This is a genomic window from Leptospira interrogans (assembly GCF_900156205.1).
Lineage (GTDB): Bacteria > Spirochaetota > Leptospiria > Leptospirales > Leptospiraceae > Leptospira > Leptospira interrogans.
The window spans coordinates 1-57,671 of the sequence record NZ_FTNA01000011.1; the positions used below are offsets into that span (position 1 = coordinate 1).

The 57,671-nt window shown below is 33.4% G+C and carries 45 protein-coding genes (1 of these 45 running past the window's edge); 14 read left to right on the plus strand and 31 right to left on the minus strand.

The genetic code is table 11. The features are described 5' to 3' along the window. Positions 1-455: 455 nt before the first annotated feature. Positions 456-1,607 carry a class I SAM-dependent methyltransferase gene (locus BW942_RS10450; protein ID WP_000100876.1) on the minus strand — a complete coding sequence of 384 codons (1,152 nt, stop codon included), beginning with the start codon at positions 1,605-1,607 and terminating at the stop codon, positions 456-458. Positions 1,608-3,133: 1,526 nt separating this feature from the next. Next, positions 3,134-3,400, minus strand: a complete 267-nt coding sequence (locus tag BW942_RS10460) for an LIC_11321 family protein (RefSeq protein WP_000865214.1) — start codon at positions 3,398-3,400, stop codon at positions 3,134-3,136. A 571-nt stretch (positions 3,401-3,971) separates the two neighbouring features. Here BW942_RS10460 and BW942_RS10465 point away from each other — a divergent pair. Both BW942_RS10465 and BW942_RS10480 read left to right on the plus strand, forming a co-directional pair. Beyond that, positions 3,972-4,988, plus strand: a complete 1,017-nt coding sequence (locus BW942_RS10465; RefSeq protein ID WP_000667978.1) for an LA_0442/LA_0875 N-terminal domain-containing protein — start codon at positions 3,972-3,974, stop codon at positions 4,986-4,988. Between the two features lie 1,119 nt (positions 4,989-6,107). Beyond that, a complete protein-coding gene (locus BW942_RS10480; protein WP_000683294.1) occupies positions 6,108-7,289 on the plus strand; it encodes a M20 family metallopeptidase in 1,182 nt (393 codons plus the stop codon). Between the two features lie 790 nt (positions 7,290-8,079). Here the strand turns inward: BW942_RS10480 and BW942_RS10485 are convergent. From BW942_RS10485 to BW942_RS10515, 6 genes are all read right to left on the minus strand, one after another. Further along, positions 8,080-10,368 carry a SpoIIE family protein phosphatase gene (locus BW942_RS10485; RefSeq protein WP_000464920.1) on the minus strand — a complete coding sequence of 763 codons (2,289 nt, stop codon included), beginning with the start codon at positions 10,366-10,368 and terminating at the stop codon, positions 8,080-8,082. A gap of 241 nt (positions 10,369-10,609) precedes the next feature. Then, complete coding sequence (locus tag BW942_RS10490; protein ID WP_000583497.1) at positions 10,610-11,146, minus strand: DUF1564 family protein; 537 nt, start codon at positions 11,144-11,146, stop codon at positions 10,610-10,612. A 725-nt stretch (positions 11,147-11,871) separates the two neighbouring features. Then, on the minus strand, positions 11,872-12,435 hold the full coding sequence (locus BW942_RS10500) for a DUF1564 family protein (protein ID WP_000591544.1): 564 nt from the start codon (positions 12,433-12,435) through the stop codon (positions 11,872-11,874). Between the two features lie 351 nt (positions 12,436-12,786). Next, complete coding sequence (locus BW942_RS10505) at positions 12,787-14,076, minus strand: aminopeptidase P N-terminal domain-containing protein (protein ID WP_000205143.1); 1,290 nt, start codon at positions 14,074-14,076, stop codon at positions 12,787-12,789. Further along, positions 14,073-15,104 (minus strand): glycosyltransferase family 9 protein, encoded by a 1,032-nt coding sequence (locus tag BW942_RS10510; RefSeq protein ID WP_033108310.1) that lies wholly within the window; start codon positions 15,102-15,104, stop codon positions 14,073-14,075. Before BW942_RS10510 ends, BW942_RS10505 begins: the two co-directional genes overlap by 4 nt. A gap of 13 nt (positions 15,105-15,117) precedes the next feature. Next, a complete protein-coding gene (locus tag BW942_RS10515) occupies positions 15,118-16,236 on the minus strand; it encodes a thiolase family protein (protein ID WP_000287368.1) in 1,119 nt (372 codons plus the stop codon). 146 nt (positions 16,237-16,382) lie between these two features. Between BW942_RS10515 and bfr the strand changes: the two genes are divergently transcribed. The 5 genes from bfr (at position 16,383) to BW942_RS10540 (ending at position 20,985) form a co-directional block, all read left to right on the plus strand. After that, positions 16,383-16,850 (plus strand): bacterioferritin, encoded by a 468-nt coding sequence (gene bfr / locus BW942_RS10520; protein ID WP_000677991.1) that lies wholly within the window; start codon positions 16,383-16,385, stop codon positions 16,848-16,850. Then, complete coding sequence (locus BW942_RS10525; protein WP_000181059.1) at positions 16,847-18,097, plus strand: THUMP domain-containing class I SAM-dependent RNA methyltransferase; 1,251 nt, start codon at positions 16,847-16,849, stop codon at positions 18,095-18,097. The genes bfr and BW942_RS10525 overlap by 4 nt, the downstream gene beginning before the upstream one ends. A gap of 15 nt (positions 18,098-18,112) precedes the next feature. After that, positions 18,113-19,225 carry an acetylglutamate kinase gene (locus tag BW942_RS10530; protein ID WP_001016365.1) on the plus strand — a complete coding sequence of 371 codons (1,113 nt, stop codon included), beginning with the start codon at positions 18,113-18,115 and terminating at the stop codon, positions 19,223-19,225. 197 nt (positions 19,226-19,422) lie between these two features. Beyond that, on the plus strand, positions 19,423-19,704 hold the full coding sequence (locus BW942_RS21445) for a hypothetical protein (RefSeq protein ID WP_000555080.1): 282 nt from the start codon (positions 19,423-19,425) through the stop codon (positions 19,702-19,704). Between the two features lie 936 nt (positions 19,705-20,640). Further along, positions 20,641-20,985, plus strand: a complete 345-nt coding sequence (locus tag BW942_RS10540; RefSeq protein WP_001194243.1) for a DCC1-like thiol-disulfide oxidoreductase family protein — start codon at positions 20,641-20,643, stop codon at positions 20,983-20,985. Here BW942_RS10540 and BW942_RS10545 read toward each other — a convergent pair. Genes BW942_RS10545 through BW942_RS10555 form a run of 3 tightly spaced genes read right to left on the minus strand, consistent with a single transcriptional unit; the run spans position 20,962 to position 24,028 of the window. Then, entirely contained in the window at positions 20,962-21,648 is a 687-nt protein-coding gene (locus BW942_RS10545; RefSeq protein WP_001190719.1) for an iron-containing redox enzyme family protein, read from the minus strand. The two genes, BW942_RS10540 and BW942_RS10545, sit on opposite strands and share 24 nt — an antisense overlap. 12 nt (positions 21,649-21,660) lie before the next feature. Then, entirely contained in the window at positions 21,661-22,785 is a 1,125-nt protein-coding gene (locus BW942_RS10550) for a D-alanine--D-alanine ligase family protein (protein WP_001038596.1), read from the minus strand. After that, on the minus strand, positions 22,778-24,028 hold the full coding sequence (locus tag BW942_RS10555; protein ID WP_001097889.1) for a KamA family radical SAM protein: 1,251 nt from the start codon (positions 24,026-24,028) through the stop codon (positions 22,778-22,780). Before BW942_RS10555 ends, BW942_RS10550 begins: the two co-directional genes overlap by 8 nt. 83 nt (positions 24,029-24,111) lie before the next feature. Between BW942_RS10555 and BW942_RS10560 the strand changes: the two genes are divergently transcribed. The 3 genes from BW942_RS10560 to BW942_RS10570 all read left to right on the plus strand — a co-directional run bounded on the left by BW942_RS10560 (position 24,112) and on the right by BW942_RS10570 (position 26,982). After that, a complete protein-coding gene (locus BW942_RS10560) occupies positions 24,112-24,786 on the plus strand; it encodes an HAD family hydrolase (protein WP_000215708.1) in 675 nt (224 codons plus the stop codon). A gap of 43 nt (positions 24,787-24,829) precedes the next feature. Next, the gene (locus BW942_RS10565) at positions 24,830-25,639 is read left to right on the plus strand and encodes a GerMN domain-containing protein (RefSeq protein WP_001113397.1); all 810 of its coding nucleotides are present in this window, start codon (positions 24,830-24,832) and stop codon (positions 25,637-25,639) included. A gap of 113 nt (positions 25,640-25,752) precedes the next feature. Then, the gene (locus BW942_RS10570; protein WP_001239790.1) at positions 25,753-26,982 is read left to right on the plus strand and encodes a GGDEF domain-containing protein; all 1,230 of its coding nucleotides are present in this window, start codon (positions 25,753-25,755) and stop codon (positions 26,980-26,982) included. On the opposite strand, the gene BW942_RS10575 is transcribed toward BW942_RS10570, so the two are convergent. From BW942_RS10575 to BW942_RS10595, 6 genes are all read right to left on the minus strand, one after another. Further along, complete coding sequence (locus BW942_RS10575) at positions 26,966-27,370, minus strand: LIC11299 family lipoprotein (RefSeq protein ID WP_000173137.1); 405 nt, start codon at positions 27,368-27,370, stop codon at positions 26,966-26,968. The genes BW942_RS10570 and BW942_RS10575 overlap by 17 nt on opposite strands. 827 nt (positions 27,371-28,197) lie before the next feature. Further along, positions 28,198-29,301 carry a cyclic dehypoxanthinyl futalosine synthase gene (gene mqnC, locus BW942_RS10580; protein WP_000146501.1) on the minus strand — a complete coding sequence of 368 codons (1,104 nt, stop codon included), beginning with the start codon at positions 29,299-29,301 and terminating at the stop codon, positions 28,198-28,200. A gap of 265 nt (positions 29,302-29,566) precedes the next feature. Then, positions 29,567-29,728 (minus strand): hypothetical protein, encoded by a 162-nt coding sequence (locus BW942_RS21450; protein ID WP_002068674.1) that lies wholly within the window; start codon positions 29,726-29,728, stop codon positions 29,567-29,569. Positions 29,729-30,105: 377 nt separating this feature from the next. Beyond that, a complete protein-coding gene (locus tag BW942_RS10585) occupies positions 30,106-30,486 on the minus strand; it encodes a methyltransferase domain-containing protein (RefSeq protein WP_001983108.1) in 381 nt (126 codons plus the stop codon). A 291-nt stretch (positions 30,487-30,777) separates the two neighbouring features. Further along, positions 30,778-31,833 (minus strand): bifunctional glycosyltransferase family 2/GtrA family protein, encoded by a 1,056-nt coding sequence (locus BW942_RS10590; RefSeq protein WP_001227922.1) that lies wholly within the window; start codon positions 31,831-31,833, stop codon positions 30,778-30,780. A 228-nt stretch (positions 31,834-32,061) separates the two neighbouring features. Next, the gene (locus BW942_RS10595) at positions 32,062-33,996 is read right to left on the minus strand and encodes a hypothetical protein (protein WP_000505755.1); all 1,935 of its coding nucleotides are present in this window, start codon (positions 33,994-33,996) and stop codon (positions 32,062-32,064) included. Between the two features lie 515 nt (positions 33,997-34,511). Here BW942_RS10595 and BW942_RS10600 point away from each other — a divergent pair. Next, positions 34,512-36,602, plus strand: a complete 2,091-nt coding sequence (locus BW942_RS10600) for a heterodisulfide reductase-related iron-sulfur binding cluster (protein ID WP_001018338.1) — start codon at positions 34,512-34,514, stop codon at positions 36,600-36,602. Between the two features lie 1,159 nt (positions 36,603-37,761). Here BW942_RS10600 and BW942_RS10605 read toward each other — a convergent pair. The 8 genes from BW942_RS10605 to BW942_RS10645 form a co-directional block, all read right to left on the minus strand. Then, a complete protein-coding gene (locus BW942_RS10605) occupies positions 37,762-38,121 on the minus strand; it encodes a hypothetical protein (RefSeq protein WP_000662997.1) in 360 nt (119 codons plus the stop codon). A gap of 547 nt (positions 38,122-38,668) precedes the next feature. Then, the gene (locus BW942_RS10610) at positions 38,669-39,613 is read right to left on the minus strand and encodes a sensor histidine kinase (RefSeq protein WP_002095428.1); all 945 of its coding nucleotides are present in this window, start codon (positions 39,611-39,613) and stop codon (positions 38,669-38,671) included. 595 nt (positions 39,614-40,208) lie between these two features. Then, entirely contained in the window at positions 40,209-41,318 is a 1,110-nt protein-coding gene (locus BW942_RS10620; RefSeq protein WP_000230917.1) for a sensor histidine kinase, read from the minus strand. A gap of 536 nt (positions 41,319-41,854) precedes the next feature. Next, complete coding sequence (locus BW942_RS10625) at positions 41,855-43,000, minus strand: DUF445 family protein (protein ID WP_000142586.1); 1,146 nt, start codon at positions 42,998-43,000, stop codon at positions 41,855-41,857. Further along, complete coding sequence (locus BW942_RS10630; protein ID WP_001165798.1) at positions 42,997-45,303, minus strand: hypothetical protein; 2,307 nt, start codon at positions 45,301-45,303, stop codon at positions 42,997-42,999. Before BW942_RS10630 ends, BW942_RS10625 begins: the two co-directional genes overlap by 4 nt. A gap of 81 nt (positions 45,304-45,384) precedes the next feature. Continuing rightward, positions 45,385-45,519, minus strand: a complete 135-nt coding sequence (locus BW942_RS21980) for a hypothetical protein (protein WP_000120676.1) — start codon at positions 45,517-45,519, stop codon at positions 45,385-45,387. A 719-nt stretch (positions 45,520-46,238) separates the two neighbouring features. Then, the gene (locus BW942_RS10640) at positions 46,239-46,661 is read right to left on the minus strand and encodes an LA_2478/LA_2722/LA_4182 family protein (protein ID WP_000332802.1); all 423 of its coding nucleotides are present in this window, start codon (positions 46,659-46,661) and stop codon (positions 46,239-46,241) included. Positions 46,662-46,770: 109 nt separating this feature from the next. After that, positions 46,771-47,730, minus strand: a complete 960-nt coding sequence (locus tag BW942_RS10645) for an amidohydrolase family protein (protein ID WP_000936204.1) — start codon at positions 47,728-47,730, stop codon at positions 46,771-46,773. A 186-nt stretch (positions 47,731-47,916) separates the two neighbouring features. Between BW942_RS10645 and BW942_RS10655 the strand changes: the two genes are divergently transcribed. After that, positions 47,917-48,186, plus strand: a complete 270-nt coding sequence (locus tag BW942_RS10655; protein ID WP_000550164.1) for a hypothetical protein — start codon at positions 47,917-47,919, stop codon at positions 48,184-48,186. 437 nt (positions 48,187-48,623) lie between these two features. Here BW942_RS10655 and BW942_RS10660 read toward each other — a convergent pair whose 3' ends face one another. After that, positions 48,624-49,535, minus strand: a complete 912-nt coding sequence (locus tag BW942_RS10660; RefSeq protein WP_001983101.1) for an NAD(P)H-dependent flavin oxidoreductase — start codon at positions 49,533-49,535, stop codon at positions 48,624-48,626. An 84-nt stretch (positions 49,536-49,619) separates the two neighbouring features. On the opposite strand from BW942_RS10660, the gene BW942_RS10665 reads away from it, so the two are divergent. Beyond that, positions 49,620-49,922, plus strand: coding sequence for a putative quinol monooxygenase (locus BW942_RS10665; protein WP_025176935.1), 303 nt, complete (start codon positions 49,620-49,622; stop codon positions 49,920-49,922). A 332-nt stretch (positions 49,923-50,254) separates the two neighbouring features. Next, on the plus strand, positions 50,255-50,674 hold the full coding sequence (locus BW942_RS10670) for an Rrf2 family transcriptional regulator (RefSeq protein ID WP_000203920.1): 420 nt from the start codon (positions 50,255-50,257) through the stop codon (positions 50,672-50,674). A 791-nt stretch (positions 50,675-51,465) separates the two neighbouring features. On the opposite strand, the gene BW942_RS10675 is transcribed toward BW942_RS10670, so the two are convergent. From BW942_RS10675 to BW942_RS10700, 5 genes are all read right to left on the minus strand, one after another. Next, the gene (locus BW942_RS10675) at positions 51,466-51,978 is read right to left on the minus strand and encodes a DUF1493 family protein (protein ID WP_001054312.1); all 513 of its coding nucleotides are present in this window, start codon (positions 51,976-51,978) and stop codon (positions 51,466-51,468) included. Between the two features lie 182 nt (positions 51,979-52,160). Then, entirely contained in the window at positions 52,161-52,538 is a 378-nt protein-coding gene (locus tag BW942_RS10680; protein ID WP_000837198.1) for an iron chaperone, read from the minus strand. 1,173 nt (positions 52,539-53,711) lie between these two features. Further along, positions 53,712-55,424, minus strand: coding sequence for a peptide chain release factor 3 (locus BW942_RS10685; RefSeq protein ID WP_001207220.1), 1,713 nt, complete (start codon positions 55,422-55,424; stop codon positions 53,712-53,714). A 516-nt stretch (positions 55,425-55,940) separates the two neighbouring features. Further along, complete coding sequence (locus tag BW942_RS10695; RefSeq protein WP_000568847.1) at positions 55,941-56,441, minus strand: acyl-CoA carboxylase biotin carboxyl carrier protein subunit; 501 nt, start codon at positions 56,439-56,441, stop codon at positions 55,941-55,943. Beyond that, positions 56,438-57,671, minus strand: the 3' portion of a protein-coding gene (locus BW942_RS10700) for an acetyl-CoA carboxylase biotin carboxylase subunit (RefSeq protein WP_000623974.1). The gene runs 230 nt beyond the window's last position; only the last 1,234 of its 1,464 coding nucleotides appear in the window; the start codon falls outside the window, past its right edge — the gene reads right to left on this strand; it ends in the stop codon at positions 56,438-56,440. Before BW942_RS10700 ends, BW942_RS10695 begins: the two co-directional genes overlap by 4 nt.

Sequence of the window (57,671 nt, forward strand, 5' to 3'; positions counted from 1 at the left end):
TGTTTGTGGTAGTTCCCACATTTTTAGAATGGATCTGTAAAATCGGTGTTTGTGGTAGTTCCCACATTTTTAGAATTGATCCGTAAAATCAGTGTTTGTGGATTTTTAGCACGAAAAACTTAGTCTATTCCAAATTCTAAACACCGACCTGCAGAGCGACCATAGAGGCGATACATTGAGTTTAGGAAGGTGTTTACTAAGTTTTTTTGAACCGCCCTGAGATTGAGTTTTACAAAAATACAGGAACTCATACGGAAATTACCCTTTTCCTTGTAAGTTTTTAAAGTAAAGTTTACAAGTTAGTGTAACAACCATTCTAAAACCGAATTTACAGTACAACTTTGGAACAAACAATATTATAGCTAAATTTATAAAAGCCTAAAGTGTCACCAAAACCATTAACAGAATATTAAAAATATATTATATAATAAAAATTAAATTCTTAAATATTTAGTTCATTTAAAATTTCGGAATACAACACAACGATTAGAATTTGTACCTTTTTCGTTATTCGAAACATTCCAACAATTGGAAAGTTTTGTAAACTTTTGATCGTTGATAAAAGTTGTTTCCCATTCCAAACCCGAACCGGATGCGGCCTGAATTACGTATTCGTCTAAATTAAAAACTGTCGGACCCTTTTTAATATCTCCTACTTCCATTACACAAATACCTTCCGGTTTTAGAACTCTGGAAAGTTCCTTCAAAGTATCATGAATAAAATCAGTCCAAGCGTTTAAGGTCGAAAATATACTCGGCTTTTTATGATCCGGAAGTTTAATATCTAAAAACCAGTAACGAAGCCAGTTATCTTCTTCATAATTTACCTTATCCAAAAAAGGAGGAGAAGTAATCACTAGATCTACAGTTCCATCCTGCAAAGATTCCAAATACAAAGAAGAATGATTTGTATAAAGATTTCTGCCCGAAAACTCATGATAAAACGGAGGAAGAGGAATTTTTAAATCTCGTTTCATCTTTTGAAGAATTCTAGATTTAATTTCCTTATATTCAGGTTTGATTCCCCTTTTTTGATTATTTCTACGCTGAGCCTCTGGAGGAATTGAAATCTGAGGAAAACTATAAACTGAAAAAAAACCATCGCTATGGCCATGAAGTCTAGAAAGAGCCGTAACTCCTAGATATTGAATTTCGGGTGAAAGATCCGTCAAAAGGATTCGTTTTAAATTTTTAATTTCGGTTAACGTATCTTTATGATAAAACGCAAGCAAATCCTTGTCTTCTTTTTCTTCCTTAGTTTTCTTTTTTAAATCCAAACGATTCAATATTTTTTCCATACTTTCTAAAGAAGGAATCGTCTGTCTGGATTTAGCAAGAAACAAAGACATCGGACTAATATCGTTGTGAATCGCGGAATGTCCGTCTAAATTCGCTTGAATCGAGGTAGTTCCTCTACCACCAAACGGATCTAAAACAATTCCCTTATGTTTGGAAAGATACTTATCTAAAAAAAACGCTGGAAGTTCCGGTTTAAAAGAAGCCCTGTAACTAACACTGTAATGAATGGAATGAGATTGTCTCTGACGAGAAGTCCAAAATTCTCCAATTTGAATCTTTCTTTCTTTTCTTTTGAGCGCAGTAGACATCCGAAAAACCTCGTATGAAAAGATTTTCGGCCTTCACTCGAATTTTCCTCTGAAGAAAAAAGGATCTCTTAATAATTACTGAAAACTATATAATCAGTACCCAATATTTTGCGCTCAAACGAGACTCATAACCACGACACTCCATTTTATAGTGATTGATAGAGTCGTTTCAGAATACCAACTTACTTTTAAAAAGATCACATTATCTTTTTGAAATGATTTTTAAAAACCCTTACCAAACATACTACTTAAAACGATAGAATCGTGTGTTACCATCGGAACATATACAAATTCGATTCTTTTTCTAAAGCGACATAGATTTTTAAAGTTAAACCTAGAAAATGTTTGAACTACTTCTTTTAGTTTTAGTTCAAACTATTACTTTAAATAGATTCTCATTGATGATAACGACACGACTGAGTACGAATATTTTATATCTAAACAACGCGAGTTCAGCGTAAGAAAAATTTTCTAAAAGTATGAGTCCCTACAATTTTAGAATTTGTTTCTAAAATTGTGATTTGTGAGAGTTCCCACATCATTTTACAGATAGATCTAAGTTTTGTGGTAGTTCCCACATTTAAAAAATCTATTTGTAGAGTTCAGATTCCAACTTTCAAAATTGTGAGTTTTTTACGCCGAACTCACGTTAAACAGGCTTTTGAAATAAAGATTCAAATTTATGTAAGAGTTCCCACAAATCATTAAGTCATCTTTTCGATTCCAAAATATTCGTTTTTTATAATTCAGTTTGTAATAGTTCCTAGAATTTCAAAACTGATTTATAAAATCTAAATTTGTAAGAGTTCCAACAAATCATTAAGTCATTTTTTCGATTCTAAAATCTTCGTTTTTTATAATTTAGTTTGTAATAGTTCCTAGAATTTCAAAACTAATTTATAAAATCTAAATTTGTGAGAGTTCCCACAGATTAAGTCTCATAATCATTTTATTATATATTGAATCTATAAAAAGCATCAGTCTTAAAACCTCATACTCCAATCAATACTTAAGAACTACAAAAGATGTTCAAATGTCAATGAGCCGACATAACATGATTTGTGAGAATTCTTACATTTTTTATAATCAACTCGCTAAAATGATTAAACCGATTTATTTTAAGTCTTTTGGAAAAACCCAAAACAATTTTTCATTTTTATAATAACCTCAAAACGGTGATTTTATACAAAAATTTGATCGGCCCAATTCTTTTTAGATTTTATAAAAGTTTCTCATAAAATCTAATAATCAATTTTCTAAGTTCAATTTATAGAATATAGTATTTCCTACATTTTTAAGAAAAAAAATTTTTACTACAAGACGTATAAAAAAGATTTTCAAGAAGAGCAGTAAATTTCTGAAAATATAAGTGGGACAATTCCAAAATTTATAACGTTTTTAAGAAAAAACTTACATTCCAACTTTTGGAACAAACCCATAATATTCTTTTTATGAGATCGTGTAATTAGAAAAAAATTTTTTGAAAGTATAAGATCTTTACGATCCTATATAATTTAGATTTCCAATCATTCCGGAAATGATTCAAAACAAAGGGTTCTTTCCTTTAAAAAAGAATGAAACTGTTTATGAGAAGCACACTCTTCTTCGGTACTGATAAAGTAGTCGTATCCACCGCCGGTCATTTTAATTCTACAGCACCCTTGAATACCTAATTTAGAAGAAGAATTTTTATCCGGTTCCTTTTTTTCCGTTTCCTTGGCAAATACAGTTCCACAAAAAATAAAAATAACCCATAACGTCATCCATTTCTTAAAATCTAATTTTACTTTCATTATAAAATCACCATAAAATCAAACGGCAATGATTTCAAATCTTCTTTTAGGATTTTATTTCACTGATAGGGATCAGGCAGTTTATATCCAAAAATCCAATTCTAACCACAATAAAATGTACTACTGAAAATTTGATAACGGAGTATCTTTTTATTATTTCAGACACACTAAAAATAAAAAACAATGGTTTCGCGAAAACCTAGAATCCGAATATAACACCTATTTCGGAATAAATGACTTTTTTAAGGGAAATATTATATTTCAACTTTTTCAAAAAACGAATAGTATTATTTTTATACATCTTTTTAATATTTAGAGTTATATCACAGAGTACCTAATATTTTGCACTGAAATAGGGTTTTGTAGTAAAAATTTATGATACTCAATTTTATAGAGATCAATAAAAATAGAATTTTAACGCTCTATTATATAATAGATCAGTATTAGAATTATTCTCTTTCAATTTCAAAAAGTTCTCTAAATAAAATTTTAAAAATTAGGAAATAAATTGCAATTCTAACTCTTCTATAAATATTGAAGTATTCATTTCAATTTTTAGGAACGTTATTTTATGAAATTTTTTAGACATTCTTTACAAAACGTTATCCAGTACAAAGTTCCATTTTTAATTTTAGTTTTTCTTTTACCAAGTTTGATTTTTGGAGAAACGATCCTTTTTAAATCTGGAGAAAGAGCTTATGGAACCGTAATCGACCAAGATTCAGAAACGGTTACAATTATTCGCGACGGAAAAAGAATCAAATTAGGAAAATCTAAAATTCTTAAAATCATTTTCAAAGAAATCAAAGACGAACAAGAAATCGCTAAAATTATAGAAATCGAAAAAAAGAAACTGAATAAAGAAGGTAAAAAAAGTGATAAAGAGGAACAACTAGATACGATCTATCTCGAACAGATGATTAAGGAGAATAGTTACAAAATCGTTCAGAAACGTTTAGCGCTACTGGAAAAATATTTAGAAGAAAGAGACGGTGACTGGGAAAGTTATATCACTGCAAAAAGAAATCCTTGGGAGCCAGTTTGGAAATCCGCTATCCTTCCTGGTTGGGGTCACAACACAATGAGACAAAACGGCTGGGGTGTTAGCTATTCCACTTTATTTTTCGTTTCCTTATTTTCTTATTTTGGACTAGACGCCGCCGAAAAAGATAGAACCAAAGCATACGATAAAAAGATAGAAAAAATTATAGGACAACAATTTACTACAGATCTACTTTTAGGTTCCAATACTTCTACGGTAACTTCTCCTGAATTAAATCTGGTTTTTGAATTTAACACTTTACGAAATTTGAATTCTCTCAATTCGATTCGTTCCGATGAAGCAGACTACAAAAAAGCAAAACATACTGCGGCTGGAGTTGCTATTGGAATTTATCTAATACAATTGACACACGCATATTTTACTGGAAAAACCTGGGCCCAAAATAACGTAATCCAAACTCCTACAGGAGAAAATGTTTCAGAAGGTTTTGGAGTTAGAGGAAATCCTCTGGTTTCTAAAGAAATTGCAGGTGGTGTAAAAAGTATAGACGTAGGTGGACAAATGCTCTATACAATATTTTTCTAATATTCACTATCCTGACACATGGAAATAAATACTAGAGTTGTTGAAAAATTCCATAATGGGGATCAACAAAATTACTTCAATTGTCCATTTCAATGAAACAGAAACGGATAGAGAATTTATTTTTCAACAACTCTACTATAAACTTTTTCTAAAAAGCTAAAATGCAAAATTTTTCTTAAAAAAGTTATAAATTCCAAGTTAGACTCAATTTGTGAGAGTTTATATATTTTCGTAAAATTAACCGTCAACTTTTGGTTAGCTTTGGAACTATCAATTCTTTCGAAGACAGTTTTACGATGACAAGAAATCAAGTCAAATCGAGACTTTGGCCAAGATTCTAAATTTCATATAACTCTGTTAAAACGAGAACAAAGAAACTAGAACGGTTTTAAATTGTCCAAATTCCTCTTCCACAAAAGTATGTAATAGAGTTGTTGAAAAATTCCATAGCAACAATTAACAAAACACTTCAATCGACCGTTCCATACAACGAAAACCGATAGAAAATTAATCTTTCAACAATTCTAATATACACCAGGGCCCAGACCGGGCTTTCAGTTCTGGTCAATCAATTGCATACAACAAACATAATATACTATTTCATCTTTAGTTTCAATATCTGTCGAGCGTCTATAGAAACGAGACACTGAGTTTGAAAGAGCGTAATTTTCCCGCTTCGATCCTTTTGCGCTATACCGGGTTCAAGTTAATTAAATTTTTATTATTTTAAAATAACATAATATATTTTTGTATTTTACAAGACGCCAGATCGAGATATTATAAATAAGATCATTTTTTTACGTTCTTATTTTAAGACTTAGGTAAAAGAAAAACTTTCATTTTTTTGTCTAAAAAACTTCCTTTTTGAATTCAACACAAATGTTGATTTTACTCATCAATCGGAAATAACAGAATCCATGAGAAATTTTTAAAACCTCAAGTCACAGACATAAAAAGTTCATCCTACGTTCTTATTGATCTCTATCAAATTGAGTAACGTAAATTTTTATTGCAAGACCCAGTTTTAGCGTAAAATACCAAGATTTTATTTTATAGTTTCAAATAAAAAAATCTAAAATCCTTTTCGAAAACGGTTCTCAAAAGTAGAATGGTTTTAGTATGAAACACACTCTAACTTCTAATAGAATGGCTGAACTCATTCGATACAGAAGACAAATTCACAAACATCCAGAACTTAGATATGAAGAAAATCAAACCTCTGACTACGTAATCAATCATCTCAAAGAATTAGGTCTTTCTTTTCAGGATAAGATCGCAAAAACCGGAGTAGTATCTTTAATCGATTCTGGTAAACCAGGAAAAACCCTTCTTGTACGTGCAGACATGGACGCTCTTCCTATATTCGAAGAATCTAATCAAGAATACAAATCGGTTCACGAAGGTGTGATGCACGCTTGTGGTCACGACGCTCATACTTCCATTCTTATGGGACTGGCAACGGAAATCAAAGAGAATATCCAATTCATTCTTCCCAAAGGAAAGGTGTTACTGGTATTTCAACCAGCAGAAGAAGGTGGTCAAGGTGCTGACAGAATGATTGAAGAAGGTATATTAGAAAAATATAATGTAGATGCTGCCCTAGCCCTACACGTATGGAATCATATTCCAATTGGAAAAATAGGAGTTGTAGATGGCGCTATGATGGCGGCTGTTGACGAATTTACGATTACAATATCAGGAATCAGTGGACACGGCGCCATGCCTCAACACACAGTGGACCCAATTGTAGTAGGTGCTCAAATCGTAAACTCGTTACAAACCATCGTTTCTAGAAATACTGACCCTTTAGATTCCTGCGTAGTAACCGTAGGAAGTTTTCATTCTGGAAATGCGTTTAACGTAATTCCAGAAACGGCGGAATTAAAAGGTACAGTTAGAACCTATTCTAAAAAGATGTTTGAAGAAGTTCCAGGAAAATTAGAAAGAGTGGTAAAAGGAATAGCTTCTGCATTAGGTGCCACTGTATCTATTCGTTACGAAAGAACGAATCAGCCTACAATCAACGATCCTAAAATGGCAAACATAGTACGTAAAGCTTCTTTGAACATTCTTGGCGAAGGAAGTTTAACAGAAGAAAACACAAAGTCCATGGGAGGAGAAGATTTCTCCGCGTTTCTGATGAAAGTTCCAGGTTGTTATTTTTTCGTAGGTTCTAGAAACGAAGAAAAGGGATTCGTTTATCCACACCATAGTTCTAAATTCGACATAGACGAAGATTCTCTCTCAATCGGTCTCAGCGTTCTTAAAGAAGCGATTAAGATTTATTTAGAAGAAAATTGATTTCTGCTAAATAATCATAATAAATTCATTAAATGCATGTTTGTTTGTAAAAATTATTTCGAACTTTTTGTGTTCAAAAATTTTTATCAATCTTACACAATTACTACTTCGACACATGAAAACAACGCTACTCTGAGCTTATTTTAAAACTTAAAATGTAGGATCTCGCACAAAAGAGGCATTTGCTCAAACTTTCTTATATTAAGCTCGGCATATTTAAGTTATTACTTAGTTTCTTTATTACTTAGAACTATAGAATATCTATTCATCCCTATTCAATTGAGTATCTAAATGTTTATTTCAAAGCGCCGTTTCATGCAAGTTCAATAGATCCGATGCGAAAGTGATTAAAATGTAGGAGAATTTTAGCAGAACGTTCTCCTAAACTAAAGCCTCTCGCTCTCTGAACTCAATACATCGTTTCCTGAATGCCAATTCTTAGAGGCATTCACTGAGTTTCCGAACGCTCTAATGGTCGCTCGAAGTAACTCAGCGTCTCGCTTCTATGGTCGCTCGAAGTAACTCAGCGTCTCACTTCTATGGTCGCTCGACAGATCGCATTCTACATTGAAACTTAAAGCGAAATATTACGTTTTTTTCATACATTTAATTGATTGCGCTGAAAGTTCGGTCCGGATTCACCACTATTTTCTTTTTATGAATCTACAAAATCGAGGTATAAACTATTAGATTAAGTATTTTATTATGCGGTATAAGTAATATTTTACACTCAGACTGGCTTTTGTGATAAAATTCGATTCTATCGTTTTGAGTAAAAATTGAAATAGACTTATTCTTTTGTTTTACTATCTTCTGGGTTATAAGTAACCTTTAATAGAGAGAGGTCATCTAAGATCACGCCAAACTTTATAATTTCCTCATATACTTTTCTAAGATCTGCATTTCCTTCTTCCACCCTTTTAAGAAACTGATTCTGATCCTCGTTGACGACCCGATTTCCTTCTTTTCCGACTAAAAGATCGTCCCTTCCATCCGATCCGATCACAATAGTATCACCTGGAAGCATTTGAAAATTTTTGATTACAAGATGTTCTTCGTTTTCCGGAATTCCTATCTTTCTAAGAGTCAATTCTTCTTCAATGTAACAAGCGACACCGTTCCGATAAAGAACCGTCCAAGGATGTTCCGCATTGATATAATAGAGAAGTCCCGTGTTCTCTTCAACCAATCCCAAGACAATGGAGATATACATAGAGCCATCAAAGGACTCAAAAATTTTTTGAAGTTCTAAAAATGCCTCTTCCAACCATTTTTCGGGTTGTTTGTTTTGATATAACGAAATTGAAGATCGAGTAAGAATCGTATTAAACACAGTCCCCAATACAAGCGCACCTCCTGCTCCTTGAATCGACTTTCCCATCGCATCCCCGTTCACAAACACGACGTATTTTTTTCCGCAAAGTTTTACGTTACCCGAAATCAAAATATCTCCTCCAATTTCATAGGTTCTATTTTTAAATTCGAAAGATTTTTTTTGTTTCGTATAAAATTCTGTTTTGATCACCTCGCTCGTGTTTTTATTTGAAGATAAAGGATTGATTAAAAGAGAGGTAAGAAAATAGTCCGCGTCTTGTTGAACTTTCAATCGATTGACTTGTTCTAAAGAAAGTCTTAATTCTTCAGTTCTTTGTTCTACTTTTTTTTCTAGACCCAGATTGAGTTCCTCCACTTCCTCGTTTAATCGAACAAATTTATTGGCAAGGATCGTAGCAATGCTTAAAATAAAAAATAGAAAAGAATAACCTACGAGCCTCGGAAAAACAAATACATTTCTTGCACCCAAAGTGTCCAAAATTGCCGCAAATACCGTAATCAAAACCCCAATTAAAATTAAAAAAGCGTCTCTATCTTTTGCAATCACACGGCGGATCAAGTGATTCAATGTTATTCCTAAATAAAGAATCCAACCGTATTGAACTAAATTTTTATTTATAAAATTATAATGTTCTACATTATTAGAAAAAAAATAAAAAATAGCAAAAGAAACATACAGACCATCTAATACTTTTAGAATAGTCGTTTTCGGGTATTTAAAATACAGACGAATAAAGTTTGCAAAAAGCGGAACCAGGGTGGCGAGAACCATATATTCTAATTTTTTCATATAAATGAACTCGATCCCTAAATCATACTTAATCTGATTTCTTAAAAATTGATATAAAACGAGCAAAATCGTAAATAAACCGTAGTATAAATTTTCACGGTCGGCCCTACGACGCAAATAAAGAAAAAGGAAATATACACCCGCAGTTGTATAAATCATTAATAAAAGAATTTTAATATACTCAGTTTCAAGCAGTTCTTTCTGAATTAACAACGAATCTCCAATTGCAGTTTTATCCTGTTCAATTCCTATTTCTTTCTGAAAGTATTTTTTGACTTCGATTATAAGTATATTTACTTCATCCTTACGTATCAGACCGTTTGGAATTTGATAAATTCGAATTTTATCATATGCTTGAGGTAAAGTAGAATTCATATCTCCAGTTTCGCCAATCAAGGTTCCATTTAAATACGTTTTATCCTTATCTGTCAGAGTTCCTAAACGAACGGCAAGCCCTGAACCTTTCCAATTTTTTGGAGCGATAAACTTTTTAACTATAAATGCAGTTTGAATAGATTCCTCAGGAAGTATATACACCCCAGGAGCCTCGTAAGCTTCTAGCTGAATATTAGAATTCTTTTGACCTTTCAAATATGAATCAGAAAAGGCAACCGGATCTATTTTTTGTAGAGTGATTTCCCAACCATGTTCTTTTGTAGAATCCAAACTAACAATTTCGTCTAACGATTGTATTTTTTGAATCGACTCGGAAGAAACAGAAAATATAATCAGAAAATAAAATAGAAAATGTTTCGATAGAACACCAAAAAACATTCTATAAAAATTAGAGAACATTTTTGCAAAAAACGAAACTATGCTAAAAGATTTCAAGAGCCATAACTTATTATCTTTCATTTTTACAAATCTCAAAAAGGAATATTGAATTTTTTTAAGTTTGATTTTTTGTGATTCTTTAATTAAAATAAAAAAACAATTCTCCAACCCAAAAAACAATACAACTTAGGTTTTCCCGGTTTCGACAAGAGTTTTTTAGAGTTTACGTTTAATAAAAAGAAAACTTTCCGATAAACGGTATTTAAATTTTTATCACAAAACCTCTAAGAAGCTACGATTGTAATCTCGATTCTATATAATAGAATACGATGAATTTTCAAACAAATCTCAGTTTAGAGACAGAGTTTTGGTATTCTATTATATAAACTTTGAATCATTTCTCCAAAAACTAAATGTTCGTTTAGCTTCCAGTTTTTTGAATCAAGGTCGGATCTCCGGTATCCCCTTCAAGTTTGTCTAAAATTGGATTTTCCGCATATCTAGATTCCGGATAAAGATCTGTCTCCAATAATAGTTTTACAAACATTTTGCACATCGAAACTCCGTATAGAAAGGAGAGTCTTTTAAGCTCTATCCAATCATCCTCAAATGGTCGAAAAGAATATCTCTGTAATTCGAGTTTTTGTTCTTGATAACTAATTTTATTTCTCGAAGTCTGTTTCGGTACCAATATTAAGAATGGTCTTTTATGAATACATTGATTTAAGAGTAATCTCAAAGAACCTGCTTTTTGAATTCTTTTACCCAAATGAGAAACCAATTCCTTAGGAATATTGAAGTCAGATGGTGCTCCCAGTTTTTTTAGATGTTTTTGGAAATTTTGGAGTTTTTGCTCGGTTCGATCTTTTCCGAAACGGTTTGGTTTTAATAATTTTAAATGTTTGGATGGTTGTTTTGATTTTTTAATATTCATACCGTTACCGGTTCCAATAATCATTTTGTCGGCTCTGTTTTTTGAATTTTTTTTCTTTTATTCTTATTTTTTTAATATAACTTTTATATTACAAATGAATATTATAATATTTGTATTTTTTGAAAATATAATATTTAAATTACAAAATTTTTCTTTGATTATGTCTTATTTTAGTCATGAATTTGGGTCGAAAGACCGCCTTAAAATCAAATTACAATAGAGTTGAAAATTGCCGTTTTAAATAACGCAAATTCGGAGTAATAAATCCGTTTTATTCATAGGTTAATTTTTTCGTAAAAAAAATAGAGGTGAGAACTCTCACAAATCGTAGATTACCAGTTAAACTTTGAAAATTGTGGGAACACTCCTATGAAATACAAAAAGAATCATCCCCAATCAGATTTTTACACAAAACCGCCGTTTTGCGACCATCATCAAAGCTTAAGTCCCATTTTAACGTGAATTCGATTAAGAAAAAATTTTCTAAAAGTGTGAGTTCCTACAATTTTAGAATTTGTTCGTAAAATCATGATTTGTGAGAGTTCCCACATCATTTTACAGACAAGCCTAAGTTTTATAATAGTTCTTGCAGTTGAATATGATAGATTCAATTACTATAAACTTCTATTTTATCAATTGTGGTAGTTCCTACATTTAAAGAATCAATCTGTAAAGTTCAGATGATTCCCCAACTTTTTTCAGAACTATAAATTCTTTACGCTGAACTTACGTTAAGTATGTGACTTTTGTTAGAATCCATGAAAAGTATTTAACCCGGTGATGATGGAAAAAAATAGAGTATTTCTTTTAGAAGAAATTAACTGGATAAGTAAAATTTCTGAATTTTGGAATTTTTGATTTTTAGAATCCTTCCAAAAAGACTTTGCAGAACCTTTATTTATATTTTCATCAAAAGTAAGAAGCATCACGAAAAAATTACAAATAGAAACACCATAATAACGGGCCACGAGTCTTAATTCCGCCCAATCTGCAGCGTTAGGTCGAAAAGAAAAACGGACTAGTTCAAGTTCGGTTTCTTGATATAATGTTTTTTCTTTTTCAGGCTGAGCAAAAAGGGAATGTAATCGATTGCGATTTTTCTTTAAAAGAAAATGCAGAGTACATTTTAGAGATTTAAACTGTGAAATTCGCCTTGTTAAATGTGGAATTTTTACTCTTGGGATCCAAAGATCAGATGGAGAATCTCTTTTTCTTTTTGAAATCGATTTTTTATCAGTAATGAATTTTGATTTTTTTTGTTCATTTCTGAGATTACGAATATGTTGAGAAGAAGTTTGATCTTTTTTTATCATACTTCTTACAGTTCTAGGTTAATTACTATCGTTCGTATTTTTCAGAATTTAATGAAAAATAATTCATAAATTTAAAAATTTTTTAATCAGCCGGAGTTCCTACCATTAAACTATTACTGCTTACGATAAAGTTAAGTATCATAAACTTTTATCATAAAACAAATTTTAGTACTACTATATAATTCTGAGTAATAACAAAACGTAACAGTTCCCACAAAATTAAATCTTTTGTCATTAGTTTATAACTTTAGAACGTACTTCCGTCCTTAAAAATTGTAAGACTCCCACATACTCAAGTTCTTAGATAAACTTTAAAAATAATCAGGAAAAGGTTTTTCTTAAATTTCAAGTTCAGTTTTTGAGAGATTCTATTTCATCAATTTCTTTGGGAATCAAAGACGTAAGATTTACTGGGTTTTGACCTTGAACCAAAACATCGTCTTCTATCCGAATCCCTATCCCTCTAAATTTTTCTGGAATTGTAAGATCAGTAGGATCAAAATAAAGCCCCGGTTCAATCGTAATTACCTGACCGTCCTGCAAAGACCAAGAAGCTCCGTCTTTATAATAGGAACCTACATCGTGCACATCCATACCTAGATAATGACTGGTTCTATGCATATAATATTTTTTGAATGTATTTTGCTCTAAAATGAAATCCATAGAACCTTCCAAAAGGCCTAAGTCTTTCAAACCTTCTACAAGAGTTTTAACGGCTTGATTATGGATCGAAGCAAATTCCACTCCTTCCTTCGTATTGGAAACAGCTTCTTTCTGTGCTCTCAAAACCACTTCGTAGACCGCCTTTTGTTCAGGAGAAAATTTTTTTCCTACGGGAAAGTTACGAGTCACGTCTGCAGTATAATATCCTTTTTCAGCCCCGCTGTCCACCAACACAAGATCTCCTGGTTTCAACTGACAGTTGTTAGACGTATAATGAAGAATGGTTGCGTTTTTTCCACTTGCGACGATATGTCCGTAACCGCCCCCCCAAGCCCCGTGTTTTAAATATTCAGATTCTAAAATCGCTTCGAGTTCATATTCAAACATTCCAGGTTTAGATTCTCTCATCAATCTTACATGACCTAAAGCAGTGATTCTTGCAGATTCTCGAAGAGCTTCTATTTCCACGGCAGACTTAAACATTCTCATCCAATGTAAAAAATCCGGAGTTTCAATCCTTTTAGGACCGAACTTGCCTTCTCTGGATCTTTGATTGAGAGAATAAATCCATTCGATAAGTTTAGAATCACGAACCAAATTTTTTCCAAAAAAATGAAACAAAGTATGTTGGTTGAGTAAAATTTCATCCAGCTTTGATTCCCATTCGTTCGTATCAAAAGACTCGTCCAAACCTAACAGTTCTTTCGCTTTTTCTTTCCCGATTCTAATTCCGGTCCAGATTTCTTTATCTTTATCTTTTGGAAGTACAAAAATCGATTTATAAGAATTTTTTAATATTAGAATTCCATCCGATTCCTCAATACCAGTTAGATAATAATAATCGGAGTCCTGGCGAAATTTATATTCTACGTCCCGATTTCGGATTAAATGAGAAGCCGCAAAGACGATCAAAACCTCACCATCTTTTAATCTTTTTTGAACTTTTTCGATTCGTTCCGAATAAATATATGAAGTCATTTTACATTTCCTTGTTCTAATTGGACTGCTACTTCAAACATTTTATTGGTATCTTGTTCCTTCATACAACGAAAATGTCCTTCAGGACAAGTTCTACCACCGTGAATCCCACAAGGTCTACAAGTAAGTCCATGAATCTCAGAGATAAAAGAAAGATCAGCAAGTGGAGTATAACCAAAATCCGGAACCGTAGCCCCAAAAACTGCCAAAGTAGGAATGTTAAATGCAGAAGCAAAATGAATCGGAGAAGAATCATTACTGATAACCAAAGCCGCTTTAGAAACTAAAAACGAAAGTTCTGGTAAATTTGTTTTTCCCGCAAAATTAATTGCGTAACCAGAACCTACTTCTTCGCAAAGATCTAAATCTGCTTTGGATCCAATTAAAACCACCTCCTTACCGGTTTCCTTAAAAATACGTTCCCCTAAAACTCTAAACTTAGAAGCAGGCATCCGTTTGGTTTCCCAGACGGAACTAGGAGCAAGTAAAACGTAATTTCCAGATTCAAGTCTGTTCTCTTTCATCAATTCACGAATTCTAAAAACGGATTCTTCTTTCCAATAAAGCTCAGGGCGCTTTTGAATATTAGAATATTCTTCTTTACTGTATAATAAAGAAAACAGTTTTTCTACCTCGTGCATTCCTAAAATAGGTCTTGGAATTTTTTTAGTTAGCAAAAAAGAAAAACCCGCTGTTTCGTATCCAATTCTTTCCTTGGCGCCACTTGCAAATCCGATCAAAGTAGAACGAAAAGAAAAATGAGGCAAAATACAAAGTGTATAATTTTCTTTTCGAAGTTCTCTCAGAAAGGAAAAAAATTTCCAAATAGATTTTTTGAATTCCTTCTTATCCAAAGGAATCAGACTATCTATATAAGGATTTGCCTCAAGTACACTTTCGGTTCCTTTATTAACCACAACCGTAAGATATGAGTTCGGGTATTTTTTTTTGACTTCTCTAAAGAAAGAAGTCGTTAAAATCAAATCTCCTAAAAAAGCGGTTTGAATCAAAAGTATTTTTTCGTTCACGTTCAATTCCGTTTTAAACTTTAGAAAGAATCGTAGCAAAATTATTCACACCCAAACCTCCGATAGAAAGAGCCAAACCGTTTTGAAAACGTTCTTTTTTAAACATCCAACTTTGTAATTCAGCAATTTGTGCCAGCCCAGAAACTCCCACTGGATGACCTCTGGTTTTTAAACCTCCCGATGCGTTGATAGGAAGTTGTCCTTCTGGATGAGTTTTTCCCTCTTTCACATAACGCAATGCAGAACCTCTCGGAAAAAGTTTCGCATCCTCTGCTCCTATCAACTCAAAAGGTGTAAAAGCGTCGTGCAACTCTGCAATTTGAATCTGCTCCGGTTTTAAATTTGCCTCTTTGTATGCGCCTTGAAACGCGGTTACACTAGAGCTAAAACTTAAATCTCCCGGCGGATTGGAAAGATTTCCGATCCCGTGCCCAATTCCACGTATTTCTAAAGATCGAGAAGATTTTGTTTTTTCGGAACTCAGTAAAACCGCACAACTTCCATCGGAAAGAGGAGAAATATCGTAAAGACAAAGTGGACTTGTAAACACAGGAGAATTAAAATATTCTACTTCTGTAATATTTTTTTTGATATGGGCCTTTTCGTTTTTAAGTCCGTTATCGTGTAACTTTTTAGAAAGTAAATAAAGATCCCTACGATCATATCCGTACTGTTGCAGATAACGTGTAGCGATCATTCCTCCTCCTTGAGCCATGGACATAGCAAAACCTTTTTGTCGTTCCGATAAAACACTTCCTAAAAGAAGATTGTTCTCTTCTCTTTCAAGACGACTCATCACTTCGGTAGCAATTATAATTCCTCTTTGAAACGCTCCAGAACGAAGTAAATAAACAGCGGTATGAAGAGCACTTGCACCGGAAGAAGAAGCAGTCTCTGTGCGAATCGTAAATAAATTTTTCAAACCAAGACTTTCTTTGATCCGAGCAGAAACAAACACCTCTCCCGTATAACGTTCCGGAGCCATCGCTGCAAAAATAAGAAACTGAGGTTCAAACTCAGAATTTCTTTCCAAAAGTTGAATTGCTGTTTGATAAGAAAGAGAATGATAATCAAGTTCAGTCTTTCCAAAATGACTGAGTTCAGAATCAATAATAAAAGCAGATGAATACATCGGGTCTATGTTTTTAAAAATTGTGAGATTGAAAATCAAAAAAAATTAAATAACACAAGTAAGACGACTTTTCATCCATGTTTATAAACTATCCTTGCAAAATTAAGAATGATTTTTATACTGAAATGATCACAAGGAGAAATAAAATGAAAGGTAATAAAGAAGTACTCGAAATTTTAGGCGAAGTGCTTTCTGCAGAACTGACTGCGATCAATCAGTATTTCATTCATGCTAAGATGAATAAGAACTGGGGCTTTAAAAAACTTGCAGACTTTATGAAACGCGAATCGATAGACGAAATGAAACACGCCGACGAAGTGATTGATCGTATTCTTTATTTAGACGGAGTGCCCGATCTTCAAAGATACATGAAGATTAATGTAGGAAATAATATAGAAGAAATTTTGAAAGTAGATTTAGAATTGGAATATGCGGCAGTAGAAAGATTCAATCGCGGAATTGTAATCGCGGTTAAAAATAACGATAATGGTACAAGAGAATTATTTGAAAAGATTTTGATCTCGGAAGAAGAACATATCGATTGGATAGAATCTCAACAAGAAATCATTCGTCAAATCGGCGTTGAAAATTATCTTGCACAACAAATAGAGTGACAAATTTTAAAAAACCAATTCCTAAAAAATCCCTCCGGTTAAAATCAAAAAGATCTGATAGAAAAAATTTTTCGAACGATCCAAGGCAAAAACAAAATCCTTTAAAATCGGAATGGGATTTTTCAAAACCGGATTCTTTTGAATATCACGCTTCTTGTCCAGATGGTCTTTCTGGGCTGTTGCGAGAAGAAGTAATAGAAGCCGGTTTAAAGATCATCTCAGAAAACAGAGGTGGAATTTTTTTTCAAGGTCCAGCAAAAGCCTTAAAAGAATTTATTCTTTCTACTGGAATCGCGTCCGGAATCAGCATTTCGTTAAAATATTGGAGAGTAGAAAACCCGGAAGATCTTTACGATCAAGCACTTCAATTTCCTTTTGAGAAAATTTTAAATTCAGAACATTCTTTGAGAATCGATTCTGCTACTAAAGATTCCTTAAAAGATTCACGTTATGCGACATACAAACTGAAAGATGCAATCTTTGACCGTTTTCGCTCTAAGGGAAAAGAACCTCCAAAAATTTCAAGGGAAGAACCAGATTTTTTATTCTATCTACGTTCTCATTCTGATCACGCAAAACTTTCTTTAGGTTTAAACACAAGACCTCTTCAACAGAGAGGACACGGTAGAATTGGAGGGGAAGCACCCATTCGAGAAATTCTAGCTTCCGCTTTGATTCGTTATTCCGGATGGGACGCCAAATCACAGTTATACGACCCATTCTGTGGTTCAGGAACAGTTGTAGTAGAGGCTGCGCTCAAACTTCTATATGGAGGCCATACCAATTATAGAAGTTTAGCGTCTTCTCTTCCGTTTCAAAAACTTTTCGGACAGCCAAACTTTAAAGAGAATTTAAATCTTTCTTCGGAAATAAAAATATTTGCTTCCGATTTAGATCCAAAGACTCTTGGGTTGGCTAGGTTAAACGCAAAAAATGCGGGAGTGGATCATTTGATTCATTTTTTCGAATCAGATGCAAAGATTTCCGAAAACGAGGAAAAAATTTCCGAAGGTTTTATTGTAACAAATCCTCCTTACGGGGTTCGTTTAGGAACTAAAGAAGAAGCCAAAGAAGCTTACTTGGCTTGGGGTAAAAAACTAAAAGATCACTTTTCGGGAAATGTTCTTGCGATCGTCTGTGGAGATACTTCTCTTTTAGGTTTTCTAAAATTAAAAAAAGACAAAGAACAATCTCTAACGATTGGAAAGTTAAAAGGAAAATTAGTTGCCTACACTTTAGGTAGATAATCCAATCGATTCGGAATGAATCATCAAGAAATTCTACTAAAACTTTTAGAAGTTACTGAGAATACTCAAGATTCGTTTCAGTTTTTAAAACGATTTCGTTCCATCGAACCTGAAAAGTTTGCTGTGATCTATGCCGATTCCTCTACTCTGATGGAATCGGCAGAAGCTCTTCTTTATAATCTCAAACTACTTCACAAGTTAGATTTATTTCCAGTTGTAGTTTTGGATAAGGACGGAATTTCTTACACCAATCTATTTTATAGAAATCAAAACAAAGATGATACTCCCTCAATTTTACCTGGAAAATTATTCAGACATCCTCAGGATTTAGCGGGTGCGGTTCGTTCCGCTTTAGATGAAGAAAAACTTCCTGTTTTTATAGCGGAAGAAAAAGGTCAGGTTCTTTTCAATTTTTTAACTAAACTTTGTTCCATTCTTCGTACTAAAAAATTGGTTCATCTTTATTCCAGAGGTGGGGTTTATTTAAAAGGAAATAAAATTTCCATTTTCGACGTTGATTCCTCCATAAAACCGGATCCAGAAGACGAATCCATTTTATCTATCTGTTTAGAACTTTATAAAAATGTAAAGGATAAGGATTTTGAAATCGCGATCACTTCTGCGTCTTCACTTCTCAAAGAATTATTTACAATCAAAGGAAGTGGAACTCTTTTAAGAAGAAAGAACCGTATCGATTTTATTGAAGATCCTCTTACAGTTTCCAGTGAGAAGTTAAATCTTTTGATCGAAAAGGCATTTCAAAAATCTCTTAAAAAAGATTTTTGGAATCAAAAGTTTGCCGGAATCCTTTTAGAATCTGAATTTAAAGGATGTGCGTTAGTAAAAAACACTTCTTTTGGTACGTTTCTATCTAAGTTTGCAGTAGATGAAATTGCGAGGGGAGAAGGAGTTGGAAGAGACATTTGGGACGAACTAATCTATAGATTTCCAATTTTATTTTGGAGAGCAAGAAAAGAAAATACGATTTCAAAATGGTATATGAAAGTATGCGACGGTATGCAAAAAGAAGGGATTTGGATTTACTTCTGGATCGGAGTTCAAGAAATCCAAGTGCCTAATATTTGCTCTTTTCTCAAAAACCTCCCAGAAGATATGTCGAGCACCTAAAATGCGACCCATAGAAAGTCATCACCAACCCCACAAGTTAATAGGATTTTAGAATCAGAAGACTCCCAAAGGCACATTTTTCAAGTGTTCCGACAAGAATGAGTCTTTTTACTTGCAAAAAGTATGTTTTTCTGATAAAGAAAACCTCCCCCACCCAAAAATAGGAAAAACTCAACACAACGCTTTCCTCAAACTCAATGCATCGCTCCCTAAGGGTCGCTCTGCAGGTCGCGTTGGAAAACTCAACACAACGCTTTCCTATGGGTCGCGTTGTGGGGTGGGAACTAAGTTTTACAGAAGATTTTGTCGTAATTCCGACGATAGATCTTGAGATCCAATTATTTGTGGGGTTGGTTATGATAGAAAGTGTTTTACTGAGTTTGAACGCCGGTCTATCTCGCGCCCTGGAAAACTCAGGCGTCTCACTTCCATTGGCGCTCAACGGGAAGCGAGATTTAAGTTTAGGAAATGTTTGTTGAGTTTTTCGAACGATCCCCGTGAGATTGAGTTTTACAAAAATGTAGGAACTATTACGAAAATTGAACGAGATTAGAACTGCTTGAAAATTCGTAAATTAACGTGAGTTCGATGTAAAAAATCTATGGTTCATTTTTCTAAAAAAAATGTGATCTCGATTCCTAAAATGTGGGAACTCCCGCAAATCACGATTTTACGAACAAATTCTAAAATTGTAGGAGCTCATACTTTTAGAAAATTATTTCTCGTTTTTTTACGCCCTGCTTACGTTAAATAGCTAATTTATCATTATAACTTCTGGTGGTAGTTCCTACGTTACAAAGTTTTATGGTAAAATATGGATTTGCGGGAGTTCCCACATTTATTTTTTACAGAAAGTCAAGTTGTTGTAAAACAAATCTCTTACATCGAACTCACGTTAAATTACCAAATGCAACCTAACTTGTAGGAACTACTGCACTTGATTAAAAATCTTTAAAGAATTATCGGATAAAATTTTTTGAGGTTTTGGTACAAGTTCTTAGTCAATACTGGATTTGTAGAAATTCATACAAATTCTTTCTTTTTTTGAAAATGTAGGAACTACTACTTTTGAAAAAAATTTTTGTAATCCACCGCGCGAACAATTAAGCTAAAAAACTTCAGTCAAAACATTTCTTGAAACCAATAGGGATTCTCTAAACTCATTTCGAATGCAATTGAAAATAAAATTTTGTATTCAAAAAGTTAATCCGACTCTTCAAGATTGTGGGAACTCTCACAAATTATTTTTTATCACGAAAATATACAATTTTCGTGATAAAAAATTAGTTCCTACTTACTCTCTGTTCAAATGAATACGTTCGATTTCAAAATAAATTGGCTGGAGTTCCGACCCCAAATTTACAAAACTAAAGAGGTTGAATTTTTTAAATAAGATTTAAAAAAATGAATTTATTATGCAAACATTAGTTTTTCTATATGACGGCGAATGTTCGTTTTGCAGAAACTTAGCCAAAAAACTACAAAGTCTAAATCTAAATCCTAAAATTAGATTTCGATCTTTCCGAGACTTTACGGAAAAAGAACTCAAAGAAATCCATCCCACCTTAAATATTCGTGTAGCAGAAGGAAACGTTCAAATGATTGCAAACGGAAGAAGATATCCAGGTTTTTTTGCGGTTCGGAAACTCAGCCATTCTCTCAAAGGGTATCGTTGGGTTTCTCCTCTTCTTTATCTTCCTTTAATTCCTATATTTGGAATGATTGGAATGATCTTTTTAAAGTCCTTGAAAAGTCGTTAGACCTTCGTAAAACACAAGTCTAGCGTCCAAGGCAAGTTGACTCCCTTCCATTACTCGATTCCGTTTTTCTTCCGTATCCGCCACAACTTCGATCAAACGAAATAATTTCTCTGCATGAGATTCATCGGCGTTTAAATTTACTTGAAAGAATTTACCTTCTGGTAAAATAATTCTTTCCCTTAAATTCAAATAAGATTTAAACATTCTAGAATATTCTAATTTAAGCAAATACTCATTTGCGGGGCCAAGAGCACCCAAGGCGGAATAAAAATCCGAAGTAGTAATTTTCTGCATCAGATTCAAATAAGAAGTCGTTTCCGGAAGTACATGTTTTTCATGGACAACTTCTCCCATATCCGAAAGGAATTTTTTCAAAATAAAAACGTGAGAATTTTCAACGTTTCCCTCTCCCAATTCTTCCCAGATATTGGAGACGAGTACAATCTTAGCTTCCACAGAATCACAAATTGAAGCTGTATTTAAAAACCAATTTACAAAATCTACACTTACAAAATATTCTTGACGAAGCCATAGAAGCAAATCTTCCCTTTCCATTTTATGTTCTTTTTTTTCTAACCAAAGATTAAAAGTAAGAACTGGATGATTTCGAACAGATTCTTCCAAGGTTTTTCTAAAAGTTGAAGCAGTATTGATTGATTGCATAAATCTATAATTTTATATTAGATTCCGAATTTTATTTTTAGAATATAAAAATCGATCAGTCTCGAAATCCAAACGCGCAATTTTTAGAATCTCTTGAAACAAATTTTTTTCGTCCCCAAGGCTATGACGATAACAAATCGGAAACGTGGAATAAAACGGAGACAATCCAGGGGTTAGATTCATTTCTAAAAAAAAAGGATTCCCTAAGGAATCCAATTTCCAGTCAAGTCTCGCAGGTCCGGAGGTCCCAAGAGATTCACAAAATAACACACTCTGTTGTTGAATTATAACTTCCAAATCTTTAGGACAATCAAATACGAGAGTCTCGGGCATTATACTTTTAGATTTCGTTTTTTCTCCGTATACATCTTCGACTTTTAAATCTTCTCGTAATATCAATCGTCCGGCAGAACTTACCTTATAACCAAAAGTGGCAGAACCAATTACAGAAATCGTATATTCGTTTCCTGTTAAGTATTCTTCCAAAAGATATGGGAAAAAAATTTCCGGAGCTTCAGACAATAAAGTATTCAGTTCTTCAAAACTATAAATGATATTTTTTTCTCCGATTCCAAGACTAGAACCTTCTCCCGCAGGTTTAATAAAAGCGGGGAAGGAAAAATTTTTCAGATTGAGTTCATTCCCTTTTGAAAAAGAAAACCTTTTTTTAATTTCAGAATTACATTCCAATTGTAGTAATTCTTTAAATAAAACATCCTTAGAGCGAATCCAAAATCCTGATGCAACAGGAACACCTATCGATTGTGCAAAAATTCGGGTTAAATTTTTATCTAAGGAAACATTTTGAGAATACGAGTCCGAACCAGTATGAGGAAAACCGAATAATTCGGCTACGGCAGGAATCAAAGATTCTCTATTTCTAGAACAAAACCCTTCCATTAAATGAAAAATTACGGGACGTTTAGAAAAGTCCAAATCACAATAACATTTTAATTTTTCCAGAAGTTCATTTGGAGTTACTACCAGTTCGATACTTTCTCCGACTTCGTTTAACAATTCTAAAATTGCGTCCACTGACTTCTTGGACTCCCATTCCTGTTTATAAATTTCCGGAAAATTTCCCTCAAATTCGTGTAGATCTGCATAAACCAAAACAGTAGGAGTCATTTTATTCATTTGATTTGTAGATTCCGAAAGAATTAGAAAAAACTCTTTCCCAGATTTCTGAAGAAATTTCCGGATAAAATTCCTCCATCTTAGAATCGATTGGTTCCGGACTGAAATGATAGGTTCCGCGTAACGCAGACTTGAAAACGTGTATCCTCTCCGGTTTGTAAAAACCCAAATACCAATTCGGAGTTAAAGTAATTTTTCCTCCTCCTCCAGGAAGATCGTTTACAAATTGTGGAATTCCCATCCCACCAATTTTACCTCTCATAAATTCAATGATTTCAATTCCTTTAGCAAGAGGAGTTCTAAAACCTCTAGAACCGGGAATCAACTCCGGATCGTACATATAATAAGCTCGAACTCGCAACTCCAATAGTTTTTTATGAAGTTCTAACATAGTTTGTCCGGAATCATTAACTTCTTTTAAAAGAACACATTGGTTGCCTACGTTCACTCCCGCTTTCAAAAGTTTTAAAATTGCTTCTTTTGCTTCGGGAGTACATTCTTTAGAGTGATTAAATTGAGTATTACAAAAAATGGAAAGTCTGTCGGTATTATGAGATTCTATTATATTACAAAGATCAAATGTAACTCTAAATGGAAGAGTGACCGGATTACGAGTTCCTAACCTACAAATCTTAACGTGTTCAATTTTTTCCAATCGTTCCAAAATCCAGTCGATTTTAGAATCACTTAGATTCAAGGGATCTCCCCCAGATAATACGACGTCGGTAATTTCTGGATGAGATTTGATGTAGTCGAAACAAATTTCCAAATCCTCCGTAAGCATTCTTTCTTTGGAATCGGAAACCTTACGACCTCTCATACAATGTCTACAATATACAGAACATTCATGGTTGGTAAAAAGAAGAACCCGATCTGGATACATATGTGTTAAACCTTTTACAGGAGACAATCGCTCCTCGTGTAAAGGATCAGGGGACTCTTCCGGAGAAAAAATACATTCGTCTTCTCTGGGAAGAATCATTTTTCGAATCGGACAATTTGGATCTTCTGGGTCTGCAAGAGAAATGTAATATGGAGTTGCCGAAACGTTTAAACGAATTGTGTTTTCAATTCCAATTTTTTCGCTCTCCGTTAAATCGAAATAACGTTCTAGTTCAAAACCTTTTACTCTATTCTGAAGTTGTGCCTTGTAATCGGTCCAATCAAAGGACGAAAATAACCGAGAACGATTTACAAAACTTTCTCCTTTAGATTTTTGTACAAAAGAATGGGAAGTATTCATTCGGTTGTTCCTATTTTCTTCGAGTCCGGGGAAAATCAAGCAAAGGTTGCCAAAAGGATTCGTTTTCTAAAACTGTCCTTAGAATGACTGTATTTTCAGTAGAATCTCTCCAAGCCCTTGCGTTCGATGTAGACGGTACTCTTTTTTCGTCTGAAGGGATCATTCTTGAAGTCTACCGAGATTCGATTCTAAATTTTTCCAAGACCTCCGGAATCCAAATCGAACTTCCTTCTCGAGATCGAATTATGGCAGAAATCGGTAAACCGGTTAAAACCATATTCTTCAACCTTCTTCCCCAGCTAAATGAAGAACAAAGAGACAGCATCTCCGATAGTGTGCTTCGTTTTCTTTGCGATAGAATTAAAAAAGGAGAAGGAGAATTTTATCCCAACGTTTTGGAAACTATAGAAATCCTGGCTCAAAAAGGTTATCGTATTTTAGCCGCCTCAAACGGAAGAAAACCTTATATCCAAACCATACTTGAAGTTTCCGGAATTCTTCCTAAATTTGAACCGATTTTAGTTTTAGACAACAAACGCATCCGAACCAAAGCAGAAATTTTAGAAGAGTATATAAAACTCTATCATCTAAAACCAAATCAAATTCTAATGATTGGAGACAGACTTTCCGATCATGAAGCCGCCAGACAAAACGGTTGTCCTTTTGCATTTTGTTCCTATGGACATGCTCCGGAAGGAGAAATTCCAGACTTCGATTTAAAACTTAAAAACATTTCAGATTTGAACGAAGTACTCTGATTTTTACCTGCATAGAATCCGTTTTTTTTCCGAAAATGAAAGTGTGCCGGATTCCGAAAAAAGAAAAAATATCATTTTCATTCTCACCGGAATTATTTTTACGTTAGTGCTCTTGGATAAAAGCACAGGCTCCGGATTTTCTATTTCTAACGAGGGATTTAATTTTAATAATATAGGAAAATTAACCCCAAAACCTTACTCGTCTTCAAAAGAAAATTTCAATCACAAAGAAATCATGGATCAAGCAGAAGAAGAAATTCTAGAAGAACTTCTTCAAAATGGAGATATACAAACCTCTACAGATTCATCCAACTCCATCGAAGAAGATTTAAACGAAGACGTTCCGGTTTTAGAACCTCCTATATTTTCTATGGATTCTACCAACGAACCCGATTTTCCAATTCCTTCGGAAAAAGGAGAATTATCTCTTTTTTTTCTGAAGTTTTACGGCAAAGGTAGTAAAAGTCATTCCAGACTTGTGAAAGTGCTTAGACTTTCCAAAGGCGGAGATAGGGTGAAATTGATCTTAAATTCTTTGATCGCTGGGCCGGTTTCTCAGGAAAAAGAAAAAGGAATCCTAAATTCCATTCCACAAAGTTTGCGTTACGACGATAATTATAGAATTGAGAAAGGAATTCTCAAACTTTCCCTAAGCAGCGATCTGGAAAAAGAAGCTGGTCCCGAAATTCTAAAAGATAGAATTGACCAACTTATCTATAGCCTTATGGAAAATCTTCCCATCCAGGGAGTTCAGCTCAAAATCAATGGTAAATTTGTACGTTCTTTAGGCGGGGAAGGATTGCCATTACCCTCTCTTCTGACAAAAAACCCTAGAAAGATAGTCGTTTTTTAATCGTCAAAAAACGAGTAACAACAAACAAACCGGCAGGATTATAAATCCTGATTGTTTATACAAAACCATTTTTAAAATGAGGAAGTTAGATCGTCCGATCTTTTGTAAAACAGATGAGGCTTTCTTTGGGAAATAATCAAAAAATAAAACTACTCGCTAGGAGAGTTTTTTTTAATCCGTTTCCGGATGATTATTTGAGAATTTATCAACCAGATGTTAGAAGAGCCACAGTTATCTATTTCTTTTTTTGTATCGGAATTAGTTTTCTTTCCTTTCTACTTCCGGACGGGGCTTCTTTACTCGGGAAAGAAAACCAAATTCTAGTATATTCCCGTTTAACCGTCTTACTTTTATCTGCTTTCTTCGCATTTCTGCTTATAAAATGGAGACCTTTTTTTAGAAGAAGGATAGAAAGATACAGTATTTTATCCTCAGGAGTAATCGTGTTCTCTATTCTCCCTTATGTTTTTTTAGATCCAGGAAGAATGGGACTCTACTTTCATTTTTATACAACTTTAGTTGTAAGTGGAAATATTCTTCTTTGGCTCACCGGAACAACCGTAGTCATTTTCAATGGACTTTTTTATTTTTCTCTAGTTTTATGTACATCTCTGACCGGAAACAAAAACGTACTTCAACACGATTTTGCAAACGTACTCATCTATCTTTTTACTGGAATTTTTGGAAACCTTCTGATTAATTTTTGGAGGGTGATGGATCACAGAGCCAAAAAAAAACTTCAAAAAGCTGTAAGTAAACTCAGAGATAAAAACATTCAAATTGAAAAAATTTCCAAGGTGGATGAACTCACTGGTCTCTACAATCGAAGATATTTGATCGAACAATTTGAATTATTTCTTAAAAGAGCACAACGTTATCGTTTTTCTCTCGCTATGATCATCTTAGATATGGATTATCTAAAAGAAATCAACGATTCTTACGGACATTTGGCCGGAGATTTATCTCTTCGTACAATTTCAGACGTGATGAAACAAAGAGTCAGAGCGACCGATATCTGCTCTCGAATCGGCGGGGATGAATTTTGTATTCTTTTAGATGCGATCAAAAAAGAAGATCTGGTTCAACTTTGCGAAAACTTAAGAATGGAAGTCGCCGAAAAAGAATTATCCTACCGAACCCAAAAAGGAAGTCCGGTTAAAATTACAGTTTCCATCGGTGCTTGTATCTTTGGTCCCGGAGAAGAATTCAGTTTTGACGACATCTATCATTCCATAGACTCAGCTCTTTATGAATCTAAAAAAAAGGGAAGAAACAGAGTTTCTTTTATAGAACCGATCCGTTACTTTCCCAGAGAATATCCGGGAACTACTGCTGCTTCTTAGGCGCAGGAAGTTCATAGTGATACGTAATTTCACAATAAGCCCCGTCGTCTATATATTTCGTGTCCACGGTTTCCATAAAAAATAATCTGTTTTTTTGTTCCGGTTCAAGTTCTTCTAATTTACGCGCCGCAATAGATTTCGCGGCGGTGCAAGAAGTATTCTTCATTTTGAATGTATCGTTTTCTTCGACAGAGGTTGAAGAAGCTCCACCAATCGCGATCAATTTGTATTTGTGAACGCCTAACACCTCTACGGTGACTCCCGTATCTACGTGAATATGCTCTTTGACTTGTTTTGTACAAGCCCCGAAAGCAAGTAAAAACACAAGAATACAATTTAAAATTCTTATCACCTTCGTTCCTCTCAAATTTTTTGTTTTTAGAGTCATCTTAAAAATGACTTAGAATGTTCGCAACCGTTCTTATAAGTAAAAATGTAGGAACTTAAACACCCTAAATCCTTGCTCATTTCAAAAACTTTATCAATTTTAATCCGTCAAAATGTTTTTTAGATCCGCTAAACTCGAACAAACAACTTGCGTATCTGTATTTCAGGACGTACAATCTATCCGAAATTAAGCTTTACTAAGACTTGCAAAACGATAATTTTTTCAGATTTTCAGCAGACTTTTCTATCTTTAGACTACCAATTTCTATGGATTAGAAGTTTAATTATAATTTCCTTTTTGGGTGTCAAATTAACTAACGTTAAAGAAACTCTACAAAATGAATTTTAAATTTGATCAGGATCACAAAACAGTGATTTTATATAGAAATTTTAATTGTGAAGTGATTCTTTTTGAATTGTATAGAAGATTTTCAATACTCATATAATTATCAGCCATCAGCCATTTTTAAATACAAAAATCGTCTTTCAAAAATTAAAAAATCAGAATATTTTATTTTTAATATATTTTAATCTTTTTTAAAATGGCTTTTCTAAAATTCCGTCCTATTGTTTTATACATCACACAATGAATTTTCAACCAAAGAGTATAGTTTTGTAAGTATTTAACGTGAGTTCGACGTAAGGAACCATGATTTCTGAAAAACGTTAGAATTCAAACTTTACAGATCGATTCTTTTAATGTAAGAACTACTGCAAATTACGATTTTAGAAACAAATTTTAAAATTGTAGGAATTAGTACTTTTAGAAAATTTTTTCTTATTCCGAACTCACGTTATTTAAGCGCAACCCTATTCACGATCAATTCTCTAAACAAAATCTACGATCAACTCGTTTTCGTATCGATCATAATTATAGAGAAGATCTCTTCGTTTAGGAGTAAATCCACCTTCTTTTAAAAACTTCACCGCTTCCTTTTCGGTCTTTAGTCCGTAAGAACGCAAAACGTTTTCTTCTATGACCACAGAGGATATATCGTCCGCACCGCTTGTGAGAGCCAATTGCCCTACTCCTTTGCCTAAAACCATCACCGAAGTTTCGATATGTAGAATGTTATCTAAAAAAATCCTACAAATTCCGAGAACCTTTAGATATTCCTGAGTTGGAACCGCACGAACTTTGAATCGTTTCGTTTGTGGTTGGAAGGTCCAAGGAATAAAAGATAAAAACCCTCCGGTTCTATCTTGTAGATTTCGCACAACGTTTAAATGTTCGATCACTTCTTCTTGAGTTTCTTCCGAACCGAATACTATGTTTGCACTTCCTGGAAGTCCGACTTCGTGACAGGTTTCCATCGCACGAACCCATTCTTCTGTGGTTGCTTTTTTAGGTGATATGATATTTCTCATTCTGTCCGTTAGAATTTCTGCCCCCGCTCCAGGAACAGAATCTAATCCGGTTTGTTTTAAAATTTGAAGCACTTCTTTGAGTGGAAGTCCGGTAATTTTTTCTAAGTTAATAATTTCAACCGGAGAAAAAGCACGAATATGCATGTGTGGGTATTTCTTTTTTACAGCAGAAATTACATTCAGATAATAATCAAAAGACAGATCTGGATAAACCCCTCCTTGTAAAAACATTTGATCAGCACCTTCACCAACCGCATAGTCCATCTTCTCCAAAATTTCTTCTACGGATAATACATAACCCTTACCGTTTCCAATCTCATCCATAAAAGAGCAAAAACTACATTCTACATTGCAGTAATTTGTATAATTCACAACCCGAAACATCGTATAACTAGCATAGTGATGAGGTAGAATTTTTTCTCGAAGCGAGCGCGCAGTCGCCATAATCTTAAGATGATCTCCTTCTCGGTATAAAGCCAAAGCCTCTTCGGGAGAAATCCGATTCCCATCCAATGCTTTTTCTAAAATACGATCTGTGGGTTGAGATGAAAAAATAGAAGCCACGTTTACTCCTTAGGATCCAGTCCATCTAAATATATATAAAAAAGTTCCGGTAATTTCAATAATCGAAGCCATTTTCTAAAACTTTGAAAGGCGCAGACTTTAATGATCACACTTCAATCTTTGAATGAATTCCGAATTTTGCACCTTCTTTTTAGATTTCCATTTTACTTCTAACTCTAAAATAACTGAACTTTTAAATAAAGAAATTCTAGAAGTTATCTCAAAAATATTTTAGAATGATTGGAGTCGGTATTTTAAGCAAAAATCAAGTATTTTTGAGATGAGGTTGTAAAAGAAGATTGGTCTCAATTTTTAATCGATCCAATCTTTCTAAAATAATTCCTGAAGCAAAACTTAAACCTTGCAGCCTAGACTTTTTGATAAAGTAAATTGGCTTTTTGGACCTAATAGAAGCTATGATGATCATAGTAAATATCTAAAAATTCCAACATAAAAAAAGAAAAACTCAGATCATAGACACTAACGTAATGTCCAGTCCGCCCAATCTCATACTTTAGAAAAGTAAAAAGTTGGAATCTGAAACTTCACAGATCGATTCTTTAAATATGGGAACTACCACAATTTATAAAATAGAAATTTAGAACACTTGAATCTGTAGTATTCAAGTGTTAGAATTACTGCAAATCACAATTTTACCAACAAATTCTTAAATTGTAGAAACTCATACTTTTAGAAAATTTTTTCTTAGACCCAACTCAGGCTAATTACATTAGTTTTAGATAAATTAATAAAATATAATTTATTTTTAATTTCTAAAAAATTTTCAAGCTTTTGTAATTACGATCATTCCTTGGGTTCATACGATAGGCCACTATATTCACAAATATTATAATTTAAAGAAGGTATTAAAGATCTAATTTCTGATTCTCGAATAGGACGTTCATCATGGAAAATCCACATATCTAAACATTCTGCTAAGAAACGAGTCATTCGATATAAAAACGTGGGGGTTGGAAAAGTTACAATCAATACACCTGGAGTTTTAACAAATTGTAAGTGATTCAAAAAAGCTTTCCGAGTATTTTCTACATCGAAGTGTTCGATCAAACCAACGCTAAAAACAATGTCAAACTTTTCTTCATACTGCGGATTGAGAATATCACTCTGAATCAATTCGGATGAAAACTCTTTTAAATTCGAAACTCGCTCTCGAAATTCTTGCAACCCAAGTTCATTGTTATCAAAAATCGAATAAACGTTTGGTAAAACTTGATCGCAAATTGTTTCGTAAAAACATGAATTCGCACCCCAATTTCAAGGATAGACGGATGATTCACATATTTAATATCTATGTATTCATCGACTAAACGACTATCGCTATTTTTCGAGTGATACTAGCCGTTTTATAAGGCTTTTTGTAATATACATCCCAATCCGTTTTTTTAGATTATAATAACCTGTTTTGATCTTCTTCAGCTTCTTTAGTAAAAGATATTATTTAAAAGATCACCTTTATTATTCCTCTTCGCTTTTGTTACCAAACACAAATTCACGTTGAATCGCAAAACTAACTAAAAAGAATATTGTCTCTACAAAAACCTTAGCAACAATTACATTCCATCCATGCATAGAATGTAAATAACGGATTGCAGTAAAAGCCAATAGACCTAACCCAGACACCAAAAATGCATATTTAACAAATTCAACCGCAACTCCTCCAGGATCTCTAAAAACAAATCGTTTATTTACAAAAAAATTAAAGGTTCCCGCAACCGTTCTAGAAAAAATGATACTTGTTAAAAGATTTGAAACTGAAAGATAAACTATTGTAAATACACAAAAATCAATGGCAGAAGTTAACATTGAGGAAAATGCAAATCTAAAAAAAAGGAAATAAATTCTAGCAGAATCAATAAGAGGGTTAAAATGAGATGATTTATTATTTTCTAGATAAAGTGTTTCAATTGACTCTTCAAAAATTCTAAGACGGTGCTCCTTAGTTGAAATCAACATATTCATTTCATACTCATATCTTTCACCAGACAAACGTAAACACGTAGAAAGAAATTTTGTAGGAATTCCACGTAACCCAGTTTGTGTATCTATAAGACGACGACCAATTAGGAATGCAAAGACGATACTAGTAATTTTATTACCGAGAAGACTGCGAAATGGAACATCTTTGTCGAATTTACGCGAACCAAGTATTAGCTGATCAGGGTATTTTAAAAGACTTTGTACCACTTTAATAACATCCGATACTTTATGCTGCCCATCCGCGTCCGCTGTAACAACTCCAAACATTTGAGGAAACGTAAGCATACAATAGTTAATCGCGCTCTTTAACGCACGACCTTTACCTAGATTTGTAGCATGATGCAGAAGATGGCATTGTTTAAATTTTGTTAGTTTCTTAAAAATAGGTGTGCAAGACTCTCTGCTTCCATCATTGATCACTACTATATTTACAATACCCTGTTGAATTAGTTCATCAACCAATTGCACTAATCGTTCATCAGGGTTATAAGCGGGAATTATGATTGGTATAGAAAATGACGATTTTTTGCGCATAGAATTACTGGCTCAACACCCCATAAGCGACAGAAACTGTCCTGTAGAATATTGTCAATTCATATTGATAACATTCTATTTAAGATATGTTAAATCGTATCATTTACAAAAGTTTGTTTCAAAATTCCAAAGAAAAAGACCAAAGAGAAACGTTTCAATCTATTGTTCTCAATTTTACATATCCAAGAACCAAGAAATTCTACGAATATAAACAAATGTAATATCGATTTAATTCTCGGATTTAGGATTTGAAGTTAAATCAACTACCTCCAAGTCAATTTTACCATTTTCTTTTTTTACTACGCGAAACAACTTATTACTTTTTAGATTTAAAGTAGATTTAAAAACGGAGGCGTATCTAGACCAAAAGTATTCATCCACCGAAGCTAACAATAGAAAATCATAATTTACTAATATATTCTCACTCCAAGTTTTTGGATCTATATCACTAGTCCAAACATCACCTTCATAATATGGACGACCAAGTGACCACCCTGAACTAGCCACACTCGTAGAATTTCGGGGTGATAATTCATACGAAATGATCCAAGGTTCAAAACCTGTTGTATTCTGCCAAATTACATAAACTCTTTCACCTCTTTTCAGATTTGGAATCGTATTGGAAAGGATTTTCTTAATCTCCATTCGTACAGGTAACGGTTTAGGTTGAGTCAATGCGAATAAGGCCGATTTTATAGGAGTCAAAAACAAAATGAAAATAACGAAAAGACCCTGGACAATTTTAGGTGAATTCTTTTCTTTCTGTTCACCAGTGCTAAGCATAAATCCCCAGGTTACTACGGTCCACGCGAGAAGAAAAATTCCCATATAACGCGTAAAAGACGCAACTCTAGTTCCTTCATAAGAACCAAAAGAATATAAATACATGAGCAAAAGACCAAATGAATATACAGTATAACCTAAAAACATGGTTAAGAAACCTACAATTGCAATACGTCTCTCCTGTCGCCTGGTTTCTATCACAATGGCTGCAATACCAAAAACCATTAAAAACAGTAAAGATTTAAGGGGAGTTAGCTTTAAAACAAATCTTCTGGAAAATATTTGAAGTATATTTTCAGGATTTATCTGATAGGTCTGAAATGCTTTCTTAAAGGTAGAAATCGTTTCTTTATCTCGATCTGTTGCTTCTGTTGAAGAAAAACTTTTTTTTATCTGAGAAATCGAAAACGAAGTTTCAAATACCTGAGAAAAACCAGACTTTTTTACGTGCCAACCCCATATCCGAGCTGAAATTATAGGTGTAGCAAGAATTAGAATCACAAGAAAACCGAATATAAGTTTTTGCTTAAGTGGCTGACTACCTGAAAAAGTATTCCTCTCTTTGAAAATCTGATCAAATACAAAAATAATCGAGATAAAAATTCCCAACATCAAACCGACTGCTTTTATAATTGGTAAAATGAATAAAGTTGGAAGTAGTCTTACAATTGTTATAGGAGCCGAAGTATTGGAGCGAATACAAGATATAACGGAAGCTCCACAAAGAAACCCAAGCACATGATCTACATAAAGACTTTGTAAACTGTAACCAAATATAAAAACCGCAAGAAAAACAACATTCAAAGTCAAAACAATTCGAAACCATTGGCGCCAGGTTAATCCTTCTAAAATAGCCACCGCACCTGCTAAAACCAATAAAGATTGTGCCCAATATGTATTTCCTTCGGACCAACCTATACTTTTTGTTATCCAATATTGAAACAATGCGGTCCCGGGTGGATAACTCTTAAACATAAGAGGACTGTTCGCTTTGGTAAATGAATTTAAATGAAACATTTCCTTAGCCGAAAAACCCCAATGCGTAAACTCATCCCATCCTTCAAACAATGCTCCAGATAACTTAATGTAAAAAAAACACGCTAAAAGGAAAAAGATCACCGGCCCAGGCTCTAAAAGACTCGTTAACAGTTGAATCAAATTTCTGCGCGCGGCATACAGACTTATAAACCCTAAACATATTCCAAGACCTATAAAACACCATAAAGTTGGCAGCAAAAGATCAACAAAACCAGAAGCAAAAAGTATGATAATTTCCGTTGATATAATAAACAAAGGCATACTTGCCGTGGACCATTTACTATAACGAATTAGAAAAATTAAATAACCGTAGAAACTTAGTATGAGAAAAATAAACCCCATTTTATAACTCCAGACAAGATACTTCTAATTTTAAAGAATGTGAATCTAACATTAGAAAATCTGAGCAAATAAAAAACTCAATCAATGACTCTTCTGAACTCAATACTCTGATTCCTTCAGAAATCGCTTTCCGCGCCTAAGTTTGTTACTCACGTTGAATAGAACTGAGAAAAAGAAACCTTGGATTCCAAACAACAAAAATTCACAGAAAATAGTATTTCTAACTTAAAAACAATGATTCGTTTCAACTTTACAGAATTCAATTTATGGTTTTAATTCCAACAAATAGGGTAAGATCAATCATTTCCAATTTTCACCCAACGGATTCTTTTTGTAATTAAAACCATTTTCTATAAACAAAACGGATCGACTATTTTTAACGAGACTGAAACTCAACAATACCATAGAATCATAACAGACCAAGAACCTTACTTTGAAAATTCCTCGACAGGTAGGTTCTCCATTCCTACGCTGTAATTCATTCATCAATCCAAAAGAAAGGGTACTTGATCCATATGGCAATTTCACAAATCGCCTTTCATTTCATTTTCACAGTCTTATTCGTAATTGCGAATGTAGTTTTTATTCGTGCGATTTTATATCGCCTCCGGTTGATTTTCAGCGCCAGAAAAGCGGCCGGAACCGAAAACTTTTTGGAAAATCCGAACTGGATCTTCCGAATCAACAGTTTTATTCAAAACGTGATTCTTCAAAAAAAGAATTTTAAAGAACCTCTGCGAGGAATCATGCATGCGTTTATCTTTTACGGTTTTGTAGTTTATACAATCCACACAACGAGCCAGATGATCGCAGGTCTTATCGGATACGGTATGGACGATCCTTATAAATTTTCCTTAGTCGGTTTTTTATTGGGAGAAAGCGCAGGACATACTTATGAGTCCATCGTTCAAGTCGTTTCAATTTTAGTATTGATCGGTTTAGGTTTTTTTGCTTGGAGAAGATGGATTCAAAAAGCCAAAGGATTAGATGTTCATTCTCCAGCATCCGCGATCGTGATCGGGATGATTTCTATTCTGATGATCTCTACCCTTTTAGGAGAAGGCGCCAAGTCTGTAGGAGCTGTTTATGACAGTCCAACGGAAAACGCCTCTTTCTTAGCTGCCGGGATCGGTTCTATTTGGAGATCGATCGGTGTAGAATATTCTACGGCAGATATAGTTTTTCAGATTATGTGGTGGGTTCACATCCTTTCCGTGTTCTCTTTTATGCTTTATGTTCCTACCTCGAAACATGCACACTTAATTTTTGCTCCTTTTAACTACTTTCTTCAATCGGACACTCCTAAAGGTGCCCTTTCCAAACTCAATTTAGAAGATGAGAATGTAGTCTGGGGAGTAAATCGTGTAGAAGATTTTCCTTGGCCCAATCTTTTAGATGGAATGTCTTGTATCGAATGTGGTCGTTGCCAAGTACAATGTCCTGCCAATAGAACCGGAAAAGTTTTAAATCCAAAAGCAATCATCGCTGATCTCAAACACGCTCTTCTGGATAAAATGCCTGAGGTTGCCAAAATCAGAACAGAAGAAACGGATGCAGCAGTTGCAGCCGAAAAAGTAGCCGCGTTAGATACCGCTGTAATCAACTCCTACGAAGGTCTTTCCGAAGAAGCTCTTTGGGGTTGTACTACTTGTTATGCTTGTGTAGAAGCTTGCCCTGTTGGAAACAACCAAGTCAATGCAATCATGGAGATGAGAAGACATTTGGTTCTTGCAGAATCCAAATTCCCTGCAGAACTTCAAAACGCATTCGTAAATATGGAAAACAATTCCAATCCTTGGGGTGTGGGAGCTCATACAAGAGCAGATTGGGCGGAAGGTCTAGGTGTAAAAACCATGGCTGAAGACTCCAACGTAGACGTTCTTTACTGGGTAGGATGTGCTGGCGCTTTTGATGATAGAAACAAAAACATTGCTAAGTCTTTTGTAAAAATTCTACAAAAAGCAGACGTTAAGTTTGGTATTCTCGGAACCGAAGAGAATTGTTCCGGTGATTCCGCAAGAAGAGGTGGTAACGAATATCTCTACCAAACTTTGGCACAAGCAAACGTAGATACGATGAACGGATATAATGTGAAAAAAGTAGTAACCGCTTGTCCGCATTGCTATAACACAATTAAAAACGAATATCCTCAATTTGGAGGAAATTTCGAAGTGGTCCATCACTCAGAATTTATCAATCAACTTGTAAAAGAGAAAAAACTGGACGTTAAAACCGCTGAAGATGCTTCTTCCGGCAAATATACTTATCACGATTCTTGCTACATTGGTCGCTACAATGATAACTACGAAAATCCTAGAGATGTAGTTAAAAAAGTTTCCGGTGGAAAACTGGCGGAACCTTCCGATCATCATACAAAAGGTCTTTGTTGTGGTGCAGGTGGGGCTCAGATGTGGATGGAAGAACAAAATAACGACAGAGTGAACATCAAAAGAACCAAACAACTTTTAGATACGGGAGCGACTACAATCGCAACTGCTTGTCCTTTTTGCGTGACTATGATTACCGACGGCGTAAAACACGAAGGGAAAATTGAAGAGGTAAAGGTAAAAGACATAGCAGAGTTAGTTGCAGATAACTTACAATAGTAAATTCTAATTTACTAAAATATACCGTCAAAACTTTTTGGTGGTAAAAAATCTGATCAAAAAGCCGGTCTCCCATAGCCGGCTTTTTAATATTCTAATATTTAATTTTAAATATTAGAATATTAAATTATAAGAGTTTTAGATTTATCCGCAAAACTCCTATTTGCAAGAGGAGTTCCCACAATTTCAAATTTGACTAACTAACCTTTACTATTAGTCACAAATATTTAACTCAAACCGGCTTTTGTAATAAAAATTTGTAGTATTTTATAGTTCTGAGTAATAGAACACAAAAATCCTTAAGATAAATTTTAATACTATGACACCCTAATATACAAATTTCAACAAAATAAAAATATTAATTTTTTAGAATTTACTATACTGAAATATTTAAAAATAATTTCCAACCATTAGAATATTCATAATTTCTAATTTACTATAAATTTAGCATAAAAAATCGTGGTAAATAAAACACTCAAATATTGCCTTCCTATGGGATCGTAAATACTCTAATTTCTGCAAAATTTAAATCTAATATTGTTCGCCTTACTTACTACAAGTCCTTCGACATATCGTGTTATAGCTCGTTCTATAAATCGCAAATACAATCATTTTCCTCATTTGTTACTCACGTTAATTTACTAATGAAAGTGAATTCAGTATAACAAATACAAAAGTAATTGTAGTTGAAATTCCGAAGGAATTGCGACAGTAAGAAGCAACATTAAGTTCAAGAAACTCAATGAAACGCTTTCTACGAAAGCGTTTCAGATCGCAAAACCATTTTAACTATAAAATCCGCGAGCTGCTGCAACTCAACGAATGCCTCTCTAAGGTCAGTCAGGGAGTTGTTGCTTGAGTTTTTAATTCGCTCAATTCCTTACCACCAAACTCACGTTAATTAAAGTGAATTCAGCGTAATGAATCCATTTTTCTGAAAAAAGTTTGGATTAGAACTTTACAGATCGATTCTTAAAATGTGGGAACTACCACATGAGAACATTATTAGTATGGAAAATCTGCTTTAAACTTTAATACGGATCAATACGACGTAGTCTGTAGGAATTACTGCAAACTTAAATTTTGCAGTAAAATTTTCAAAATGTAGGAACTCATACTTTTAGAAAATTCTTTTTCATTTTCTTACGTCGAACTCACGTTAATTAGATTTAAGAACTGGAGTTTTTAGAATTTGATTCAAAAAACCAATCATCCCACCAAAAACTAAACTTGCTATTATAAGAGGAATTAAATGTGAGTAATGTTTTGGAATGACTACAAGATCTATATACCAAGGTAGATTCAACAATTCTGTAAGTAGAATCGAACTGAACATTTTTGAAAATCCGATTTCTGCTAAAGTTACTACAAATCCGCAAGAAAACCAAAACAACATCCCTTGAATCAAAGTCCACATCGAAGCAGTCGGGTCCGCACTAAATACTAACAAACCTTCTAAAATTGCAACTATAGTTCCAATCAAAAACGCATTTCGCAAACGAATTTTTTGTTCCTTCATAAAATAACTTCCTATAAAATTTATTTTTATTTTAGAATTTGAAATATATCCACAAAGTAAAATAAAATTTATTTTTAAAATTATATTCAAAATTTATTGAATATAATTTTTATGTCAGAGACTTACAACTACTGTCAAAATCCGTCATATATCTATTCTAAATTTTATCAAAAGAATATTTTTTAATTGGTTTTTAAACTAATTATAAAAACTGAATATAGAAATAGAGTTGTTAAAAAATTAATTCTCTATCTTATTTCTATTAAGAGTTTGTCCAAAAACCGTCCAATGTGGGAACTACTACGAAAATTTAACGAGATTAGAACTGCTCGCAAATTTCCAAATGCAACCTAATTCGTAGGAACTACTGCATTTTATTAAAAATTTCTAAAGAATTTCGCGTAAAATTCTTTGAGATTTTGGGACAAACTCTTAATAAAAAAGTCAATTGAAGCAGTTTTGTTAATCGCCACTATGGCATTTTTCAGATAATTATAAAAATTGAATATACCAGTATCCGTTTTCTTGATTCGTATAAAAAATTGGATCAAAATTCTAAAACGGTGACTAAACCTTGATCATTAAAAATTTTAAAATTTGCCCTGATTTGTTTAGAAAGTATATAAACCAAAGTAAAACCAGTAGTCTTAGACTTTTGCAAATCGATTGGAGCTGACATTCCTACTCCATTATCCTTAAGAGTTAATTTATAATTTTCTCCACTTTTAGAAAAATGAATTTCTATATTTGGATCCTTAGATTCTTTAAACGCGTGTGTAAGTGAGTTATTCAAAAGTTCATTAAAAATCATTGCACAAGGAATTGCCGTTTCAATTGGCAGATCAACTTTTTCTATATAATTTAAAATAGTTACATTCGAATCTTTATGTTTACTTTTAAGATTTTCTATAATTTTTTCAATTACATTAGAAAATTCTATACTATGATAGTTATCAGATTTATACAAATAGTTATGTACTTCTGACATTGCAAGAATTCGATTTTGAAATTCAAATAATATCTTTTGTGAATCCGATTTATCATTTCTATGAAGATCCGCAAGACCACTTAATACTTGAAGATTATTCCTAACCCTATGATGAATTTCCTTGATTAGTTCGTCTTTTTCTTTAATATAAGAATTTAAAAGGTTCACAGTCAAAAGCGCGATACTTGTAAAAAAGAAAAAACCTAAAATAGAATCTACTGCAAAATTTGTTTTTAACGTTCCCCTTTGAGAAAGAACATATAAAAAATAAAATATTAGTATAAACGAATAAATAGAAATATAGATAGTAGTTCTAATACTCGTAAAAAGTAGAAATATAATAACAAGAATTGGAAAACTATACAATGCATTTCCATCCGGATCACCAAAAAACAATCCTAAAGTAATTCCTACAACTACGGTAAACAAAGTGAGAATTAAAGCCTTTTGGTATTGTCCATACCAAACCAATATCATCGATAAAAAAGAAAAAGATATCAGCATTATAAAACTAGGACGATAAGTGACTTCATTGAAAAAAAAACAAAAAGTGATTCCAGGAAAAGCAAAAGTTACAAAATTAAAAACAAATAAATATAATGCTCTTATGCGTAAGATAAACGATTCTTGCGAGTAAATGCGTTGAAATCTTTTTAAAATTATATTTTTCAAAAGAATCATAAATTTCGCCATTCAAAGAACCAATGCTATTTGTAACCCTGTTACATCGAATTTCAAACGAAAGGAATACAGGAATTTATATTTAACAACAGAAAAAAAATATCATATACCCTTATCATAATAATTTACTGATTTTGTTTCAAATTGCACGAATCATTCGACTGTAATTTTAAAAAAAATCGAAAAATTAATTTCAAGATTGATAGAGTATCTTACAAATCGATCTGTTTTGTTAAGGTCGTGGAAAAATTAATTTACCAAATTATTGCTCAAAATTCTGCGTTAGACAGTGGATTTATCTTAAAATTTACGCCCACTTTTTATGATGTTATACAGAAATCATTTTTCAAAATTCGCTTAAATCGAATATATTCTAACTTTCGATCCGTAAGATTTTTAAAAGATCTATAAGCATCAATCAAAATTCTAAAACAGCGACCAAACCACGATCGTTAAAAATTTCGAAATTCGCATGAATCTGCCTAGAAAGAATCTGAATTAAAGTAAAACCTATTGTGTTTGAATTTTTCCAATTCTCCGGAATTGCCATTCCCGTTCCGTTGTCCTTGACGGCTAATTTATAAATGGAAACGTTTTTAGAAAAATGAATTTCTATATTTGGATTTTTAGATTCTTTAAATGCATGAATCAGTGAGTTATTCAGAAGTTCATTAAAAATCATTGCACAAGGAATTGCCTTTTCAATTGGCAGATTTATTTTTTCAGAATAATTTAGAATGGTTATCTTAGAATCTTTATGTTTACTTTTAAGATTCTCTATAATTTTTTCAATTACATTAGAAAATTCTATACTATGATAGTTATCAGATTTATACAAATAGTTATGTACTTCTGACATTGCAAGAATCCGATTTTGAAATTCAAATAACACCCTTTGTAAATCGGCATCGTCTTTATTGTGAAGAATGGCGAGACCACTTAATACCTGAAGATTATTCCTAACCCTATGATGAATTTCTTTGATTAATTCATCTTTTTCTTTAATATAAGAATTTAAAAGGTTTACAATTAAAAAAGCAAGGAGCGTAAAAAGAATAAAACCTATAATAGAATCTAGTACAAAAACGCTGTTTAACTTATTCATCAAATTGAGTCTATAAAAAAATAATAGAATCAATATAAACGAAAATAAAGAAATATAAAGAGTAGTTCTAATATCAGTGAATAATAAAAATAAGATCACTAAAATGGAAAGACTCCATAAAGCATTTCCGATCGGATTTCCAAAAAGTAGAACCCACGTAAGTCCCGTAGCCACGGAAAATAAAGTTAGAAACAAAGCTTTTTTAAACTGTCCTATCCAAAGCAAAAATATCGATAAAAAAGAAGCAATTATAAAGAGTATATAACTAGGTCGGTAAGTAGGCTCTTTCTCATTAAAGAAAAACGTAAACGATAAACTCGCAAACATAAAAACTACTACATTAAAAAGAAGCAGATATAGAGCCCTTACCCTTAAGATAAAAGGTTCTTGCGCGTAAATACGTTTGAATTTTTCAAAAACCATACTCTCTGAAAAAGATCCTTCCTAAATTGTTCTATTAAAAAATTCATTTATAATTCTAAGATAGTAAATCCTATTAAGCAGCATTTTAAATTCGACAAAACTTTTTGTATTTTTGCTCCAAAATTAGATCCCCTTAAATCTTTAAATTCTGAAACTTTCTATTTGGACTTTGTTAAACTGCTTAAGTCGATTCAACAAATAGAGAAAAAATTTTCGTATTATTTAACACCCAACGATTAGATTAATCTAATAAAGAAAGAAAAAATTTACGTTTTAAGGGATAGGAAAAATACTTCCAATTTTGATATTCTATTCGAGAAAATTATAAATCAAAAATACTTTATAACTTTTTGAATATTCAAAATGAGTCCTAAACTATTTCAAAATCATTTTGTTCAAAGTAAAAAAATAAGACATTATACTTTTTTAGTGACTTAGCCCAAAATTGATAGATTCAGCCTCTTTTAACACTTCACCTAACTTTAACACGTAACTTTTCTAAGAAATGATAAATATAAAAATCAGAATTTCAACTCTTAAAAAAAGAATCTTATAAGTCCAGTGATACATCCCAAAAAAAATCCCAATATACTTCCGTTAATTCGAATCGTTTCTAAAACGTTTCTAGTTTTCCATTCTAAATTTTTTCTAAGATCCTTAGGCTCCAGACTTTGAAGCCTAACCGTAATTTGCCTTCCGATATAACCAGAAACGTTTTCATCTATACGTTTTTCTACAAATTCTAATACGGCACGAAGAGGTGAGTATTCCTGTAAGGTCTTAACTTCTCCAATTTCTTTAAGATGAGTTTGAATGAGTGCCGCCAAAAGTCGACTAGACTGATCTTTTAAAAATCCCATCAAAGATCGAACCGCCTTTTCCCTTTGGTCCAAACGTAATTCGTTCCAGGAAGATATGTAAGTTTCTGAAGAAGCAGCCATAAGACTGACCAATTTTTCGATCGTTTTTTCGTCCTTAGATTCTATCTCCAAACCTTGTTTTACGTGATTTCCATATTCTTTTAATTTTTTTGGAAAGTCTACGATTAAGTTTAACACTACCTGGGCTACTAAATTCATTTTCCCTAATATTTCCTGAAGCAGAGATTTGAATTCTTCTGTATCTGCAACTTTGATCATAGATTCTCCGATCAAAAGTTTAATTGTATCCATAATTTCTTTTTGTCGATTTAACTCTTTTAATAATGCGACATCGGTTCCGGAAAATTGATAATGAATCAAGTATTGAACAATTTCTTCTTCCACTTTGGAAAAAAGTCCGTTTAACACCTCTTTGGTTTTTTCTTTGTTTCCGAAAGTTTCCAGCAAAACTTCGTGAACCTCGTTTCGGGTAGAAGGGTCTTCTAACACCATTCTGATTCTGGAGCGGATCACCTCGTGGTGTAAAAGATCATTAGCCACCCAATTTCCAATTTCGGTAGAAAGTTTAGAGCCGTCTTCTTCAATCGCTTTATAAGTTTTCCATACGGCAAACCAATCACAAAATCCTCCGATCAAACCTCCTTCCAGAGCGGAAAGTATAATTTTTACAATCGGTGTTTCTGGGTTTCCTAAAAATAGAATAAAAAGTATCGCCGCAGAAAATCCTATCAAAATAGAATTAGAAAGGGTTTGTCTTTTTCTAAAAGGAGTTTTCCGTAGATCTTTTGTAAAGAACGTCAATTAGATACTTTCCTACGTGTTAAGAATGTGGCTCCCAAAAAAGCAAGAGGAAGTAAAAGTTGAACAAACGTAATTAAGTATGTTCGAATATCATAAAATATGAATTCATTTTTTCTTTCTTTAGAACAAAAATAAAATTGATCTTCCAAAGTCCGATAAACTTTTTCTCCTGATACAAGTTTCCAAAGAGGGAAAAAACTGGAATGAACAAGTGTAGGAAAACATACCTCGGATTGTTTTTCTTTTGAAATCTCCCATCTGATTTCGGAATCGCTCCAAGTAACCGGCCAAATTTCTGTAGGTAAACCAACTAAATCTGTTTTAGTTCCTGTTTTATTTTGAAAACTTTCTTTTTCTTTGACCTTTTCCCTAAAACAAGAAGATACTTCGCAAACGTCCGAAAAAGAATTTTGATCTGATTTAAATTCTTCTTTGGAAACAGGAATCAAAGTGAGATTTTGTTCAAATTTTAGATCTAAGACGGATTCTAATTTAAGTTTTTGAAGTGAAAAATCTTCAATTAAAATAGCAATCGGCTTTTTAGGAAGTAGCTCCATAAAAGATCGAGAAGAATTCAATTTCCATAAAATCCATTTTCCTTTTTGATCTATCTTATAAAAATATTTAGGAGACACAATCGCCAATTGATTCAAAGAATCCGAACCAAGCAATACGTAGGAAACCCCTCTTTCGGAAAGTAATTTAGAAAATAATTCTGAAAGTTTTTCTCTTTCAAGAGCAGGATGAAAATTTATTTGTTTCTCTTCTTTGTTTAAAAAAGTCTTTGTTCCTTGTTCCGGAAACAGTCTAATGATTTCTTCAATCGAAGCAGGAAACGATTTTTCAAAACGATTCTTCAAAGTGATATTTCGTCTAATGGATTGTCGGATTAGTACAGAGGCCCAACGAGAGTCCGCAAAATCTTTTTCTTCTAATATTTCTTCGGATGCAATCAAAGCTCCATAAGAAGTTTTTTCAAAAACACGAATCCACTCTTCTTTCTGTTTCCAGATTACAGAAGGATTATCTGTAAAAGTTTCTATCCCAGTGGCTGGCCCCGGAATTGTTACAATAAATCGATATAATCCTAATATGAATAAAATCAAACCACTCCATAATTTCCATTTTCCGGGCGGAAGGTTTTTTAAAAAGAATCTGGCAGTTACAAGTGAAGAAAGAGTCAGAAAGACCAAAGATACGTTTAAGGCCGTATGCCATTTTGCATGTAACCAAGGAAAAATCATAGATAAAGAAGAATCCGTAGCCATCCAATAAAAAAACAAGGCTCCAAATATTAGAAATCTAGAAATTGGAGGTAATAGTTTTCTGATAAACAACAGCCGAATTCCGATCACAAATAAAATTGGAAACAATAGATGAATCCAATATTGATCCATTAAAATCTGTTTTATTAGATCTAAAATTTTCTCTGGCCTTGCAATTGAATTTGAAAACTCTTCTCCTAAAAGAGATAAAAGTCCGTTAATCGGAAAAGAAACAGGAGGATTTTGCTGAAATGAAATATACGCAAAATAATTCCATAATATAGGAAAGGCAAAAAGAAGAGGAACTAGAAAAATCAATAAGATCTCAAGAATTTCAAATTCGTCTTTATAAAAAAGAAAATAGATACCTAATGCTATCAAATAAAACAAAGAAGTTTCGTAGTGTGTATAAAATACGAGAGTTCCAGCGATCAGATTTTTAAAAAAGGAAGAGACTTTTCCGGTATAACGAAATTTTTCCAGATAATAAATAGAAAGCAACGCAATCGCAAGTCCTACCGAAAACGAAATTGAATTTTGAAAAACCCCTACAATTCCTGCACCTACAACACGGTCTCCCGGATATAAAAAATAAAACATAAGTCCAGTTATAGTAAGTAAAGTATTTCCTGGACTGAGATTTGTTTCTGTAAGAAATAAAAATCCTAATTTTAAAAACGCGTATGAAAATAAAAACAGTCCAAGCAAAATTCCTAAATTAAAAGAAACTCCAAAGGGAAGAAAAAATAAAATAAACGTGTGAAGAAAAGAAACCAAAAAAAAGAAAAAAGGGGCTTGGAAATAAAAAATGGGACTGCCCCCTTGTAAGGAACGATCGTATCCAGAAGAAAGAAAATTCTTAAATAGGATCTGATAATCCTGAGCGATTAGATATTGGTTTTGTAAGGATACGAAATCGGGTACTTGATCCGAAAATAAAAATCGAAATTGTACAGATAAAAATAAAAAAACTAAAAAAAATACGAGAGGTTTTCTGGCCGCGTGAGGAATTTTCCATTTCCTCTGTATGATTTGCATGGGATGATTCTTACGAAACCCGATTTCCTGACAAGCAAAACGGGCGTTCTAAATTCCCTTTCAATTCTGCTCCAAGAAAAATTATTCTTCCTTCGCGTTCTCCTGAACGTATTTTTCAAAGTCGTCCTCGGACATAGTATCAGAATAAAGAGGATAAAAAGCGTCTATCAATTCTTCCATCGTTTGAAATTTCGCTCCGTCCATTTTGTAAGACATATCGGACTCCTTTTGGGACTTCAGATTTTTAGCATCAATCAAAATATGATCTTTTTAATACACATTGGTTTGTACAAATCGAACCATCGTCTTGAACTTAAAACCATTTTCATTTTTAAAATTTGTCGTATTGGTCCCTTTTAAAATTAGCTTATAGTTTATCCGAAAACATTCTCTGTTTCTATAATATCAATCGATTTGCGCTGATTTTTTGAAATTTTTGGATAAGCTAAAGTTGAATCATTCGACGAATCAGATCTTTTCTTTTTACAAACTTTTTTCAGTATTTATTTTCTTACAGAATCTCAAAAATAATAGAACTTCATTATATTTCATAAAAAAGCGATTTTGAAATAGATTCAATTCTGATTTAGTTTTTATTTTCCAACCGTTGAGTTTTTTAAGGCCAAAGTTAAAAAAAAATTCGAATATTTACTTTTCTCAAAAGTATAATTTTTTTTTGTAAATAGTTATTAAAAGTTCAAATCAACAAAACTACTTCAATCAACCATTTTCATGTGACAGAAACAAATGGAGAATTCATTTTGCAACAACTTAAAACGATAAAAATCTATAAGAGCTTTATTTTAAATTTATGATCTTTCAACTAACATAGATTATATAAACCTGGGTTATAAAATCATTTCAATGCTGAATTAGGCACTTATTCTATAATTCTAAATTATAGAACCATCCAGAACTTCTTAAGATAAGAATTTTTATTTTGTTAAAGAAGGAATAGAAATCGTTTCTAAAAACGTATTGTATTCTGCACATTCCGGAATTTGATACGTTACGATAGAACCACAATCTGCACGTTTCACACTTTTAATACAAAGTTCTGCTTCTAACTTCAGATTATCGCTGAGCTTTTTTAAAACGATCGGCTCGGACTTATCATAGTCGTAATTAAAATCGCTGTAACACTGAACATTGTCCGGATATGTGAGAGCCGCCTCTTTTCTGAATTTTCCTTCCAAAGAAGAAAGATAAGGCTCTTTACAACGATTCATCTGAGTACAGTACGCGTCCGCGACCCTTTTATAAGTTTCTTCGGATTGGGTAGAATTTTTTTTTCCGCACTGAATTGTAAGAAATCCGGCGAGTATAAATCCGAATATTCGCTTTAAAAAGTCACACATATAGAAAAGAGTAGATACGGAACACTCTTTGGCAAGTTTTTTCCTAACTTTGATTTAGAATTGAAATCTATATTTAAAATCTAAAATAAGCTTAATTTTCGAATTCGGTTTAAATCGAAATTCCAAAAAGTTTCGCGCTATTTTCCAGAAAAATCTTTCTTTTGATCTCCTCGGAAAGAGAAGTATTCAGTAAATTACAAATTGGATGACTAAGAGCGTAAGGTATATTTGGAAAATCCGATCCGAAATGAATTCTATCCGGATAACGTTCTAAAATTTCTAAATAAGAATTCGTATTTTCCCCTATAGCCAAAAAGTCCACAAAGACCATAGTAGTATCCATACGAAGTTCTGGATAAATTTCAAGTAGTTCCGAATATTCCCAAACTTCGGAGGCTCCCATGTGAGCAACTATAACTTTCAATTTCGGATAACGTTCTATAAAAGATTTAAAATATCTAATATTTGTATAAGGTCCCGGAAGTGGCGCGTCACCGGAATGAATTACAATAGGAATTTCTTTTTTTTCGAGATAGTAAAAAGTCTCCGAAAGATCAGCCCTAGTCAAATCCAATCGGCCTACCTCGCAGTGCAGTTTAAAACCACAAAATCCATATTCTTCCACGGCTCTTTTTGTATAATCCAAACAACCTTCTTCTGGAAAAAAAGTTCCAAATAGAATCGCCCCTTTTGTTTTAGTATGAGTTTCATATACCCATCGATTTAAACCTTCTGCCATTTTTGCTTTATGAGCATAGTTTAAAGTTGTAAAATGAAAAATCCGATTTCTATTTAAGATTTCTAAGCGTTTGGTCTCTGTTTCTCGATATGCAATTTCCCAATGAACCCCGTCAAACCACTTCCAAATTTGTTTCATCACATACTCAGGAAAAAAATGAGTATGAATATCGATCAAGAAAGGGATTCCATATTTTTCCATCAGAGGAATGTGTTCCGGAGATTGGTCGTCTCTTAGGGGCGGTAGACATTTTGGATCTTTCCAAGGGAAAGGAGAAGTTTCATTAGAAATTCTATTAGAAGATAGCAAATGATGACAACAGGGCAACATTCGATCAGTTTTCCTACTTTAAAATTCGAGTCAATCGATTGTCTCTTTTTTACTTGACCAATCGATTCCAAAAGTTTCAATAAGCGAAATTTTTTAGAATCGTTTTTAAAAATAGTTTTTTAATATTTTGAATCTTAATTTTATATAAACTAAAAAGTTTTTTGAAAACGGGACAGGAACAAACCTATGCATCTCATATTATCAGCAGTTAAAATCGGAGCCGTTTTATTTTGGATTGTTTTTGGCGCTCTCTTATTCGGTTTCATTTCGGTAGAATCCCATCTTAGTTTTCTAATCAAGGCCGTGGGATATGGAACCTTGGTTGTACATCTTTTAGAAATTGTATATTTCTGGTTTCTCTTAAGGAACAAATCAAATAATCTTTTTTTAGACTGTATTCAAATTCTAATATTCGGAGTCTTTCATATGATTTCCCTCAGAAATAAACGCGCTTAGATGGTGCCTGGAAAATTTTCGTTCCCTAAACTTCTGAGTTTTTTCTATAATTATTGAAAAAATCTATACCTACGATTCACAAAACGGTTTGATTGATTTGTTTTAGAACCTATACCCAAAACCTTAAAATCTATCTTCTTTACTATTGCATGAAAATAATACGATTCTTAATTTTATTTCAAAATTTAAAATGTAGGATCTCATAAAAAAAGCCAACGATTTCAAGTTAAATATAATTTTTTGAGAATTCTGAATCTTTGTAAAATTACCCATTCATTTTCTGGTACTACTTTTATACGTACGAATAACCAATCTCTAACAAAATGTAGTAGTTCCATAAAACAGTCGTATTGAATGATTTATAGTTTTTTCTTAAAAGACGGATTCGTCTTAAAATTGAGTGTCTGGGATCAGTAAAATAAAACAATTCCAGAAAATCAACGAGGCAAACGATTTAGAATATCAGAATATTCTTTTGCCATACCTAAAACAACTTCTCTGGCGGGAATCAATCCTTGAATCTGAGCTACACCGTGTCCGGCAGACCAAATATCTCTCCATCGTTTGTATTCCTGATCCAGATTTTGGGATTGTCCACTATGAGAAAGATCTCCCGCTTTTTCCACAGACTTCTTAAGCCAGTTAGCAGGAATTCCGGATATTTTTTCGGTATATACAATCTCCTCTGGACCGGAATCTATAAGCATTTTCTTATATTCTTCGGAGGCCTGTGCTTCTGGGGTTGCGATCAATCTGGTTCCTACATAAACCGCATCTGCGTCTAACGAAAAAGCGGCCAACATCTGTGCACCGCTAGAAATTGCACCCGCCGCGACAATTGGTAAACCTGTTTCTTTTTTAAGATACGGATAAAGACTAAAAGGGGAAATATTTCCTGCGTGTCCGCCAGCACCTTGTGCAACCGCAATCAAAGCATCCGCTCCCGCCTTTGCAACTATATTCGCATGTTTTAAAGTTGTAACGTCGCAAAATACCTTAGCACCTACACTTTTAGCTTCGTTGACAACCGTACGAGGGCTACCTAAACTAGTGATCAATAGTTCCACCTTAGCGTCCAATACCACCTGTAACTGTTTAGACCAATTTGGGTTATGAGATTTATGAAGTATCAGATTAACTCCAATCGGTTTTTTGGTTTTAGAACGGATTTCCTGAAGACCGTCTTTAAGCTGCTCTGGAGATCTATAGTTGAGAGAAGGAAAACAACCAATTCCACCTGCTTCAGATACTGCCACAACCAAATCAGGATAAGAAACTAAAAACATAGGAGCTCCGATAATAGGTAAATCAATTCCGAGCATTTTTGTAATTCGAGTATTCAATTTCATTTTAAGGATTCTTCCGATTTCTATGTGTTGAAGCAAGTAGGATTTTTTCTTCCCAACGATTCCATATTCAAAAATTCTGTTCCTATGATCGTGGTTGTATCCTCATATAAAGTTTTAGAAGAAAAGATAGAAGAATTCAAAAAGGCCAGTCAAGAAATGGCGAAAGAATCTACAGAATCCGAAGAAGGAGTTTTAAGATTGGATGTACTTCAAGGCGATGGCGACCCAGGCAGATTTCTATTTATGGAAATATATAAAAATGAAACTGCGAGAAAACAACATCTGGAATCACCACAATTTATTTCCTGGAGAAGAGCAGTCCCAGAATGGTTCAGTCAAGGTAGTACTTCTATTCAATACATTCCAGTACATATAGATTTTAAATAACTACACTTATTTAGAACTATTTGACCTCCGTCATAAACACGTTATACGCCTTTTATTTCTATCGTCTTCATACATATCAAAATAACGTAAATTTAGAATCGAATCTTCATTTATAGGAAGAAACTTAAGCACTCTATATTGTATAACTCTGAACAGTAATTCTTCCATTTTAAACGCGTCATTCTCAATTCAGGATCAATCTCTAAATAAAACAATTTCTTTCCAAGAAAATCCAAATCAAATATCCTTAAAAACATATTTAACTAGAAAGATAGCTTTGACTTGACACGAACACTCGTTTTCTATATTCTGTAACTGGATGCCTTACAGATATGACAAGTCGATTTACGGTTGCAATCCACATTCTTTCCCTACTCTCTTTAGGAGAAGGTAAAACTAAAACTTCCGAAGAACTTGCGGAAAGTGTGAACACAAATCCAGTTGTGATCCGCAAAATTCTATCACTTTTAAAAAATCAAGGAATTGTACGAAATCAGATGGGACCAAACGGCGGTTACGTTCTTGCAAAAACTCCGGCGTCTATCAATCTGAAAGAAATCTACGAAGCAATCGACGAAAAGATCTTTCAGATGCATTCTAAATCCCCGAATAAGAAATGTATCTGCGGTCACGCAATCCAACCGATCCTTTCTAAAGTGTATGAAAAAGCACAAAAAGTTTTAGAAGAGGAGTTAGGTTCTACAGATCTAGACTCAATTACAAAAGAAATTCTTAATTTTTCCAAAAAATAACAATAGAAATCATAAGTTTTTATTTCTTTGAAATGGGTTTAATATAAAAACAAATCGTAAACACTCTAGACAAATCGTTTAAAAGATATATAATAATATTATACTATATTGAATTGCATTCAACGTATGGTTCGAGTTTCCAAATAAACCATAACGGTTTTAGTTTTTATAGATCCTATCATCAAATACTATGACTCGGTGCTTAAAATCGCATTATTTCAAACAGCGTTATATTCAAAAATTATTAAGAGTTTATCCTAAAATCTTAGTATCAGTCCTTTGTGGATCTCCAATAAAATATGAAGCTCCACAAATTAAATCATATTATATGATTTATGACTTTTTAGCCTTCTTTTGTTGTTATAATTTTTTATGAGTTCCCACATTTTGTGTAAATAAAACGTCTCGCTTTCTATGGATGCTCGGAAAACTCTCAAACAGGGTCCAGCATCTCGTTTCTATGGGCGCTCAACAGGTTTTGGAACAAATTCTAAGTTTAACGTAAATCCGGTATAATGGAGTCGTTTCTATAAAATTAAATATTCTTAAATGTTGTGACAAAAAGTCGGTTAACGCGAGTTCTATATAATCCAATGCAAAAGCGATTATTATGTTGTGTTCTGTTGAACGACTTAACGTTATGACCCATAGGAAGCAGTATTCTGAGTTCAAAAAGCAGAACACTTTAGTTTGAAAGAGCGTTCTGCTTTAGTTCCCCATCGATCCCTTTCGTATTACTCGCATTAAACGATATTTTGTGATAAACATTTAAATACTCAATTTTGTAGGGATCAATAGTATCTTCTTTTAAATCGATTCCAGTATTGAATCTGCCAATTTTGAATCTCTTTTTTAATCGGAATTGAATGCGAGAGCAACGTATTATCCCATTTTCCATAATAAGCGGCTATAATCAGATTTTCTATTTGAAAGTCTTTTTGATTATTTTTAAAAAAGTTAAAGCGAGAAAAATTGAAGTTTATCAAAACTCGCAAAATTGTTTTCATTAAATTAGAGATCAAATTCAAAATAAAACGAATTAAAAAAACAAAAAATTCTACAATAGAAAATCCTTCTCCGCCAAAATATTCTTTAAAATTCAAAGAAGACCAATCGATTTGAAAATATCGGTTTATATCCTGTACCAAATCATCCACATCGTCTCCGGATATTCTGAGATCCTTAACAATACAAGTTTTCAGTGAAAGTTTATCTAAATCTTTTCTAGTATGTCTAACAATACATATAAAAATCTTTTTAGATATGCGTAAAATATCGATTTTTTCTTGATTACTCAAATTCATAAACAAACCTTATACCTCTCAAAAATAAAATCTTTATTTGAATAAATCTATACATTTTGAAATTTGAATGTAATTTATAATTCCGTAAATTAAAACGTCATTTTAATTTTTTGGCAACCGCACTCGGATCCAAATAAATCATTTCTACAATCTTCAGCACTTTCAAAAAGTTTACAACAAATTCAAGACTTACTTTTTTTAGTTTGTATATTTTCCTTCACGCGGTATTTAACAATTTTTGCAATCAACTTTAAAGGAAGAGGTTGATCAATTGGAAATTGAACCGCACCCTTAGAGGTTTTATATTCGGTTAATTCCGATTGAAACTCCTTAATTCCGCTTGATGTAGGATAAAATCCTATATGTTTTTTATAAGCCGCAAAATAGACTAAGTTACCGTAAAGAGCAAACGTAGGCATTTGATAACTGATTTTTTCTTCTGCGTTAGGCGCCGCTTTTCTAATTGTGGAACGTAACTTCTTTAGTTGATCTTGTAGATCTTTTGGAAAGTTATTTATATATTCGTCTATATTCTTAAAGTTTAATTTTTTTGATTTCATAATCAGAATCCATAAAAATGAATTGTTTCAAAATCCAAGGAACAACTTACTCCAATCTATAAAAAATTGAGTACCGCAAACTCTTATCATAAAACCCTGCTTGAATGCGAGATCTTGGAAATTCTATTTATTATATAGTTCTTTGAGTAAAATCGGAAATTCGTTAATACGAATTTCTATCAAAACTATAAAATGATGTGAGTTCGATGTAAAAAAATTTTCTAAAAGTGTGAGTTCCTACAATTTTAAAATTTGTCCGTAATCCTGGTTTGTAGTAGTAGTTCCTACATCATTTTACAGATAAACCTAAGTTTTGTGGTAGTTCCCACATTTGAAGAATCGATCTGTAAAGTTCAGATTCTAACTCTTTTCAGAATCATGAGTTCCTTACGTCGAGCTCATGTTAAAATAAATGAATATTCAGAATAGAAGTCAGCATAAACTAGACCGACAAAGATTCTCTACGTAAAAATCAATTTTTCCTAAAAAAATTAAATGTGGGAACTCATACTTTTTAGAATTCATCTGCAAAATACAGACCTGCAGGAACTCACATTTTTTTCAAAAAACCTTTTCTAATATCTCGTCGAACTTCAGATCCTCAGTAAAATACAGTAGTTCCTACATTGTAAGAGACATAACAGATAAATTCAAAACAATCCAGTATGGATCCCTCGATTTATGGATAAAATTATATGGGAAACGAAATGAATTTTTTTATTTTATAAATAGTTCACCAAACAACGATTTTATGAAGAAATTCGATATTTAAGATTATTATTCTGGATTTTACAAAAATTCCCATAGAATTTAATCTTTCTACTTTTGTAAAAAATCGTTCTTTACTTGACTGGATTTTCTCAAAATAGAATCTTTTAAGAAATTTTTTAAAAAAATAGGCGAAGAAACCTATAAAGATTACTTCGCCTCAAAGACATCTGGTGCAAATACAAAATGTATGACTCCGAAAAAAGTCGGATTCTTACTTGATCGAATATTTTTTTATGCTCAAAACTATATATGAAAATGTTCAAAATTCTGGCTTTTAAACCGCCTGTATTCGGCTCAAAATTTATAATACTTAAATTCTATAAAAATTAATCTATCATCCCATTTGTATTAAAAAAATGCTCATCTGCTATTTTTGAGATGATTCTACTTTTAAAAATTTACTCAAATACTAGGTGGATAATCTAAAAGGGTAATCTCCGGATTTTTCTTTTGAAAATATCCCTTATCCCACTCGGTATCAAAAAGAAGAGCCGCCCTACCGCCTCGATCTGTCACAAGGTTTGCAGAAGAAGGAACCTTTCCTAAATCTTCCTGACCAATCCAACAGGAAATTACATAAGGTAAAATCGTAATCGTAGAAGGAGCGTTGTATTCATCTAAAAGTCTTCTTCTAAAAACTTCAAACTGAAGTTGCCCCATTGCTCCAATAATGGGCAGTCCCCCTCCAATCGTCTGAGAAGAAAATAAATGGAGAATTCCCTCTTCCGCTAATTGATCAATACCTTTTCGAAAACTTTTCATACTTGAGGTGTCGGAAGAAGAAATCGTAGCAAAAAGTTCAGGCGCAAATACAGGAAGAGATTTTAAATCAGGAACCTTAGAAGAAGCTACAATGTCCCCAATCGCATACGTTCCAGGATTTACTAAACCGATGATGTCTCCCGGATAAGCCTCATCTACGGTGTTTCTGTCTTGGCCAAAAAACGCAAAAGAAGATGAAAGTTTCACCGATTTTCCAAGCCTTCCATGAAGCACGTTAAGTCCTCTTTCAAACTTACCAGACGTCACACGCAAAAATGCAATTCGATCCCTATGTTGCCGATTCATATTTGCTTGAACCTTAAATATAAATCCGCTGAACGGCGTCTGTATCGGATCCAATTTAGATCCGTCTTTTAAAGGAAAAAATAAAGGAGGAGGAGCGATCTTAATAAATTCGTCTAAAAATAATTGAATCCCAAAATTGTTCACGGCAGAACCAAAAAAAACAGGAGTGATTTTAGAATCTAAAAAATCTTCCTGACTGAATTCTGAGATTCCGCCTTCTACCAACTCCAATTCTTCCCGAAAGGTTTTGATCACCCAGTCTTCAAATCTAGAATCTAACTCGGGATCATTTACACCGGAGGTTTGAAAAGTAGACTTCTGACTTCCTCCAGGAGTTTTATCGTATGTTAGAATTTTCTTATCTTTGCGGGAATAAACTCCACTAAAATCGACTCCAGTTCCAATCGGCCATACCATTGGCACAGCTGAAATTTCTAGAACCTTTTCGATTTCATCTAAAAGAGAAAAAAGATTTTTAGTTGGTCTATCCATTTTGTTGATGAAGGTTACGATTGGAATTCCACGATCTCTACAAACTTTAAACAACTTAATCGTTTGAGGTTCTACTCCTTTACCTGCGTCTAACACCATCACTGCGGTATCCGCTGCGATCAAAGTGCGATATGTATCTTCTGAAAAATCTTCGTGACCGGGTGTATCCAATAAATTGAGAACGTGTCCAGAATATTCAAACTGAAGCGCTGCGGAAGTAATAGAAATTCCTTTTTCTTTTTCCATCTCCATCCAATCGGAAGTAGCAGCCTTTCGATTTTTTCGGGCTTTTACCGCTCCAGCGAGTTGAATCGCACCTCCATACAATAGAAGTTTTTCTGTAAGAGTCGTTTTTCCTGCGTCAGGGTGGGCAATAATCGCGAAGGTTCTTCTTCTACGAGTTTCTTCCTCGATAGTTCGATTTGATTTTTGTTCCACTGTATCACTCACTATTTTGCTCCGCCCTCCTTCCAGATTTTTTTTATAAAACCGACTGTCATCCACTAAACCGAATAGGCAATTGCTTCTACTGATCCCAACCAAGTTGAGTGCCATAAATTTTTATTGCAAAGTACTGTTTCAGGGTAGAATACTGGGAACTTTATTTTATAGTTCCGAGTAATAAAAAGTTTAATCTAGTTATCTTGAGTTCATCGTAAGAAAATTAGAAAGAATTTTTATAAGTGTGAGTTCCTACACTTTTCAAAGTTAGTCCGTAAGACCTAGATTTGTGGGAACTATTACATTTTTCAAAGTTAGTCCGTAAAATACAGATTTGTGGGAACTATTACAAATCTTATCCTCTTAAGAGATTAAGAAACTTTTAAACTATCAAACTTATATATGAGTTCCTACAAATTAAAGAAAATGAATTTAGTATAACAAATCGCATTTACAAATAGTGGGAAGTTCCCACAAATTACATCTCTTTTTATCTGCTTTGCGATAAGATAAGGAAGGATTTTTATTAAAAAAATTACCGCAGTAGTTCCCACAAATTTGGAAAAAATAATTTCCAGAAAACAAAAAACTAGGTCGGAACTCCGCTAAAAAAATTACAATAATAAACACTCAACCCAGATTCAGTTTTAAAATCACATCGTCTTGAGAAACCATATTACCTTCTTTGACTAAAACTTCCTCTACGATTCCATCTCCGGGAGAAAGCAGATTATTTTCCATCTTCATCGCCTCCACAATCGCAAGTACAGAACCTTTTTTAACCGTAGTTCCAACAGAAACTCCAATTCGAATCACTTTACCAGGCATCGGACTTTTGATCAGACCGCCACTTCCTTCCTCCAAATGGATTTCTCGATTGGAAAGAAGCACCTTCGTATTCCAGCCTTTATGATGAATGAAGATTTGATTTCCTTTTCGGAGAATTCTCCAATGGTTTCCGGGTCCGGAAAAAAGCCCATTTCCTTCGCTCTGAAAATTTCTAGAAATTCTAAAATCGTGAACAACTCCGCCTAACGTAATCGATACGGAAACGTCTCCGGGAGAACCGGAACGCACTCGAACCGGAATTTCTTCTTCTCTATGTCTAAATCGAAAATTTTCTTCGATCACCAGAAACCTCCCGGACCTACCGCCTCCCAAATTCCCTGGGATTTTTTCTTTTCAGAAAGTGCAGCTGCCGCAAAGGAAAACGCATCTGCTTGAACGTCCTTTTCAGGAGTAAATAAAATCGTTTGTTCTTCCAAAAAATGAGTATGGGTATTCCCTTTTTTAAATTCTTCATGAGAAAGAATTCCAGATAAATAAAAGGTATTGGTTACAGGTCCGAAGATCACTGTCGAATCTATAGATTCTTTAAGACGAGCAGTACACTCTTCTCTGGTTTTTCCCCAAGCGATCATCTTAGCGATCATAGGATCGTAATAAACTGTAATCTCAGAACCAGTTTCCACCCCAGTATCTACACGTAAAAACTCACGATCCGGAAATTCAATATATTCTAATATACCCGTAGAAGGTAAAAAGTTATTTTCAGGATCTTCCGCATAGATACGAGCTTCAATTGCATGTCCATTTTGAATGACGGTTTTTCCTTTTGTGAGTTCGGAAAGTTTTTTGCCTTCCGCCACTTGGATCTGCCATTCTACAAGATCCTGACCGGTAATATATTCCGTTACCGGATGTTCCACTTGAAGCCTTGTGTTCATTTCTAGAAAATAAAACTTATTATCTTTTCCTAAAATAAATTCTACGGTTCCTGCTCCCACATAACCAATAGACTGTGCGGCTTTAACAGCTACCCTACAAATTTCATCCCGAAGAGAAATTGGCAAATTTGGAGCAGGAGATTCTTCAATTACCTTTTGGTGTCTTCTTTGAATCGAACATTCTCGTTCAAAAAGATGCATAACGTTTCCGTGTTTATCTCCAAAAACCTGCACTTCAATATGCCTAGGAGTTTCTACGTATTTTTCTAAAAAAACGGTCCCATCTCCAAAAGCTTTTTGCGCTTCTCTTTGCGCCGATTCAAGTGCGAAAAGAAATTCTTCGGATTTATAAACCCGTTTCATTCCCTTTCCACCTCCTCCGGCGGTCGCCTTAATCATCAAAGGATAACCGATTTTCTCGGCTTCCTTTTGAAGTATTTTAGGATCCTGATTTTGTCCGTTGTAACCTGGAACAACCGGAACTCCAGACGCTTCCATTTTAATCCTGGAATTGATCTTATCCCCCATGAGTTCCATCGATTCCGGACTAGGACCTAAAAATAACACATTCTCTTTTTCTAATGCTTTTGCAAATTCACTTTTTTCGGATAAAAATCCATAACCTGGATGAACC

What these genes read in the sequence shown, in the direction of transcription:
- BW942_RS10450 (WP_000100876.1), bottom strand. Translation starts at nt 1,607, where the DNA reads ATGTCTACTGCGCTCAAAAGAAAAGAAAGAAAGATTCAAATTGGAGAA.
- BW942_RS10460 (WP_000865214.1), bottom strand. Translation starts at nt 3,400, where the DNA reads ATGAAAGTAAAATTAGATTTTAAGAAATGGATGACGTTATGGGTTATT.
- BW942_RS10465 (WP_000667978.1), top strand. Translation starts at nt 3,972, where the DNA reads ATGAAATTTTTTAGACATTCTTTACAAAACGTTATCCAGTACAAAGTT.
- BW942_RS10480 (WP_000683294.1), top strand. Translation starts at nt 6,108, where the DNA reads ATGAAACACACTCTAACTTCTAATAGAATGGCTGAACTCATTCGATAC.
- BW942_RS10490 (WP_000583497.1), bottom strand. Translation starts at nt 11,146, where the DNA reads ATGATTATTGGAACCGGTAACGGTATGAATATTAAAAAATCAAAACAA.
- BW942_RS10500 (WP_000591544.1), bottom strand. Translation starts at nt 12,435, where the DNA reads ATGATAAAAAAAGATCAAACTTCTTCTCAACATATTCGTAATCTCAGA.
- BW942_RS10505 (WP_000205143.1), bottom strand. Translation starts at nt 14,076, where the DNA reads ATGACTTCATATATTTATTCGGAACGAATCGAAAAAGTTCAAAAAAGA.
- BW942_RS10515 (WP_000287368.1), bottom strand. Translation starts at nt 16,236, where the DNA reads ATGTATTCATCTGCTTTTATTATTGATTCTGAACTCAGTCATTTTGGA.
- bfr (WP_000677991.1), top strand. Translation starts at nt 16,383, where the DNA reads ATGAAAGGTAATAAAGAAGTACTCGAAATTTTAGGCGAAGTGCTTTCT.
- BW942_RS10530 (WP_001016365.1), top strand. Translation starts at nt 18,113, where the DNA reads ATGAATCATCAAGAAATTCTACTAAAACTTTTAGAAGTTACTGAGAAT.
- BW942_RS21445 (WP_000555080.1), top strand. Translation starts at nt 19,423, where the DNA reads ATGCATCGCTCCCTAAGGGTCGCTCTGCAGGTCGCGTTGGAAAACTCA.
- BW942_RS10540 (WP_001194243.1), top strand. Translation starts at nt 20,641, where the DNA reads ATGCAAACATTAGTTTTTCTATATGACGGCGAATGTTCGTTTTGCAGA.
- BW942_RS10545 (WP_001190719.1), bottom strand. Translation starts at nt 21,648, where the DNA reads ATGCAATCAATCAATACTGCTTCAACTTTTAGAAAAACCTTGGAAGAA.
- BW942_RS10550 (WP_001038596.1), bottom strand. Translation starts at nt 22,785, where the DNA reads ATGAATAAAATGACTCCTACTGTTTTGGTTTATGCAGATCTACACGAA.
- BW942_RS10555 (WP_001097889.1), bottom strand. Translation starts at nt 24,028, where the DNA reads ATGAATACTTCCCATTCTTTTGTACAAAAATCTAAAGGAGAAAGTTTT.
- BW942_RS10560 (WP_000215708.1), top strand. Translation starts at nt 24,112, where the DNA reads ATGACTGTATTTTCAGTAGAATCTCTCCAAGCCCTTGCGTTCGATGTA.
- BW942_RS10570 (WP_001239790.1), top strand. Translation starts at nt 25,753, where the DNA reads ATGAGGCTTTCTTTGGGAAATAATCAAAAAATAAAACTACTCGCTAGG.
- BW942_RS10575 (WP_000173137.1), bottom strand. Translation starts at nt 27,370, where the DNA reads ATGACTCTAAAAACAAAAAATTTGAGAGGAACGAAGGTGATAAGAATT.
- BW942_RS21450 (WP_002068674.1), bottom strand. Translation starts at nt 29,728, where the DNA reads ATGATCATCATAGCTTCTATTAGGTCCAAAAAGCCAATTTACTTTATC.
- BW942_RS10590 (WP_001227922.1), bottom strand. Translation starts at nt 31,833, where the DNA reads ATGCGCAAAAAATCGTCATTTTCTATACCAATCATAATTCCCGCTTAT.
- BW942_RS10595 (WP_000505755.1), bottom strand. Translation starts at nt 33,996, where the DNA reads ATGGGGTTTATTTTTCTCATACTAAGTTTCTACGGTTATTTAATTTTT.
- BW942_RS10600 (WP_001018338.1), top strand. Translation starts at nt 34,512, where the DNA reads ATGGCAATTTCACAAATCGCCTTTCATTTCATTTTCACAGTCTTATTC.
- BW942_RS10605 (WP_000662997.1), bottom strand. Translation starts at nt 38,121, where the DNA reads ATGAAGGAACAAAAAATTCGTTTGCGAAATGCGTTTTTGATTGGAACT.
- BW942_RS10610 (WP_002095428.1), bottom strand. Translation starts at nt 39,613, where the DNA reads ATGCTGATATCTTTTTCTTTTTTATCGATGATATTGGTTTGGTATGGA.
- BW942_RS10620 (WP_000230917.1), bottom strand. Translation starts at nt 41,318, where the DNA reads ATGGTTTTTGAAAAATTCAAACGTATTTACGCGCAAGAACCTTTTATC.
- BW942_RS10630 (WP_001165798.1), bottom strand. Translation starts at nt 45,303, where the DNA reads ATGCAAATCATACAGAGGAAATGGAAAATTCCTCACGCGGCCAGAAAA.
- BW942_RS21980 (WP_000120676.1), bottom strand. Translation starts at nt 45,519, where the DNA reads ATGTCTTACAAAATGGACGGAGCGAAATTTCAAACGATGGAAGAATTG.
- BW942_RS10640 (WP_000332802.1), bottom strand. Translation starts at nt 46,661, where the DNA reads ATGTGTGACTTTTTAAAGCGAATATTCGGATTTATACTCGCCGGATTT.
- BW942_RS10645 (WP_000936204.1), bottom strand. Translation starts at nt 47,730, where the DNA reads ATGTTGCCCTGTTGTCATCATTTGCTATCTTCTAATAGAATTTCTAAT.
- BW942_RS10655 (WP_000550164.1), top strand. Translation starts at nt 47,917, where the DNA reads ATGCATCTCATATTATCAGCAGTTAAAATCGGAGCCGTTTTATTTTGG.
- BW942_RS10660 (WP_001983101.1), bottom strand. Translation starts at nt 49,535, where the DNA reads ATGAAATTGAATACTCGAATTACAAAAATGCTCGGAATTGATTTACCT.
- BW942_RS10665 (WP_025176935.1), top strand. Translation starts at nt 49,620, where the DNA reads ATGATCGTGGTTGTATCCTCATATAAAGTTTTAGAAGAAAAGATAGAA.
- BW942_RS10670 (WP_000203920.1), top strand. Translation starts at nt 50,255, where the DNA reads ATGACAAGTCGATTTACGGTTGCAATCCACATTCTTTCCCTACTCTCT.
- BW942_RS10675 (WP_001054312.1), bottom strand. Translation starts at nt 51,978, where the DNA reads ATGAATTTGAGTAATCAAGAAAAAATCGATATTTTACGCATATCTAAA.
- BW942_RS10680 (WP_000837198.1), bottom strand. Translation starts at nt 52,538, where the DNA reads ATGAAATCAAAAAAATTAAACTTTAAGAATATAGACGAATATATAAAT.
- BW942_RS10685 (WP_001207220.1), bottom strand. Translation starts at nt 55,424, where the DNA reads ATGGCACTCAACTTGGTTGGGATCAGTAGAAGCAATTGCCTATTCGGT.